This is a genomic window from Staphylococcus pseudintermedius, assembly GCF_001792775.2.
Taxonomy (GTDB): Bacteria; Bacillota; Bacilli; order Staphylococcales; family Staphylococcaceae; genus Staphylococcus; species Staphylococcus pseudintermedius.
On the sequence record NZ_MLGE02000009.1, the window covers coordinates 1 to 57,671 of the forward strand.

49 protein-coding genes and 1 pseudogene (1 of these 50 running past the window's edge) are annotated in these 57,671 nt (G+C 36.7%); 35 read left to right on the forward strand and 15 right to left on the reverse strand.

Annotation, left to right across the window (positions count from 1 at the left end):
* Positions 1-142 precede the first annotated feature (142 nt).
* The gene (locus tag BJK46_RS07525) at positions 143-1,468 is read right to left on the reverse strand and encodes a CoA-disulfide reductase (RefSeq protein WP_014614391.1); all 1,326 of its coding nucleotides are present in this window, start codon (positions 1,466-1,468) and stop codon (positions 143-145) included.
* Between the two features lie 30 nt (positions 1,469-1,498).
* Entirely contained in the window at positions 1,499-2,323 is an 825-nt protein-coding gene (locus tag BJK46_RS07530) for a Cof-type HAD-IIB family hydrolase (RefSeq protein ID WP_014614390.1), read from the reverse strand.
* A 113-nt stretch (positions 2,324-2,436) separates the two neighbouring features.
* On the opposite strand from BJK46_RS07530, the gene BJK46_RS07535 reads away from it, so the two are divergent.
* Together BJK46_RS07535 and BJK46_RS07540 are read left to right on the forward strand one after the other, a co-directional pair.
* Positions 2,437-2,745, forward strand: a complete 309-nt coding sequence (locus tag BJK46_RS07535) for a metal-sulfur cluster assembly factor (protein WP_014614389.1) — start codon at positions 2,437-2,439, stop codon at positions 2,743-2,745.
* Between the two features lie 269 nt (positions 2,746-3,014).
* Positions 3,015-4,859, forward strand: coding sequence for an acyltransferase family protein (locus BJK46_RS07540; RefSeq protein WP_103263468.1), 1,845 nt, complete (start codon positions 3,015-3,017; stop codon positions 4,857-4,859).
* A gap of 181 nt (positions 4,860-5,040) precedes the next feature.
* On the opposite strand, the pseudogene BJK46_RS12445 reads toward BJK46_RS07540, so the two are convergent.
* Positions 5,041-5,187, reverse strand: a pseudogene (locus BJK46_RS12445) (IS110 family transposase); the annotation flags it as partial.
* Positions 5,188-5,464: 277 nt separating this feature from the next.
* Here BJK46_RS12445 and clpB point away from each other — a divergent pair.
* Together clpB and BJK46_RS07555 are read left to right on the forward strand one after the other, a co-directional pair.
* The gene (gene clpB / locus BJK46_RS07550) at positions 5,465-8,086 is read left to right on the forward strand and encodes an ATP-dependent chaperone ClpB (protein WP_014614386.1); all 2,622 of its coding nucleotides are present in this window, start codon (positions 5,465-5,467) and stop codon (positions 8,084-8,086) included.
* Positions 8,087-8,453: 367 nt separating this feature from the next.
* Entirely contained in the window at positions 8,454-9,359 is a 906-nt protein-coding gene (locus BJK46_RS07555) for a 5'-nucleotidase, lipoprotein e(P4) family (RefSeq protein WP_014614385.1), read from the forward strand.
* Positions 9,360-9,508: 149 nt separating this feature from the next.
* Here BJK46_RS07555 and BJK46_RS07560 read toward each other — a convergent pair whose 3' ends face one another.
* Complete coding sequence (locus BJK46_RS07560; protein WP_014614384.1) at positions 9,509-9,706, reverse strand: DUF2929 family protein; 198 nt, start codon at positions 9,704-9,706, stop codon at positions 9,509-9,511.
* 149 nt (positions 9,707-9,855) lie between these two features.
* Between BJK46_RS07560 and BJK46_RS07565 the strand changes: the two genes are divergently transcribed.
* Positions 9,856-10,797: a beta-ketoacyl-ACP synthase III gene (locus BJK46_RS07565; protein ID WP_014614383.1), complete on the forward strand. Its 942-nt coding sequence runs from the start codon at positions 9,856-9,858 to the stop codon at positions 10,795-10,797.
* Between the two features lie 18 nt (positions 10,798-10,815).
* Positions 10,816-12,060, forward strand: coding sequence for a beta-ketoacyl-ACP synthase II (gene fabF, locus BJK46_RS07570; protein ID WP_103263469.1), 1,245 nt, complete (start codon positions 10,816-10,818; stop codon positions 12,058-12,060).
* Positions 12,061-12,538: 478 nt separating this feature from the next.
* Here fabF and BJK46_RS07575 read toward each other — a convergent pair whose 3' ends face one another.
* Complete coding sequence (locus BJK46_RS07575; protein ID WP_063284617.1) at positions 12,539-12,916, reverse strand: DUF3899 domain-containing protein; 378 nt, start codon at positions 12,914-12,916, stop codon at positions 12,539-12,541.
* Between the two features lie 245 nt (positions 12,917-13,161).
* Between BJK46_RS07575 and opp3b the strand changes: the two genes are divergently transcribed.
* Genes opp3b through BJK46_RS07600 form a run of 5 tightly spaced genes read left to right on the forward strand, consistent with a single transcriptional unit; the run spans position 13,162 to position 18,864 of the window.
* Positions 13,162-14,088, forward strand: a complete 927-nt coding sequence (opp3b, locus tag BJK46_RS07580; protein WP_014614380.1) for an oligopeptide ABC transporter permease — start codon at positions 13,162-13,164, stop codon at positions 14,086-14,088.
* Positions 14,088-15,149, forward strand: coding sequence for an oligopeptide ABC transporter permease (gene opp3C, locus BJK46_RS07585; protein WP_020220060.1), 1,062 nt, complete (start codon positions 14,088-14,090; stop codon positions 15,147-15,149). Before opp3b ends, opp3C begins: the two co-directional genes overlap by 1 nt.
* Before the next feature lie 14 nt (positions 15,150-15,163).
* Positions 15,164-16,243: an ABC transporter ATP-binding protein gene (locus tag BJK46_RS07590; RefSeq protein WP_014614378.1), complete on the forward strand. Its 1,080-nt coding sequence runs from the start codon at positions 15,164-15,166 to the stop codon at positions 16,241-16,243.
* Complete coding sequence (locus tag BJK46_RS07595; protein WP_037543504.1) at positions 16,236-17,177, forward strand: ABC transporter ATP-binding protein; 942 nt, start codon at positions 16,236-16,238, stop codon at positions 17,175-17,177. The genes BJK46_RS07590 and BJK46_RS07595 overlap by 8 nt, the downstream gene beginning before the upstream one ends.
* Positions 17,178-17,199: 22 nt before the next feature.
* On the forward strand, positions 17,200-18,864 hold the full coding sequence (locus BJK46_RS07600; protein ID WP_020220047.1) for a peptide ABC transporter substrate-binding protein: 1,665 nt from the start codon (positions 17,200-17,202) through the stop codon (positions 18,862-18,864).
* A gap of 612 nt (positions 18,865-19,476) precedes the next feature.
* Here the strand turns inward: BJK46_RS07600 and trpS are convergent.
* Complete coding sequence (gene trpS, locus BJK46_RS07605) at positions 19,477-20,466, reverse strand: tryptophan--tRNA ligase (protein ID WP_103263470.1); 990 nt, start codon at positions 20,464-20,466, stop codon at positions 19,477-19,479.
* 311 nt (positions 20,467-20,777) lie between these two features.
* Here trpS and spxA point away from each other — a divergent pair, with 311 nt between their 5' ends.
* The 8 genes from spxA to BJK46_RS07640 all read left to right on the forward strand — a co-directional run bounded on the left by spxA (position 20,778) and on the right by BJK46_RS07640 (position 29,338).
* Complete coding sequence (spxA, locus tag BJK46_RS07610) at positions 20,778-21,173, forward strand: transcriptional regulator SpxA (RefSeq protein WP_014614374.1); 396 nt, start codon at positions 20,778-20,780, stop codon at positions 21,171-21,173.
* Between the two features lie 333 nt (positions 21,174-21,506).
* Entirely contained in the window at positions 21,507-22,205 is a 699-nt protein-coding gene (mecA, locus tag BJK46_RS07615; protein WP_014614373.1) for an adaptor protein MecA, read from the forward strand.
* Positions 22,206-22,752: 547 nt separating this feature from the next.
* On the forward strand, positions 22,753-23,547 hold the full coding sequence (locus BJK46_RS12450; protein WP_240621152.1) for a trypsin-like serine peptidase: 795 nt from the start codon (positions 22,753-22,755) through the stop codon (positions 23,545-23,547).
* 21 nt (positions 23,548-23,568) lie between these two features.
* Positions 23,569-24,114: a hypothetical protein gene (locus BJK46_RS12455; RefSeq protein WP_015728883.1), complete on the forward strand. Its 546-nt coding sequence runs from the start codon at positions 23,569-23,571 to the stop codon at positions 24,112-24,114.
* An 18-nt stretch (positions 24,115-24,132) separates the two neighbouring features.
* Positions 24,133-24,792 carry an LPXTG-anchored surface protein SpsR gene (spsR, locus tag BJK46_RS07625; protein WP_014614371.1) on the forward strand — a complete coding sequence of 220 codons (660 nt, stop codon included), beginning with the start codon at positions 24,133-24,135 and terminating at the stop codon, positions 24,790-24,792.
* Positions 24,793-25,065: 273 nt separating this feature from the next.
* A complete protein-coding gene (locus tag BJK46_RS07630; RefSeq protein ID WP_014614370.1) occupies positions 25,066-26,031 on the forward strand; it encodes a competence protein CoiA in 966 nt (321 codons plus the stop codon).
* Positions 26,032-26,104: 73 nt separating this feature from the next.
* The gene (gene pepF / locus BJK46_RS07635) at positions 26,105-27,913 is read left to right on the forward strand and encodes an oligoendopeptidase F (protein WP_101431414.1); all 1,809 of its coding nucleotides are present in this window, start codon (positions 26,105-26,107) and stop codon (positions 27,911-27,913) included.
* A gap of 696 nt (positions 27,914-28,609) precedes the next feature.
* Entirely contained in the window at positions 28,610-29,338 is a 729-nt protein-coding gene (locus tag BJK46_RS07640; RefSeq protein WP_096533219.1) for a M48 family metallopeptidase, read from the forward strand.
* A 247-nt stretch (positions 29,339-29,585) separates the two neighbouring features.
* On the opposite strand, the gene yjbH is transcribed toward BJK46_RS07640, so the two are convergent.
* The 3 genes from yjbH to BJK46_RS07655 form a co-directional block, all read right to left on the reverse strand.
* Positions 29,586-30,374 carry a protease adaptor protein YjbH gene (gene yjbH / locus BJK46_RS07645; RefSeq protein ID WP_014614367.1) on the reverse strand — a complete coding sequence of 263 codons (789 nt, stop codon included), beginning with the start codon at positions 30,372-30,374 and terminating at the stop codon, positions 29,586-29,588.
* 16 nt (positions 30,375-30,390) lie between these two features.
* On the reverse strand, positions 30,391-30,762 hold the full coding sequence (locus tag BJK46_RS07650) for a truncated hemoglobin YjbI (RefSeq protein WP_015728888.1): 372 nt from the start codon (positions 30,760-30,762) through the stop codon (positions 30,391-30,393).
* Positions 30,763-31,109: 347 nt separating this feature from the next.
* The gene (locus BJK46_RS07655; protein WP_015728889.1) at positions 31,110-31,691 is read right to left on the reverse strand and encodes a CYTH domain-containing protein; all 582 of its coding nucleotides are present in this window, start codon (positions 31,689-31,691) and stop codon (positions 31,110-31,112) included.
* A 130-nt stretch (positions 31,692-31,821) separates the two neighbouring features.
* Here BJK46_RS07655 and BJK46_RS07660 point away from each other — a divergent pair, with 130 nt between their 5' ends.
* The 10 genes from BJK46_RS07660 to BJK46_RS07705 all read left to right on the forward strand — a co-directional run bounded on the left by BJK46_RS07660 (position 31,822) and on the right by BJK46_RS07705 (position 43,287).
* Entirely contained in the window at positions 31,822-32,169 is a 348-nt protein-coding gene (locus tag BJK46_RS07660; RefSeq protein ID WP_070407527.1) for a UPF0738 family protein, read from the forward strand.
* 16 nt (positions 32,170-32,185) lie between these two features.
* Positions 32,186-32,824: a GTP diphosphokinase gene (yjbM, locus tag BJK46_RS07665; protein WP_014614363.1), complete on the forward strand. Its 639-nt coding sequence runs from the start codon at positions 32,186-32,188 to the stop codon at positions 32,822-32,824.
* A gap of 11 nt (positions 32,825-32,835) precedes the next feature.
* Entirely contained in the window at positions 32,836-33,645 is an 810-nt protein-coding gene (locus BJK46_RS07670; protein ID WP_014614362.1) for an NAD kinase, read from the forward strand.
* The gene (locus tag BJK46_RS07675; RefSeq protein ID WP_096533220.1) at positions 33,642-34,496 is read left to right on the forward strand and encodes an RluA family pseudouridine synthase; all 855 of its coding nucleotides are present in this window, start codon (positions 33,642-33,644) and stop codon (positions 34,494-34,496) included. Before BJK46_RS07670 ends, BJK46_RS07675 begins: the two co-directional genes overlap by 4 nt.
* A gap of 70 nt (positions 34,497-34,566) precedes the next feature.
* A complete protein-coding gene (gene mgtE / locus BJK46_RS07680; protein WP_233509812.1) occupies positions 34,567-35,910 on the forward strand; it encodes a magnesium transporter in 1,344 nt (447 codons plus the stop codon).
* Positions 35,911-35,920: 10 nt separating this feature from the next.
* Positions 35,921-37,756 (forward strand): monovalent cation:proton antiporter family protein, encoded by a 1,836-nt coding sequence (locus BJK46_RS07685; protein WP_014614359.1) that lies wholly within the window; start codon positions 35,921-35,923, stop codon positions 37,754-37,756.
* 146 nt (positions 37,757-37,902) lie between these two features.
* Positions 37,903-38,673 carry an enoyl-ACP reductase FabI gene (gene fabI, locus BJK46_RS07690; RefSeq protein WP_037543489.1) on the forward strand — a complete coding sequence of 257 codons (771 nt, stop codon included), beginning with the start codon at positions 37,903-37,905 and terminating at the stop codon, positions 38,671-38,673.
* A 504-nt stretch (positions 38,674-39,177) separates the two neighbouring features.
* The gene (locus BJK46_RS07695; RefSeq protein WP_014614357.1) at positions 39,178-40,296 is read left to right on the forward strand and encodes a Gfo/Idh/MocA family protein; all 1,119 of its coding nucleotides are present in this window, start codon (positions 39,178-39,180) and stop codon (positions 40,294-40,296) included.
* A gap of 40 nt (positions 40,297-40,336) precedes the next feature.
* Positions 40,337-41,785, forward strand: coding sequence for an MFS transporter (locus BJK46_RS07700; protein WP_014614356.1), 1,449 nt, complete (start codon positions 40,337-40,339; stop codon positions 41,783-41,785).
* Entirely contained in the window at positions 41,785-43,287 is a 1,503-nt protein-coding gene (locus tag BJK46_RS07705; protein WP_233536062.1) for a sialidase family protein, read from the forward strand. Before BJK46_RS07700 ends, BJK46_RS07705 begins: the two co-directional genes overlap by 1 nt.
* Before the next feature lie 575 nt (positions 43,288-43,862).
* Here the strand turns inward: BJK46_RS07705 and cozEa are convergent.
* A complete protein-coding gene (cozEa, locus tag BJK46_RS07710) occupies positions 43,863-44,960 on the reverse strand; it encodes a lipoteichoic acid biosynthesis protein CozEa (protein ID WP_014614354.1) in 1,098 nt (365 codons plus the stop codon).
* A gap of 218 nt (positions 44,961-45,178) precedes the next feature.
* On the opposite strand from cozEa, the gene BJK46_RS07715 reads away from it, so the two are divergent.
* The 3 genes from BJK46_RS07715 (at position 45,179) to BJK46_RS07725 (ending at position 48,147) form a co-directional block, all read left to right on the forward strand.
* The gene (locus tag BJK46_RS07715; protein ID WP_014614353.1) at positions 45,179-46,750 is read left to right on the forward strand and encodes an alanine/glycine:cation symporter family protein; all 1,572 of its coding nucleotides are present in this window, start codon (positions 45,179-45,181) and stop codon (positions 46,748-46,750) included.
* Between the two features lie 102 nt (positions 46,751-46,852).
* Positions 46,853-47,587 (forward strand): esterase family protein, encoded by a 735-nt coding sequence (locus tag BJK46_RS07720; protein ID WP_014614352.1) that lies wholly within the window; start codon positions 46,853-46,855, stop codon positions 47,585-47,587.
* A gap of 53 nt (positions 47,588-47,640) precedes the next feature.
* Positions 47,641-48,147: a 2'-5' RNA ligase family protein gene (locus tag BJK46_RS07725; RefSeq protein WP_014614351.1), complete on the forward strand. Its 507-nt coding sequence runs from the start codon at positions 47,641-47,643 to the stop codon at positions 48,145-48,147.
* Between the two features lie 571 nt (positions 48,148-48,718).
* Here BJK46_RS07725 and BJK46_RS07730 read toward each other — a convergent pair.
* The 5 genes from BJK46_RS07730 to BJK46_RS07750 form a co-directional block, all read right to left on the reverse strand.
* The gene (locus BJK46_RS07730) at positions 48,719-49,612 is read right to left on the reverse strand and encodes a PTS system mannose/fructose/sorbose family transporter subunit IID (RefSeq protein WP_037543485.1); all 894 of its coding nucleotides are present in this window, start codon (positions 49,610-49,612) and stop codon (positions 48,719-48,721) included.
* Entirely contained in the window at positions 49,599-50,495 is an 897-nt protein-coding gene (locus BJK46_RS07735) for a PTS mannose/fructose/sorbose/N-acetylgalactosamine transporter subunit IIC (protein WP_015728906.1), read from the reverse strand. The genes BJK46_RS07730 and BJK46_RS07735 overlap by 14 nt, the downstream gene beginning before the upstream one ends.
* A 104-nt stretch (positions 50,496-50,599) precedes the next feature.
* On the reverse strand, positions 50,600-52,087 hold the full coding sequence (locus tag BJK46_RS07740) for an arylsulfatase (protein ID WP_099992108.1): 1,488 nt from the start codon (positions 52,085-52,087) through the stop codon (positions 50,600-50,602).
* 405 nt (positions 52,088-52,492) lie between these two features.
* On the reverse strand, positions 52,493-53,677 hold the full coding sequence (gene ltaA, locus BJK46_RS07745) for a lipoteichoic acid biosynthesis MFS flippase LtaA (RefSeq protein WP_014614347.1): 1,185 nt from the start codon (positions 53,675-53,677) through the stop codon (positions 52,493-52,495).
* Positions 53,655-54,830 (reverse strand): diglucosyl diacylglycerol synthase, encoded by a 1,176-nt coding sequence (locus BJK46_RS07750; protein ID WP_014614346.1) that lies wholly within the window; start codon positions 54,828-54,830, stop codon positions 53,655-53,657. Before BJK46_RS07750 ends, ltaA begins: the two co-directional genes overlap by 23 nt.
* A gap of 669 nt (positions 54,831-55,499) precedes the next feature.
* On the opposite strand from BJK46_RS07750, the gene BJK46_RS07760 reads away from it, so the two are divergent.
* The 3 genes in view from BJK46_RS07760 to BJK46_RS07770 are tightly spaced (at most 20 nt apart) and all read left to right on the forward strand, a layout consistent with a single transcriptional unit that may run on beyond the window.
* Complete coding sequence (locus BJK46_RS07760; protein ID WP_014614345.1) at positions 55,500-56,984, forward strand: UDP-N-acetylmuramoyl-L-alanyl-D-glutamate--L-lysine ligase; 1,485 nt, start codon at positions 55,500-55,502, stop codon at positions 56,982-56,984.
* The gene (locus tag BJK46_RS07765; protein ID WP_014614344.1) at positions 56,974-57,213 is read left to right on the forward strand and encodes a YueH family protein; all 240 of its coding nucleotides are present in this window, start codon (positions 56,974-56,976) and stop codon (positions 57,211-57,213) included. The genes BJK46_RS07760 and BJK46_RS07765 overlap by 11 nt, the downstream gene beginning before the upstream one ends.
* 20 nt (positions 57,214-57,233) lie before the next feature.
* A protein-coding gene (locus BJK46_RS07770; RefSeq protein ID WP_014614343.1) for a peptide chain release factor 3 crosses the window boundary here: on the forward strand, positions 57,234-57,671 show its 5' portion. It continues 1,125 nt past the right edge of the window; 438 of the gene's 1,563 nt are visible here — the first part of the coding sequence; its start codon is at positions 57,234-57,236; its stop codon lies beyond the right edge, outside the window.

A 57,671-nucleotide genomic window follows, 5' to 3' on the forward strand; every position in this document is an offset into this window, starting at 1 on the left:
ACTCTACAAGTGGGGATTAATACCATTAGCCCAGCTTGCAGAGTTGGCTTACGCAAGATATTGAACCGCCGAGTACGGAACCGTACGCTCGGTGGTGTGAGAGGACGAGTAGTCAATTAATGACTATTCTCCTACTCGATTCTTATAGATTGCGCGCTTTATAACCTAACATATTAATTAAATCTTTAGGGTGTGCAAATGGAGGCGCATAAGCAACTTCAAATTCTGTCAATTCGTCAATTGTTGCTTGATGCATTAATGCCATAGTCAAGACGTCAATACGCTTATCAACATCTTTTTGTCCCACTGCGGCTGCTCTTAAAATGCGGCGTGTCTCTTTGTCAAAGTATGCTCTTAAATGGACTTTACTGTTGCCAGGGTAATAACCAGCGTGTGTATAAAGGTTGACTTCCACCATTTGATAATCAAAGTTTTTTAATTCTTGAGGTGAGATTCCTGTACTTGCTAAGGTGTAATCGAAAAATTTAACAATATTGGCACCGACGTAACCTTTAAATGTCACTTCTGGATGACCTGCTATTTGTTCAGCGATGATACTTGCACCGCGATGTGCACCCCAAGCGAGTGGTACGTGTGCAGGGAGGTCAACGTGACGATAAAAGCTTGTGACAATATCACCAACCGCATAAATGTTTGGAATATTCGTTTCAAATTTGTCATTGACTGGGATATAGCCCTTTGCATCAAGTTGAATACCAGAATTTTGAATGAACTCTGAGTTAGGGCGAACACCCACGCCAGCAATGATTAAATCATAGTCTTCAACAGCACCTGAGGTAAATGTCACTGTATGCCCATCAATAGACTTGATTTCTTCGTTTAAACGGTATGGAATATTGTACTGGTTCAACGCATCAAAAATGACACTGTTCATGTCTTGATCCATCAGTTTATTCACTGCTTCAGAACGGTGAATGAGTGTTGGATGCAGACCGCGATGATGCATATTTTCTACCATTTCCAAGCTGACGTACCCAGCACCGACAATTAAAACAGTTTTCACATTGTACTGACGGATATATGTATCAATCTGGTCAGTATCATCCATATTTCGTAACGTGAAAAGATGTGGGACATCGAAATTAAGTTGACTTGCACGTGCACCAGGACTCAATACTAAAGCATCATAAGCGTCTTCAAATGTTTCACCTGTAAAATGGTTTTTGACTGTCACTGTCTGTTTTTTATCATCGATTTTGAGCACTTCATGTTTTACTTTCACGTCAATGTCTTTATAAGCTTTAAACTTTTCTGGATTTGTCGATAAAATATCGTCTCTTTCTTCGATGACATTTCCAAGGTAATAAGGTAAACCACAGTTCGCAAAGCTCATAAAACTATCTTTTTCATACACTGTAATACGGCTGTCTTTGTCTAAACGTCGAATTTGGCTTGCACTTGTTGCGCCACCAGCTACTGCACCGACGACAATAATATGCTTCTTCATGTTAATATCTCCTTTTTCTATCTCTTATTTTTATTTATCTTTAGGCATATTTAAATTAAAGAAACGATTCAAATAAATCCCGATACCGTCTTCATTATTAGATAATGTTGTTTCTTTTGCGACATGTTTCAGTTCATCGATGGCATTTCCCATTGCAATACCATGAGTCGCATACTTAATCATTTCTAAATCATTATCTTCATCACCAAATGCAATAATATGGTCATGCTCGATTTGGAGACAGTCTTTCACGATATCAATTCCGACTGCTTTACTGATGCCCTTTTTGACAATTTCAATGACAGGGAAAGGGGCGCCCCAACGACGATGTTCAATATTTTCAGCATAGAAGCGTGTCAACACTTGTTTCACACGTGGAATCATGGCTTCTTCTGCTTCAATTAATAGTGAAGTCGGATCTTCATTTAAGTTTTCGCGAAGATCGCCCACTTTTGTTACAGGATTGCCCATGGTAAAGCCTTCAAAAAGACGAGGGTCAGGTTGGTCTAAAAAGACACAATCTTTCACTTCAGCAATCATATTTTTGACTTTCATATTTTTCAAAGTTTCAATAATGCTCGTTGCAAGTCCTTCATCTAAACGATGGTGTTGAACTGGGAATGTCTCATCATAAGGGTGATGAACAAATGCGCCATTAAAGTTAACGATAGGCGTATCCAATCCAAGCTCGTTGTAGTAACGTTGACTTGCACGATAAGGGCGGCCTGTTGCAATGATGATGGCATGCCCTTGTTGTTGTAGTGCTTTTAACACACGAAATGTATATTCTGGAATTTCTTTTTCATCATTTAAAAGTGTTCCATCTAAATCCAAACAAATTAAATGTTGTTTCATTCATACTCTCCTTAATACCAAGTTTCAGTGTATTCATATCATAGCATTTTATTGTGGAAAAGTGGGGATTTTGTTATATTGTTACTAGTGAAATTGAAAATGAGGTGATACGGATGGAAGAGGCACTTAAAGATAGTATTTTAGGCGCGCTTGAAAATGTCATTGACCCTGAATTAGGGATTGATATTGTCAACTTAGGTCTTGTATATAAAGTTGATTTAGATGATGATGGTTTATGTACTGTAGAAATGACACTCACTTCAATCGGTTGTCCATTAGGGCCGCAGATTGTTGACCAAGTTAAAACAGTATTAGCAGAACTTCCAGAGATTCAAGATACCGAAGTGAACATCGTTTGGAATCCACCATGGAACAAAGACATGATGTCACGTTATGCTAAAATTGCGTTAGGTATCAGCTAATATTTTGAAGTAGTTAAAGGGGCTTTCTCAATTGTGAATGCAATTTTGAAGGTCTTTTTATTTACCTATGGGGAGCATACCAACTTACTGCACTCTCCCATGACACCTTGAAGTGACAGCTTAATAGCATCATTGGAAGTGTAGCTATAACGATGTAAAAAAATTTTAGACACGTAATAAAACGCTTACATGAATTTTGCGAATATAATTGCACGAATGAAAACAAAAGTATACAATATATAATCAATACATTAAATTTGGAAAGAATGATGTTTGTGTGGAATTTTAATCAACGAGACAGAAAACCTATCAACCCGCGATACATGCCTGGGTTAGACGGTGTTAGAGCGGTTGCAGTTATCGCAATCATTATCTATCATCTCAATCCCCAATGGTTGTCGGGTGGCTTTCTAGGGGTAGATACATTTTTTGTAATTTCTGGTTATTTAATTACGAGTTTGTTATTAACAGAGTATCATAATACAGGAAAAATTAAATTGATGTCATTTTGGCTAAGACGTGTGAAACGACTGATTCCTGCAGTGCTCTTTTTAGTCATGGGTGTCATTGTGCTGAGCTTAATTTTCATGCCTACGGAAATTCAAAAAGTACGTGCGGATAGTATTGCGGCAATATTTTATGTGTCGAATTGGTGGTACATCATGCAAAATGTCGATTACTTTGAACAATTTGCAGTACAACCATTAAAACATTTATGGTCATTAGCAATAGAAGAGCAATTTTATCTCGTGTTTCCGATTGTGTTACTCAGTTTGTTAAGCTTTATACGTCGTCTGAAATCAATACGCATCATATTTTTAATTTTACTCGTCATCTCCATGATCGCGATGATGGTGTTATATGTACCGAACGAAAATGTTGCACGTGTTTATTTTGGTACTGATACACGGATACAAACATTATTGATGGGGGTATTGCTTGCACTGGTTTGGCCACCATTTCAATTAAAAGCAAAAGTGAACCGTCAAATGCGCACGATGATCGATACTGCGGGTGTCGTCGGCTTGGCGATTTTGTTCATTTGTTTCAAGTTCGTATCTGAGACGAATAGTATCCTGTATTACGGTGGATTTTTTCTCATTTCAACGGTCACATTATTAGTTATCGCGAGCAGTGTGCATCCTTCAGGGTATTTTGCGAAGTTTTTAGGTAACAAAGTTTTTACTTTTATTGGTAGTCGTTCATATAGTTTGTATTTATGGCATTATCCGATTATTGTGTTAATTCACCATCAGTTCGTGCAAGGCCAAATTCCACCTTTAGTTTATGTCGTTGAAATTTTATTAATGGTGCTCATGGCGGAATTTTCTTATAAATTTATCGAACAGCCATTTAGAAAAGAAGGCTTTAACATTTTTGCCTTTAATCATTTGAAAAATTGGCGTTCACAAAAAGTTTTACGGACATGGTTAGTGATTATTTTACTCATTCCAACGTTACTCGTGATGGTGGGGGGCTTTAACCGTTTCGCCCAAAAAAATAGTACGCGAGTGACAGAAGTAAATACCGAAGAAATTGATAAATTGATTACCCAGCCACTGCCGTTACCGCAACTTAAAATTGATGGCTTTGTCGTGAAAGGGAATAAGCAAAAATATGCATCATGGAAGCCGTTATTAATTGGTGATTCCGTGATGGTAGACATTGGCGATGACTTTAGATCATTTGTACCTAAAGCAGACATTAACGGTAAAGTGGGACGTCAATTGGTCGAAGCCACTTCTCTTGCTAAACGACAATATCAAAGCTATCGTGATAAAAATGACATTGTCGTCCTTGAATTAGGGACAAATGGTGATTTTACAGAAGAACAGTTGAACAGTTTGCTCGAACAATTTGGCGAGGCCGATATTTATCTTGTCAATACGCGCGTTCCACGTTCTTATGAGTCACATGTGAATCAAGTGTTAGCGAAAGCCGCGAAAAAACGAGCGAATGTGACGTTAGTTGATTGGTATAGCCGTTCTGAAAACCATACAGAATATTTTGCGCCGGATGGTATTCATTTGCAGCCACCAGGTGTACGCGCATTAACGAACAGCATTATTCAAGCGATTGAAAAAAATCACGGTACGAAGAAAAAGAATAAGTAAGAAAATAATTGGGGAATAAGTCATTAAGATTACCCAGTCTCTCTCCTATGATTTGTCAAAGGTGTGTGAATTAAAATTGACATCACTAAACTCAATCGTCCAATGTTTACTTTTTTGAATCAAGTGTTAGGATGTATTCGATTATATGGTTTCGTTAGTGTGATGCTTTCTAATAATCATATCATTTATCATTGACTAATAAATAGTGAATGATTTTTAATAAGCAATGGATATTTGCTATTACGGCAGTCTTGTGGGCTTTCTCATTAGGCTGCTCTTTTAATTTAGAATAATTACCTACAATATGACTTTGATAATGATCTCTACCATAAGATTGCGAGGCCATGATGGCAGTCTAAAACTATTAATCATAAGGAAGGCAAGTTCAACAAAAATATTTCATCAATAGCATCCAAAACTTTGATGTCCTTATTTTTAATGATTGAAAAAGCTGTATGGGGTTAAATATATGGGGGAGTATTTAAAAATAGTCAAAAAAAGTCAAAGCTATCGATTGATTTTTAGTGAATGTGGACTTATAATAGAATTAAGGTCAAAGAAAGTCAAAGTCAATTCGACCTATTCCAATAAAGGAGTGAGACATTTTGGACATTAATCAAATGACACATGCGATTCAAAATGCACTTCAAAAAGCAATTGAACATGCGAAAACGTACAAATTAACAAATGTAGAAGTAGAGGCTGTATTAAAAGCAGTTCTTGAAGCACCAGAAAGCTTATTTCAAAGTATTTTAGAACGTGCAAACATTGATACGCATGCTTTAAATCAAGCCTATGAGGACAAGCTAAAAAATTATCCAACAGTGAAAGGTGACAACGTCCAATACGGGCAATATATGTCGCCTCAAATGAACAATTTATTCGTTAAAGCTGAAAATTACATGCAAGAATATGATGATCAATATATTTCGATGGAACATGTTTTACGTGCGGCCATCGATGTTGATGAAACGACGAAACGATATGTTGACGGTAAAAAAGAGGTCATCATTGAAATCATTAAAAAGATAAGAGGAGGGAATCATGTGACTACACAAAACCCTGAAGTAAACTACGAAGCATTAGCAAAATATGGTCGTGACCTCGTTGAAGAAGTGCGTAAAGGTAACATGGACCCTGTCATTGGTCGTGATGAAGAAATACGTAATACGATTCGTATTTTAAGTCGAAAAACGAAAAACAACCCTGTACTTATTGGTGAACCCGGTGTTGGTAAAACGGCGATTGTTGAAGGATTGGCACAACGTATCGTGAAAAGAGATGTGCCGGATTCATTGCTTGATAAGACTGTGTTTGAATTAGACTTGAGTGCGCTCGTTGCAGGTGCGAAATACCGTGGTGAATTTGAAGAACGACTCAAAGCGGTATTAAAAGAAGTGAAAGAATCAGAAGGCCGTATTTTACTCTTCATAGATGAAATTCATATGTTGGTCGGTGCAGGTAAAACGGACGGTGCGATGGATGCCGGCAATATGCTGAAACCGATGTTAGCTAGAGGTGAACTTCACTGTATTGGTGCGACAACATTAAATGAGTATCGTGAATACATCGAAAAAGATTCTGCGTTAGAGCGTCGTTTTCAAAAAGTTGCGGTTGCAGAACCGACTGTTGAAGATACGATTTCTATTTTAAGAGGTTTGAAAGAACGTTATGAAGTCCATCATGGTGTGCGTATTCAAGACCGCGCACTCGTTGCGGCAGCGGAATTGTCAGATCGCTATATTACAGATCGGTTCTTACCGGATAAAGCGATTGATTTAGTGGACCAAGCTTCAGCAACGATTCGAACAGAAATGGGTTCAAACCCAACTGAACTCGACCAAGCGAATCGTCGTGTGATGCAGTTAGAAATTGAAGAAAATGCATTGAAAAAAGAGTCCGATAAAGCAAGCCGTATTCGTTTGAAAGAATTGCAAGAAGAATTAGCTGAAGAAAAAGAAAAACAAGCAGCACTGCAAGCACGTGTGGAAAATGAAAAAGAAAAAATTGCAAAAGTGCAAGAAAAACGTGCAGAACTTGATGAAAGTCGTAAAGCATTAGAAGACGCAGAAAACAACTATGACCTTGAAAAAGCAGCAATTCTTCAACACGGTAAAATTCCAGAATTAGAAAAAGAACTAAAAGCGTTAGAAGCGGCATTCCAAGAAGAAAAAGGTACAGACTCAGACCGCATTATTCGTGAAGTCGTGACAGACGAAGAAATCGGTGAAATCGTCAGTCAGTGGACAGGTATTCCTGTGTCAAAATTGGTCGAAACTGAACGTGAAAAATTATTACACTTATCCGATATTTTACATGAGCGTGTTGTAGGCCAAGATCGTGCGGTAGATTTAGTAGCAGATGCGGTTGTACGGGCGAGAGCAGGAATTAAAGACCCGAACCGTCCTATTGGTTCATTCCTATTTTTAGGGCCAACAGGGGTCGGTAAAACAGAATTAGCCAAATCATTAGCGTCATCATTGTTTGATTCTGAAAAACATATGATTCGCATAGATATGAGTGAATATATGGAAAAACACGCAGTCTCTCGTCTAATAGGAGCGCCTCCAGGTTATGTGGGTCACGATGAAGGTGGTCAATTAACAGAAGCAGTGAGACGCAATCCTTATTCAGTCATTTTGTTAGACGAAGTAGAAAAAGCACATACAGATGTCTTTAACGTATTACTGCAAATTTTAGACGAAGGTCGCTTAACAGATTCAAAAGGGCGTAGCGTTGATTTCAAAAACACAATTATCATCATGACAAGTAATATTGGTTCACAAATTTTACTTGAAAATGTGAAAGATAGTGGCAAGATTGATGACGCAACAGAAAAAGCAGTCATGAACAGTTTGAATGCATACTTCAAACCTGAAATTTTAAACCGTATGGACGATATCGTATTATTCAAACCATTAACTGTCGACGATATGCAAATGATTGTTGACAAAATCTTAATTAATTTGAATATCCGCTTAATGGATCAACGTATTACGTTAGAAATTTCGGATGAAGCGGCGAAATGGATGGGTGAAACAGCTTACGAACCCCAATTTGGTGCACGTCCACTTAAACGTTTCGTGCAGCGACATGTCGAAACACCACTTGCACGTATGATGATTAAAGAAAACTTACCAGAAGGCACAATCGTACGTGGTGATTTGAAAGATGGCGACATTCATTTTGAAGTTGAAAAGCCTCAGCGTACACAGCATGAAAACTAATGTAATAAAATGAAAATGGATTGTAATATTTGATTTGTATTCCCGCCCCAATTCTCATTTAAAATGAATTTAAGGGCGGGAATTTTTGATATCAAAGCCAAATACTGTGATGTTATTCTAAAAATTCGTCATGTACTGTGCCGTTTCAAAGTCGTCGTATCTTATTTGAAAATAAACCTTTATTTTTTGATCTAGAAATATTATTATCCATATAACCAAAATTTTGAAGCGTAATAACTTCTTCTTATCGCAATAAATATAAAAAACTTAATAGAAATATTGAGGTTTATTAAAAAAAGTTTTAATATAGATGTGTGAATAACGTATTAGTCTAATTCGCAAATTATACATAGAAAAGGTGAATCATTTGAATAAGTGGTCAAAAACAACAGCAGCACTTTTAGCACTCGGTATTGTTTCTTCTAGTGTATCTACTGTGACATATGCGTCAGGCGATGAAGCAGTTAAAACTGAGCAAGCAGAGAAAAGTAAGACAGCAGTAAAAGATCAAACAGCTCAAATGTTAGGCCAACAAAACATCATGAGTGTTGCTTGGTATCAAAACTCAGCAGAAGCAAAAGCATTATATGCACAAGGCTATAACACAGCAAAAGAAACATTAAGTAAGAAAATTAAAAACCATCATGGTGGTAAAAAGTTAGCAATCGTTCTTGATATTGATGAGACCGTTCTTGATAATTCTCCATATCAAGCCATGAGTGCATTAAAAGGTAAAGCTTTTCCAGAAGGTTGGCATGAATGGGTTCAATCTGCACAAGCTAAACCTGTTTATGGGGCTAAGTCGTTTTTACAATATGCAGACCGCCACGATGTTGAAATTTTTTATGTTTCAGACCGTTCGCATGAAAAGGACTTAGACGCGACAATTAAAAATTTAAGAAATGAAAAGTTACCACAAGCTGACAAGAAGCATGTGTTATTGAAAAAAGAAGGAGAAAAAGGGAAAGCTGAACGCCGTGATAAAGTACGTACAGATTACAATTTAGTGATGTTATTTGGCGACAACTTACTTGACTTTGATGAGCCTAAACAACCGACAGCGAAATCACGTGAAGCTTTAGTTAAGCAACATGAAGATGATTTCGGTAGCAAGTACATCATTTTCCCTAACCCAATGTATGGTAGCTGGGAAGCGACATTATACGACAATAACTACGGTTTAGAAAACAATAAAAAAATTCAAAGTCGTGAACAGTCATTACGTTACTTTGATGCGAAAACAAATAAAGTAAAATCATATGAAATGAAGTAAATTTTACCAAAATCTAAAAAACTGATGAGGCATGATTGAAGTCTCGTCAGTTTTTTACATATGGGCAAGCGCTTTGAAATACGTAAAAAGGCTAGAAATTGAACAAAACTTCTGTTCAACATCCAACCTTTTCAACATTGCATACTATGTCAAATCTCATTCGTTTCTTGTGATTGTTTGGGTGGTGTCGTTGCAACATCTAACAATGCAAGTGCAATCACCATAATGACAGCGACAAACAGTGGTGTCACAACATTGAGTGGACCGCCACCACTCAAGCTATTTAAAACGAAATTAATCATTTCTACAAGTAAAATAGCCCAAATCAATGTGATGAAGTATTTCATTGTATATTGCCTCCATTTAATTGATAATTCTATTATAGTATGCTTCAGATGTTTTGTATACCATCCCTAGCATGTCACTTGTCTTTTTTTGTGACAATATGTTAAATTAATACCTGGTATTAAAAAACTTAAAAGAAGGTGTTCAAACCATGAATGTAGGTATTAAAGGATTTGGCGCATATGCCCCAGATCGTGTTATCGATAATGCATATTTTGAATCATACCTAGATACATCTGACGAATGGATTTCACAAATGACTGGGATTAAAGAACGTAGATGGGCAGATGAGAACCAAGATACATCTGATTTAGCGTATGAGGCAAGTATTCGTGCGATTGAAGATGCAGGTATCGATGCACAAGACATAGACATGGTTATTGTTGCAACATCTACTGGAGATCATCGTTTTCCAACAGTGGCAAATATGTTACAACAGCGACTAGGACTTGGTAAAGTTGCATCTATGGATCAATTAGCCGCATGTTCTGGATTTATGTATGGTATCATTACAGCGCGTTCATTTGTATTATCAGGTGAATATCAAAATGTGCTCGTAGTGGGTGCAGATAAACTTTCAAAAATTACAGATTTAAATGACCGTTCAACTGCTATTTTGTTTGGAGACGGTGCCGGTGCAGTGATTATTGGCGAAGTATCTGAAAATCGTGGTATTCTGAGCTATGAGTTAGGTTCAGATGGTGTGGGTGGCAAATACCTTTACCAAGATCAAGAAACAAACTTTATTCGTATGAATGGCCGCGAAGTTTTCAAATTTGCGGTACGTGTGATGGGTGAATCGTCACAACGTGCAGTTGAAAAAGCGAATTTAGGTCCAGATGATATTAATATGTTTATTCCACATCAAGCAAATATTCGTATTATGGAGTCAGCACGTCAACGATTAAATTTACCAAAAGAAAAAATGAGCGTCTCAGTAGATAAATATGGTAACACATCAGCGGCTTCTATCCCGCTCAGTGTCAAACAAGAATTGGAAAATGGAAGCATCAAAGACGATGATGTTGTTGTATTTGTAGGCTTCGGTGGAGGACTGACTTGGGGCTCAATCGTCATCAGATGGGGTAAATAAATAGAGGAGGAAATGAATATGACAAAAAAACAGCGTGTTGTAGTGACAGGTCTTGGTGGCTTATCACCAATCGGAAATGATGTCCCGACAATGTGGGAAAATGCATTAAATGGTGTGAATGGTATCGATAAAATTACAAGAATCGATACAGAACCTTATCAAGTGCACATTGGTGGAGAACTGAAAGATTTTAATGTAGAAGACTTTATTCCTAAAAAAGAAGCACGTAAAATGGCGCGTTTTACACAATATGCCGTTGTAGCATCACGTGAAGCATTAACAGATTCAGGACTTACCATTGACGAAACGAATGCGAATCGTGTCGGTGTTTGGATCGGTTCAGGCATCGGGGGTATGGAAACATTTGAACAAGCATATGATCAATTGAAAGCGAAAGGACCACGTCGCGTTAGTCCTTTCTTCGTACCGATGTTAATTCCAGACATGGCATCAGGACAAGTGTCAATCGATACAGGTGCGAAAGGGCCAAACGGTGCAACAGTTACAGCATGTGCGACCGCAACGAACTCTATTGGTGAAGCATTTAAAATTATCGAACGTGGCGATGCAGACGTGATGATTGCAGGGGGAACAGAAGCCCCAATCACACATATGTCTATTGCAGGATTCAGTGCGAGCCGTGCATTAACAACAAACGGTGATACCGAAACAGCATGTCGTCCATTCCAAGAAGGTCGTGACGGCTTTGTGATGGGTGAAGGTGCAGGGATTTTAATTTTAGAATCATTAGCATCTGCACAAGCACGTGGCGCGAAAATTTATGCTGAGCTTGTCGGCTACGGTGCAACAGGTGATGCGTATCATATTACTGCGCCAGGTCCAGAAGGTGAAGGGGGTTCTCGTGCAATGGAAGCTGCGATTAAAGATGCAGGTATCCAACCGAGCGACATCCAGTACCTCAATGCTCACGGTACAAGTACACCAGTAGGCGACTTATCTGAAATTCAAGCGGTTAAAAACACGTTTGGTGAAGCAGCGTATAACCTCAAAATTAGTTCTACAAAATCAATGACGGGTCACTTATTAGGTGCAACAGGCGGTGTCGAAGCGATTTTCTCTATTTTATCTATCCGTGATAGTAAAATCGCACCGACTATCCATGCAAATTCACCAGATCCAGAAATTGACTTAGATATTACACCAAATGTTGCGGTAGATCACGACATCGAATATGCGATGAGCAACAGTTTAGGTTTTGGTGGACACAATGCAGTACTCATTTTCAAGAAATTTAGTGAATAGATTGATGGAACTTAGCGATGATACTCTCTATGATGATAGAAGGTGTCATCGCTTTATTCATGTATATAACTTTTCAAAAAAGACGAGGTCATTTCAAAATTGCCTCGTCTTTTTGGGCTATACCATGATTAAAGTTATTTTTATTTCTTTGAATAGTTATACAGCAATGTTTGCATTAGAAGTACATTTGGATGGTTACATGAGGGCCTACTTTGAAAATGAAATAGTAATAAATCACTATATAATAGTAGAAAGTCATCACAAACATTCCGCCTATCAATAATCACGACGTTGTAGTTGTACTGGTGAAAACCTCTCAAAACAGTACGTGTCGCTAGATTTCTATTGACTAAATAAATACTTTGAACTTGTATGATAAGGATAACGACACAGTGGTAAAGCGTCACAGTGACATTTCAGAATTATCAGACTTCATATACATGCTAAAGAAACATTTTTGTATAACACATACACATTTTTAAATTAAATATGCAATGATTATCGCTAATAAAAAGTAAACGAGCTGCATGATTAAAGCAGGTTTAATCCACGGTGATACAAAATGATGTGCTTTTTTAGGTGCTTTTGGATTAAAAAATTCATCATCTTCTAAACGTGAGCGATTTTTTTTACGCATCATTTGGTAGCGGAACTTTCTGAAACCATAGCTTGTTACATCGAGTATCCCTTCTTGCACGATTAATAGTGTGAACAATAAAATGCCTACTAAAATAGATATAGTAAAAAAGATGTTCACTAATTGTGTAAAAGTGTGTGTCGAAAAGAGCCAAATGATAAGGCTTGCGACAGGTGTGAATAAGATATAGATTAACGCATTGTTGTTTAAGTATTTCATCGTTTCAGTCCTTTTTTGTATTTACTCCCATATTGTAACGGAAATAGTCCATTTTGACATCTTATTCTTAGTTCATTAAAAATTGATATCCTGTCTAAAGAGTAGGTATAAAGCTAAAATTTCTAAAACTTTGTTGAGTTAAATCAAAATGTTATTGATTAAATTTTATGAAAAGTCTATAATGGCATTAATATTTCTGAAAATTTAGAAGGGAATGTTAATTAGCATGTAGGGGGTAAAAATCAATGCTTAGATATACGTTAAAGCGTTTACTGTATATGGTTATTTCTCTATTCATCATTGTTACCATTACATTTTTCTTGATGAAATTAATGCCAGGTTCGCCATTTAACGATGAAAAGTTAAGTGAACAACAAAAAACAATTTTGAATGAGAAATATGGATTAAATGATCCACTGCCTGTTCAGTATGGCAATTATATGAAAAATGTTGTAAAAGGAGATTTTGGAAACTCATTCCAATATGATAACCAACCTGTTTGGGATCTTATTAAACCGAGATTAGTTCCGTCGTTTCAAATGGGCTTATTTGCGATGGTGATTGGTGTCATTTTAGGGGTGATACTCGGGGTGATTGCAGCGACCCGACAAAACACATGGGTAGATTATCTCGCCACCTTTATATCGGTTATTGCCATTTCGGTACCGTCATTCGTATTAGCCGTATTATTACAATACGTGTTTGCGGTACGTTTACAATGGTTCCCGGTAGCTGGGTGGGAAGGGTTATCTACAGCAATCCTACCATCTCTCGCATTATCAGCTGTTGTTTTGGCAACAGTAGCACGATATATTCGAGCGGAAATGATTGAAGTGTTGAGTTCTGATTATATATTACTTGCTCGAGCAAAAGGGAATTCGACGGCAAGAGTATTATTTGGGCACGCGCTACGAAATGCACTGATTCCAGTTGTCACAATCCTTGTACCGATGTTAGCGAGTATTTTAACTGGGACATTAACGATTGAAAATATCTTCGGTGTACCAGGACTTGGTGACCAGTTTGTGCGTTCAATTACGACGAATGACTTCTCAGTGATTATGGCGATTACATTGTTGTTCAGTACATTGTTCATTGCTTCAATTTTCATTGTGGACGTCCTTTATGGCTTAATTGACCCACGAATTCGCTTGCAAGGAGGTAAAAAATAATGTCAAATCAAGAACGTCATTTACCACAAGATGATCATTCAGGCGCGACAGTTGCGCAAACCTCTGGAATTATGCACGAAGATTTTATTCGTACAGGGACACCGGATAGTGGAGAACAAGAATTCCAACGTGAAGGTCGCACATTTTGGCAAGATGCTTGGGCACAATTGAAGCGAAATAAACTTGCTGTCGTTGGGATGATAGGTCTTGTGATTATCATTTTATTTGCTTTGATTGGACCATTACTCAACGACCATGATTTTGCAGAACAAGATGTACAACGTCGAAACTTACCTGCGAAAATTGCAGTATTAGATAAAGTACCATTTCTACCGTTTGATGGACAAGGTGTCGAAGGTAATGCCTATGAAAAAGCACACGTGACAGAAAACTTCTGGTTTGGTACAGACCAACTCGGACGTGATTTATGGACGCGTACATGGCAAGGGACACAAGTATCACTCTTCATCGGTCTTGTGGCCGCGTTATTAGATATCTTTATTGGTGTCATTTACGGTGCGATTTCTGGCTATTTTGGAGGTCGTGTTGACGATGTCATGCAACGTATCATCGAAATTATTTCTTCAATTCCAACGTTAATTGTCGTGATTTTATTCGTTTTAATTTTTGAACCATCGATTTGGACAATTATTTTAGCGATGACCATCACAGGTTGGATTGGGATGAGCCGTGTTGTACGTGGAGAATTCTTAAAATTAAAAAATCAAGAGTTCGTTTTAGCATCTCGTACATTAGGCTCATCGAATTTAAAACTTATTTTTAAACATATTTTACCGAATACGCTAGGTGCAATTATTGTAACTTCGATGTTTACTGTACCGAACGCAATTTTCTTTGAAGCATTTTTAAGTTTTATTGGAATCGGGGTACCTGCACCAAGAACGTCATTGGGTTCACTTGTAAATGAAGGACGTGCAATGCTATTAATCCATCCGCATGAGCTATTCATTCCAGCGGTGGTACTGAGTTTATTAATTCTATTTTTCTATCTCTTTAGTGATGGGCTACGCGATGCATTTGACCCTAAGATGCGTAAGTAAAGGAGGAATGTACAATGTCTGAACGTGTATTAGAAATCAATGACTTGCATGTCTCCTTTGATATTGAAGCAGGGGAAGTGCAAGCGGTGAGAGGCGTTGATTTGTACTTGGATAAAGGTGAAACGTTGGCCATCGTTGGAGAGTCAGGTTCAGGGAAATCTGTTACAACGAAAGCGATAACGAAATTATTCCAAGGACAAACAGGTCGCATTAAAAACGGTAGTATTATTTTTAACGGAGAAGATTTAACACAAAAATCGGAAAAGGAACTCATGAAATTACGTGGGAAAGAAATTTCAATGATTTTCCAAGATCCGATGACGTCACTCAACCCAACGATGAAAATTGGGAAACAAGTGATGGAACCGATTGTGCGTCATATTGGATTAAGTAAAGCTGAAGCGAAAAAACGTGCCATAGAGTTATTAAAATTGGTTGGCTTAAAGCATGTGGAAGAGCGTTTTAATGCATATCCACATCAATTTTCAGGTGGTCAACGTCAACGTATCGTGATTGCGCTGGCATTGGCATGTGAACCGAAAATCTTAATTGCCGATGAACCAACAACGGCACTTGATGTTACGATGCAAGCACAAATTTTAGACTTGATGAAAGAACTTCAACAAAAAATTGATACGTCTATTATTTTTATTACACATGATTTAGGTGTCGTGGCGAACGTGGCAGATCGCGTTGCAGTGATGTACGGTGGGCAAATGATTGAAACTGGGGATGTCAATGAAATTTTCTATGATCCAAAACACCCTTACACATGGGGCTTGCTTTCATCTATGCCAGATTTAGGAATGGCAGATGATACGGCGTTAATGGCGATTCCGGGATCACCACCAGACTTAACACGTCCACCTAAAGGAGATGCCTTTGCGGCGCGTAGTGAGTATGCGTTGGCAATTGATTTCAAAGAGGCACCGCCATGGTTTAAAGTGTCGCCAACACATTTTGTTCGTTCATGGTTGTTAGATGAGCGTGCACCTGAAGTTGAACCGCCAGAAATGGTAAAGCGTAAGCAGCGTCCAATGCCGAACAACTTTGCCAAACCAGAACGCGTAGAAAGGGTGTCGTTTAATGAATGAAAAAGAAGTATTAGTTGAAGTGAAAAATTTGAAGCAATATTTCAATCAAGGCAAACGCAATGAAGTTCGTGCGATTGAAGATATTTCTTTTAAAATTTTTAAAGGGGAAACTTTCGGACTTGTAGGCGAATCAGGTTCTGGTAAATCGACAACAGGTAAAGCAATCATCAAGTTGAACGATGTGACAGATGGACAGGTGCTTTACGAAGGGGTTAACATTCAAGAAATTAAAAAACGTAAAGATTTATTGAAGTTTAACAAAAAGATTCAAATGATTTTCCAAGATCCATACGCATCACTGAATCCACGTTTAAAAGTTATGGATATTGTTGCGGAAGGAATTGATATTCACGGTTTAGCGAAAGACAGTAAAGATCGTAAAAAGCGTGTCTATGATTTGTTGGAAACTGTAGGATTAAGAAAAAGTCATGCCAATCGTTATCCGCACGAATTCTCAGGAGGTCAACGTCAACGTATCGGGATTGCCCGTGCATTAGCGGTGGAACCAGAATTCATTATTGCAGACGAACCAATTTCAGCATTAGACGTATCGATTCAAGCACAAGTCGTCAACTTAATGCAAAAATTACAACGTGAACGCAATATCACATTTTTGTTTATTGCACATGATTTATCAATGGTGAAGTACATCTCGGACAGAATTGCCGTGATGCATCTTGGACGAATTGTAGAACTCGGACCTGCTGATGAAATCTATCATAATCCGATTCACCCTTATACGAAGTCTTTATTGTCTGCCGTCCCACAACCTGATCCAGACAGTGAGCGTACAAGAACACGTGTCGCTTACGAAGAGGATCAAACGAAAAATGATCAACGTCGATTAGTGGCGTGTGCGAAAGATCATTATGTGTTTGCGACAGATGAAGAATTGAAACAATATCAAACGGAACACCAATCAGTCGGTGTATAAAGACGGGAAGGGGGAATCACAATTGAAAAAGCAGCATAGATTTAAATTATTGATTACATCTATTTTATCAGTACTTATATTAGCAGCTTGTGGTAACAACGGTGGGATTTATAGTGATGAAGGACAAGTATTTCGTAAAGTGATTGCGCAAGATATGTCCTCACTCGATACAGCCAAAGTGACCGATTCTGTTAGTTTTGACAAATTTAACCAAGTATATGAAGGTTTATATACATTGGATGGTCACGATAATGCACAGCCGGGTGTTGCGAAAGGCCAACCGAAAATTTCTGATGATGGCAAAACATGGACAATCGAACTCCGTAAAAATGCGAAATGGTCGAACGGTGATCCTGTAACGGCACACGATTTCGTCTTCGCATGGCGTCGTGTATTAGACCCAGATACAGCTTCAGAATATGCATATATTATGTATGATTTGAAAAATGCTGAACAAATCAATACGGGTAAAAAGAAACCTTCAGAACTTGGTGTGAAGGCTCTAGACGATTACACTTTACAATTTGAATTGGAAAAACCGATTCCATATTATAAAGAAATGTTAGCGTTCGGTACGTTTTTACCACAAAATGAAAAAGTCGTGAAAAAATTCGGCGATCGTTACGGTACAACTGCTGAAAAAGCCGTGTATAATGGACCATTTAAAGTGAAACAATGGGCCGTAGAAGATAAAATTTTATTAGTTAAAAACGACAAATATTGGGATAAAGATGTTGTCAAACTTGACAAAATTAACTATAAAGTGTTAAAAGACGGTCAAGCAGGTGCGTCACTTTATGATACAGAATCCGTCGATGATACGATAATTTCATCAGAACAAGTGGATAAATATAAAGGAACACCAGCATTACAAAAACGTTTACTTGCGGCGACATTCTATTTGAAATTAAATCAAGATGCTGTGCCTGCATTGAAAAATAAAGATATGCGTCTGGCATTGGCAAAAGCGGTTGATAAACAAGCGTATGTTGATGCAGTGTTAAACAATGGTTCTGCACCGAGCGATGGGTTTACATCAAAAGAAACGGCAAAAGCTCCTGATGGTAAAGATTATGCAGAACAAATCAAGTCACCATTAAAGTACAATCCAGATGAAGCAAGAGCCAACTATGAAAAAGCGAAGAAAGCTTTAGGTCAAAGTGAATTCACGTTTAAAATGAATACAGATGATACACCAGCAAACAAAATCTCAGCAGAGTTTATTAAAGCGCAAATTGAGAAAAATTTACCGGGTGTGACAATCAAAATTCAACAGTTGCCATTTAAACAACGCATAGCTCGTGAACAAAGTGGAAAATATGAAATTTCTATCTCAGGTTGGGGGCCAGATTATCCAGATGCGATGACTTTTCTCAACATTATGACTACAGGTAATTCATCAAACAACACAGGTTGGAGTAATAAAGAATATGATCAAAAAATTAAAGACGCGAATGGACCGTTGTTAAGTGATGTTAAAAAGCGTAACCAAACTTTAGTGGAGGCTGAGGAACTTTTATTAGCTGAAGCACCTATCGCACCAATTTATCAAAAAGGTGAAGCACATTTAACGAACCCACAAGTGAAAAACTTACAATATCATAATATTGGCGGAGATACTTCGTTAAAATACGCTTATATCGATAAGAGTATTGACAGAGAAACGGGTAAGAAGAAAGAAAAGTAATTGAAAGAATGAGTTAAAAAGTGTGTTATTGTTTAGGTTTATCCTATGCAGTAACACGCTTTTTTGTGGGAATAAGTTGCAAATGGTCAGAATTATAAAAACAGAGGAACAAAACTTTGAGAATAAACGAGTATGAATCATAGGATAAAGCAATAAACTTGAGATAAATTAAAAAAGTTATCTGCACATCAAATGAATTGTTAAAGATAGAAAAAAGTGAAGGCATTATGATAATAAGCAGAGTAACAAAGGAATAGGCATGTGAAATAAAAAGAGATGTTGAAATTAAAGCAGTTGTAAGTCTGATAGCGACTAGGTCGAGGCTCCCGAGGGATGAAGTTGAAAACAAAATAACGTCATTTAACTTTGATAGTGGCTACTGTTTAACGCAGTAGCTGTCTGACTTCTCAATGCATATACTTTTGAGAAGTCTAGTCAGCCTTGCGGGGGCAGTACGACGAAATCTTTGCGACACATGCGATTTCTGTACTGCTCCCAAATTTAGTTAAGGCAAGTCCCTTGGGAACGCGAGACCTAGGAAGTAATCTATAGACTTGCAACTTTACTTTTTAAGAAAGAGGGGAATACTAATATGGATTCAAGAGATGCACTTTATCGCTTACGTCCTAACCCCATTGCTTTCTCCATTTTTTTCAATGTTTTAAATGATGCGCGATGTGCTTTGTCGCGGCCTTCATCTAAAATCTTATCTAATTCCTCTGATTCATAAAAACTATTGAACTTCTCTTGGAAATCCGTCAAGAAGTTTTCAACCACTTCTGCTAAATCTGCTTTGAACTTACCGTAACCTTCATTTGCATAACGGTCTTCCAATAACGCAATAGATTCACCCGTTAAGCTAGAATAAATCGTCAATAAATTCGTAATGCCTGGCTTGTTCTCTTTATCGAATTTGATAATCCCATCCGAATCTGTCACGGCACTTTTAATCTTTTTCGCAGCAACTTTAGGCTCATCTAATAAAGAAATGAAGTTTTTAGGATTGTCATCACTTTTGCTCATTTTCTTAGTAGGGTCTTGTAAACTCATCACACGACCGCCAACTTCTGGCATTTTAATCTCTGGCTTTGTTAAAACGTCATTATAGCGACTGTTGAAGCGGTCTACTAAATTACGTGTCAATTCGATATGTTGTTTTTGATCATCACCAACAGGTACGATGTCAGTGTTATACAAGACGATATCCGCTGCCATTAATGGGGGGTAAGTGAGTAATCCAGCTGGAATGCCTTCACTTTGTTTTTGAGATTTGTCTTTAAATTGTGTCATACGCTCAAGCTCACCGATAGAAGAGATTGTTGTTAACATCCATCCTGCTTGAGCATGCGCTGGCACTTCTGATTGGATAAATAAAGTGATTTTTTCTGGGTTCAGCCCTGTCGCAAGATAAATCGCTGCCAGCTGGCGAATTTGTTTTCTAAGCTTTAAACGATCTTGAGGTACTGTAATCGCATGTTGGTCCACGATACAAAAATAACAATCGTACTCATCTTGAATATCGACGAACTGCTTTAATGCACCGATGTAATTTCCGATTGTGGGGATACCACTCGGTTGAATTCCTGAAAATAACGTTTGCATAATGGATAGCCTACTTTCTTTCGTGTTTAATCGATACTCTTATTGTAACAGTATTTTCATCGTTTGTAAGTTATGATATGATGAACGTAATGATTAGATTGACGAAACTACTACTAAAGTCTGATTATTGAAATCATTGGATTATTTTGCATTTTTCTCATTTAATTTTAATGTTTAAGGTGTATAATAGAATCATAGCGTTAGAAGTGAAAACGTAAAGATTAGAATTGTTTTAACACACTTTGAGCAGTCAATCTTGAAACGTTAAATTACAATGAATTCATTTTCATTAAATTAGGAGAGTGAGATGTATGGTAACATTATTTACTTCACCAAGTTGCACATCTTGCCGTAAAGCGAAAGCATGGTTACAAGAACATGACATTCCGTATACGGAGCGAAATATTTTTTCTGAACATTTAACTTTAGATGAAATTAAACAAATTTTAAAAATGACTGAAGATGGAACGGACGAAATTATCTCAACACGTTCTAAAACTTACCAAAAATTAAACGTGGACATCGACGCATTGCCTCTTCAAGATTTATATGCGATTATTCAAGATAATCCTGGTATTTTACGTCGACCTATTATTTTAGATGATAAACGATTACAAGTGGGCTATAACGAAGATGAAATTCGTCGTTTCTTACCACGTAAAGTACGTACGTTCCAATTACAAGAAGCGCAACGTATGGTAGATTAAGCATATTGACTTCCCATTGTAATGGTGAGTTATATAGCAAAGGACTAGAACTATTGACGTTCCAGTCCTTTTTCTGTTTTTATCCATGTAACAATCACCCCATCCTACTTATAATTAAAACGACCTGTTCCATCAATATCGTCACTGTGCAGTCTAGGCATAAAATAGACATAGCCTAGAGAAAGCTACAAAAGTGGTGCGATAAATAGATTGTGTTATACTTAATATAGGACATTCGTGAAAGATTGTATGAGACAGACAAATAGATTGAGTTTTTGGAAGTTGTTTAATACAATAGGATTACTATTCATCGACTGTAAGGAGTGAGATGATATGAGAATAGAACGAATTGATGACATGACAGTAAAACTTTTTATTACGTATACAGATATAGAAGCACGAGGATTCAAACGTGAGGATCTTTGGACGAATCGTAAACGCGGAGAAGAATTTTTCTGGTCAGTAATGGAAGAAGTCAACGAAGAAGAGGATTTTGTAGTTGAAGGGCCATTATGGATTCAAGTACATGCCTTCGAAAAAGGTGTCGAAGTAACCATTTCAAAATCTAAAAATGATGATTTAATGCAAATGTCTGAAGAAGATAGCGCTTTTGATGAATTTGATAGTCAACTTAATGAATTGTTGTCGCAGTCGTTGAAAGATGAAGAAACAGATAACCATAAAGATTCAGAACAGTCATATCGTAAACGTCCTAGCAAAAACCGTACAACGACACGTACGGCCATCTTTAAGTTTGAAGATTTAGAAGATGTGATTGCTTATGCACATCGAAATGATCAGCGTCTCACAGAATTTGAAGACTTGCTTTATATGCTAGATGACACGTATTATTATGTTGTTCATTTTGACGAGACTGTTGCAGAAACGCACATTCATGACTATTATGGACAAATTTTAGAGTTTACTGCACCAAGTGATAAAACAGAATTTTATTTGAATGATTATGGTAAAATTGTGATGAGTCATAACGTGGTAGAACAAGTGAAGCGTTATTTCCCTGAAGCAGAATAAATTGAATATCAAATAAATCCAAAAGAGATCAAGTGTCATTAGCGCTTGGTCTTTTTTAATGTGTTCTTTCGCAATGCTTTTTATACATATTAGAAGAGAGCGGTCGGGCAGTTTCTCTACAATGACATAAGAATGAAGTCAGAAATTATCTTGCTTTGCCTTAGTTCACGATTAATGACGTGGTACCAAATGATATTTAATTATATTATTTGGTAAGTTGTCATCTATCCCAAGTATAAAATAATTCACCTATTTTGTTATTCATGTTTATCATCTTTATTTTTCTATTAAGTAGTGAAATTATTCCTGTTTATTTTCTTTGTGAAATATGCCAAAGTCTAAATTTTCTTGTCGACTCAATCGGGATATAGGTTTCGTGTAAGTGAAGGATAAATAGCTGTTTTGAGATACTATTGTGTATATCTTTTGTAGTGTTTTCTAGAAAAGACATTATAATATACAAGAAAATTTAATAACATAAAAATTACTATTGATTGCTATTGAGTATATATATATATATATATAAAGGAGGGGTGAGGAAGATAAGATGAAAAAGGTAACAAAACTTGTTTTTATTGTATTATTTCTTAGTATGTATACTCCGTCATATGTAAATGCAGAAGAATTCATAGCTGATGATGGAATTATTGAGTCACAAGCTACGGATATTTCTGCTATGCCAGGAGATATATTACCTATGCCTAGTACAGAAGCATCAACACAAAGTAAAGTTAATTTTAATAATACCGATAACTATGGAGATTTTTTTCCTCATGTCGAAAGTGCTATCGGTACTGACGAAAGGAAGAAAGTCACTTCATTTACTTCGTCTCCTATTAAAGAGAATGTCGCTATAAAAGTTGAATGGAAGAATTCAGAGGGAAATTACGAAGGATATGTTGCATCTGGTGTAATGGTTAGTAAAGATACTGTGCTAACTGCAGCTCGTGTTGTATATGATGAGGGAAGAAAAAAGATTGCAGAAAGAATAACTGTATACAGTGGGTTATATGGAAATATCATTCGAGGTTCTGCAAAAGGTATAAAAACGTATGTACTTAAAGGTTATACCAGTACACTAGATAGTAAATATGATTTAGCGGCTATAAAACTAGATACAAATTTAGGTAGTTTAACAGGCTCGTTGGGGATAACATCTACTATTGCTTTAGGGGATAAAATTGCAACAGCAGGTTATCCTGATGATAAGACGGATCGAACAAACAGTAGTGATTTAAAATATTATATGTGGCGATCTACTGGTAAAATAATGAATTTGGATAAATATAGAGTTTATTATGATGCCGATACATCTGGAGGACAAAGTGGTAGTGGTGTATAGGATGTTAAAAGCAACAAGCTTGTGGCAATTCATACAAACGGAGGTAAAACATTTAATTTTGGAACAAGGATTACTCCACAATATCTAGATTATATAAAATATTGGATTGGGACACCTGTGGCTCATACTTATAACAAAAAAGTTTCTATTTCAAAAGAAGGTCAACAATTGTGGGGAGATCTTCAATTTTTAAAAGTAAAATCTGAAATCAAAGGTAAACTTGGGAAAGTGTATAATGCTAAATATTACTATAATCATCCAAATGGTAATAAATACCTTTCTTTATACAATAAAGATGGCACTTGGGCAGGATATAGCAATATGAATCATTCAGTCAATGTTACTGCTGTTTCTTATAACAAAAAAGTAGTAATTACTAAGAAGAAATATGATTTATGGAATAGTTTTTATTTCGATTCAAAAAAAGGGAAAAGTGATGCATATGTTAACAAACCGGTTATTGCTAAATATATTTACACATTAGGAAACGGTAGACAATATTATTCTTTATACTCAATTAAAAGTGATAAATGGTTAGGCTATGTTAATGTTAATGCTACAAAATAGAAAATGGAGGTCTTTTTAATGAAGAAAACAATTTCAGTACTTGGTCTAGGGCTATTAGCAACATTTTTTGTAAGTAACGAATCATATGCCGCAGAAACGATTCAAAACAATACGTCATCAAGTGAAACGAATCAAAATTCAGATCAGACGCCGTTAGATCATTATATTCGAAAAGCAGATGGCACACTGGTTGAACCGAACGTGTACCCACATAAAGATTATGTAGAGAATGAAGGACCTTTACCAGAGTTTAAATTTCAAGTTGACTCTAAGAAAGATTCATCTGATCCAAATCAAGCACCGTTAGATCATTATATTCGAAAAGCGGATGGCACGTTGGTTGAACCGAATGTATATCCACACAAAGATTATGTCGAAAATGAAGGGCCTTTACCAGAGTTTAAATTTATGTATGCTGACAAACAAAATCATCATGACCAACAGAGTAAAAACAACAAGGATAAGCAGCGTGCAAATTACAGTGACAAAAAGCATAATGATCAGCCGGGTCATCCAAAAGCAGTCACGCCAGCTGTACAACATGATAAAGCAGTCACTTCAAACGCTACTGTAAAAGCATTGCCAAACACAGGTGAATCTGATAAAACAACACAATTACCAATCGTATTATCATTGTTATCTGTGGGGATTTTAGTTTTATTAAAATTGAGAAAATAAATAAAAGATAGATGTCTACATGAAAGAAAGGGATGACCCTGTTTGCGTAGGGTTTTCTCTTCTTATTTTAACTGTTCATATGGCATGGTTGGACGTGTCAGATTATCATGTTATGCATATTGCTGCGTAAGTCGAGGTTAACTGGAAAACATATAGATAAAAATGAGGTCAAGTGGTGTGTATCGCTTGGTCTTTTTTATTTGCGAAAAAAATTCACCTTATTCCAAAGTAATTCTACAAATTTAAACGTGTAATAGGATGAGGTGAAAAGAGATGTTAACAGCTTATAATGTACAATCACAACAAATTTTAGCAACACACGCACGTAAGGAAGAAGTGTATCATTGTCCAATTTGTAAAGAGGTATTGATTTTAAGGCAAGGGGTGCGAAAAGGTGCTCATTTTGCGCATTATCGGCATTCAATGGGGCATGTACATTTAAAAGGAGAATCTGTTCAGCACGCACGATGTAAAGCTGCTTTGTATGAACAACTTTGTAAGATTGATCCGGCAACACAATTGGAACCTTACATTAAAAAAATCACACAAATTCCAGATATGATTTTCAGAGCATGGGCTATTGAGGTTCAACTGAGTTCCATTGCGATAAAGACGATGAGAGAGCGGACAGAAGGATTGCTAAGTGAGGGGTATCGTGTTTTATGGTTAGCGAAAAAACCTCAAATGAAAAAGGGGCTTTATGTGTTATCGCAACTGCAACAACAATGTATCATCCCTTCTACAAAAACGTTGTATTGTATAGATACGACTTCATGTGAGCTGTTCAGATTATCTCACATGATACCGATTACCGCAAAAACCTTTCATGGAGAGTTAACACCACTTTCTATTCAAGCATTCAGCCAAGCGTTACAACAGGACCCTCAGTATGACGTGATTATCAGAAAGTTGTCGACATCTCAAATTTTGAAATACATTCAACAATGTCGGCGTCAAAACAATGTACTAGAGCCTACGCTGTCATTGATGTACCAAATGCGCATGTTAGACGAACAAGTTGTGAAAGTTACAGGCTTTTTATTTCCAGAACAAATATACATCCATACGCATCCAGTGCTATGGCAACTGTACATATTGAAATGTCTTCAAGCAGGTATACCGAGTCATTCACTGTTGTTAAAGCAGTTGAAGTTTCGTCATTTTGCGGTAGAGGAGTGCGACCGTCAACAGATTATCAACCGGATCGTACAGCGCTATTTAAAACTTCTCAATTTGTAGGTATATAGAGTGCATTATTATGAGAAAAGTGAGAAAATAGGAGTGTTACACACATCACGAGGAGGAATTTATAATGAGCCAACAATTGACAAGAGAACAACAAGAACAAAAGTATCCAGAATATTCATGGGACCTCACGACGATTTTCGAAAGTGATGAGTCTTGGGAAGCAGCGTTTAAAACAGTTGAAAGCTATCTTGGCAAAGAAGAGCAATTCAAAGGTCATTTAGGTGATGACGCCGAAACACTGTATCAAGCCCTTTCGTTAGAAGATGAAATTGAAACAGAACTTGAATCAGTTTATGTTTATGCACATTTAAAACAAGACCAAGATACAGCGAATGACAAGTACACAGGTTTTGAAGCGCGTGCACATCAATTAGCGATTAAATTAAGTTCGGCTTGGAGTTTCTTAGTACCGGAATTACTTCAAATCGATGAAAAAACAATCGAATCTTACGTTGCTGAACATGAAGGATTAAAACGTTTCGAATTTGATTTGAACTTAATTAACCAAAAACGTCCGCACGTCTTAGATGCAGAAAAAGAAAAATTATTGACTGAAGCACAAGATGCGTTGTCTACGCCGAGCAATGTGTTCAGTATGTTTGATAATGCCGACTTAACTTTTGATGATGTAACAGACAAAGACGGTGAAAAGCATGCATTGACGCAAGGTTCATTCATTAAATATTTAGAGTCAGATGATCGTCTGTTACGTCAATCAGCTTATGAAAACATGTATAAAGCCTATGGTAGCTATAACAATACATTAGCGGCAACATTAGCAGGTGAAGTAAAGAAACATGTGTTTAATGCACGTTCTCACAACTATAAGAGTGCAAGAGCACAAGCATTGGGGAACAATCATATTCCTGAAGCAGTATACGACAATCTCGTGAAAACAGTTCATGAATACTTACCACTCTTACATCGTTACACAAAATTAAGAAAAGAATTACTCGGTGTCGATGATTTGAAAATGTACGATATGTATACGCCAATGGTGAAAGACATCAAGTTTGAAATGCCTTATGACGAAGCGGTTGAGTGGATGTTAAAAGGCCTTGAACCGATGGGCGAAGAATACTTAAAAGTCATTAAAGAAGGTTTGAATAACCGATGGGTCGACGTTTATGAAAACAAAGGTAAACGTTCAGGTGCCTATTCATCAGGTTCACACAAAACCAATCCATTCATTTTATTAAACTGGTCTGACACGGTCTCTGACTTATATACGTTAGTACATGAATTCGGTCATTCAGCGCACAGCTATTTCAGCCGTAAAAACCAACCATCCAATATGAGCGGTTATTCTATTTTTGTAGCGGAAGTGGCGTCTACATGTAATGAAGCGTTATTAAGCCACTACATGGAGCAAAATTTAGATGACAAGCGTCGTTTACTGTTGCTCAACCAAGAATTAGAACGTTTCCGTGCAACGTTATTCCGTCAAACAATGTTTGCAGAATTTGAACATAAAATCCATCAAATTGAAGAAGCAGGGGAACCATTAACAGCAACACGTATGAACGAAGAATATGCTGCATTAAACCGTCAATATTTCGGTGATACTGTTGAAACAGATGAGTATATTAGTAAAGAATGGTCGCGTATTCCGCATTTCTATATGAACTATTACGTCTATCAATATGCGACAGGTTACAGTGCAGCACAAAGTTTAAGTCATCAAATTTTGACTGAAGGTGCACCTGCTGTTGAACGTTATATCAATGAATTCTTGAAAAAAGGAAGCTCAAATTATCCAATCGAAATTTTGAAAAATGCCGGTGTCGATATGACAACACCAGGTCCAATTGAGGATGCATGTAAAGTGTTTGAACAAAAATTAGACGCTTTTGAAAAATTAATGAAAGCTTGAGGATGCTGAATCCGTTTACAATATGTCAGATTTGTGAAAGTTTTAATTTCTGGGTTTAAATGGGTTGAAACAACATCACACACGTGATATATTATGAACATGAAATTAATCACATTACAAACATACCCCTTTGTTTGAAGTGAAAAATTTCTCCCATCCCCTTTGTTTAGCGCCGTGTCAAAACACGGCGTTTTTTAATGCTTTCATTTCCTGTTTATTTACAATAATTCCCATATATGCGACGTTCAAAATCATTGATATTCCACTTAAACAACAAAATATTCCGTTTATAGCTGTATCTATCTAACTTATGAGTAGTGTGCTATATAAAAAGGGAGAGGGAGATATTGAGACATTTAAAGACAGTATCAAGTTAGGTCCAATATAGTGTTATTTATTAATCCTTCTTTGGTTAGCGATAAAAAATATGTGAACCTTTTATTAGAGACGATTTAGCTTCACTTTGATTTACCCATCATACAAATATATCCAAATAATAACTAGAATATTTAGTGAAACGTACATATTCCTACTATAAAACTGTACAATAGAGTTGACTAATGAATTAACGGAGAACCGTTTTTTTAATAGAGAATTTATAGAGACTGTATCAAACCATTAGAACAATGCTTGTCATTAAAGCATCGATGATAGCAACAGACATAACGTCACTTTTGCTTTGAGGAGGTCGTTGGTATGCGGATTTTGGCAATTTTAATATATCTTTTAGTGGTACTCATAAGGTTGAACATCGTAAATACGCCCTATCTAGATGAGAATACAAAAAGTCTTATTTTCATATTCATGACGTTGTTAGTGCCGACGTTTATTATTAGGCCGCTTTTTAATAAGAATACTAAAAACCTAATACCTTTAGACTATAAGGAACTGGAAGCGTCTGTAGAATTACCTCAAGGAACGAAAATGTATACGAAAGCATCACTACTTCTTAAAAGTGTATATGTTAAAGGTGACCGTTCTAAAAGTAGTATTGTGCTAAATCCTGAATTAATTGAAAAAGTCGATATTGATGAATTGAGATTTCTTATATATCATGAGGTGTGCCATATTAAAAATAATGACATCACTAAAAACCAATTATTTCGTGCATTGAGTTATGGTGTTTTACCTTTTTTACTTGTTTTCATTTCTGGGTTCATAGAATTTAAATCTATGAATCTCTTTATCGCTTATATTGTATTGGCAGTCATCATCTATTTGAGTGGTATGCTCTTATATTTTCTTCGCATCAGACATAGAGAATTAAAGTGTGACAGCTATGCAAGCATCCATACAAGCAGTGCAACCGGTATTCGTGCATTGATGACATTAAAAAGATTAGGGATTTTAAAGGATACAAAATTAGTTTTGTTTGCGAGCCACCCCAATTTAGATAAGAGAATACAAAATCTTAAAAATAGCTGAAATACGAATTGAAATCAAAAAAACAATAGCTCATAAAATGTAAAAACGCCTCGGATCTGTGTAGCAACTATCATTTCATAGATTCGAGGCTTTATTGATGTTGTCTCGTAGGTGGTTCCAAGGATAATTTTAAAATGAATGACATACGGAAAATATAAAAGAGAGGGCGCTTAAAATAAAACATAGTGCTCATAATTTTTAATTGACACTAAAGTAAAAAGAGGCTCCCCACAAACGAGACACCTCTTTACATTATCGACTTCCAGAATTCACCGTCTGGATAATTCAATTTTCTTACTTTCTGTTGCAACATTAATTTCTTTAACTCTTTTTGCAACGTTTTTTCCGGCCATTCATAAATAGTGAGTAACTCTTCCTCAGTCACCAGTTGCTTTTGTTGAATATACTCGCATAATTTTGGTGGTAAGCTTTTTTCTATAGGTGATCCCATCATTTCGTTAATGATATACGTATAAATATGGTACGGATAAAGCCCTTCCACTTTTAGCCCTTCAGCTTGAATATCCTCATTAAAAAAAACTAAAGAAGGGGCTTGTTCGACTTCCATTTCTCGTGCGATATGGAGGTCGACTTTCAAACTCTCACGCAATTGTCCATTTTTTAAATCGTCAAGGTAAACATCATAATCCAGCCCAGCATTAATAATACATTTTGCAATCATGTCTTCTGTTACAATATCGCGTTTCGGTATAATTTCATTTTGAATGAGATGCATAAAACGATGCGCACGTGCACGACCTTGGAGCTCTGCTGCTTTAAAGGCGAGTGCAATATTGTCTCGATCTGATGTACTTTGTGCCTGACATTTCGTGAGTACCCGCAATGATGGGTTTAAAATATGACGAATACGGATATATTGATGATATTCAATTCTTAACTTTGACAAAACGGCCGATAGCTTAAAACTGTCTTTGTCAAATGGATCAAAAAAAGAATAGATTTCGATCTTACTGACAGGTGAAAGATTTGAATCTTCACGACAAGTATTTACAATAGCTCTCAATTCTTTCGTCATGTAATTTCACCTACAATTAATTTTCTATATTGACCATGTGATTTGCTGTTAAACGTAATCTTTCGTACAAATAATCGCCCGCACCATGAGGAAGTTGGGCGTGCGTGATGGCAGTATGCATATTTTCAAGCCAAGCCTCTTTCGCTTTGTCATCGATAGGAAAAGGCAAATGGCGCATTCTTAACATCGGGTGGCCATGCTCTTGGGTATATAAGTCAGGTCCCCCTAAAAATTGCGTTAAAAACTGTTTTTGTTTACGTGCTGTTTCTGCAAAATCACCTGGAAACAAATGATTAATACGATTATCCTGTTCTACAAGGCTATAGAAGTGATCAATCAGCTGATAGAGCCTTTCTTGTCCAATCACTTCATAAGGCGTTTGTGTCATTTATATCACCGCTCATATGACTTATTATATATAAATCATAACATGAATTTTTACATTTCAAAGCAAAAACACTTACATACAAGATGTTTCGTGTTTGTAGCTGTACTGAATAGGATTTTTGGACAAATTGAAGGTACAAGATGACAATTTTTAAACGTACAAAAATTACCACCTACTTTGAACTCAACGTCATTCAATAGATTGAAATTAAGCTAAGTCATATTGCTTAACATCGTACATCACTTTATCCTCATCGTTCACTTTCAAATGTTATTTTTATTATTTTACAGTTTATGAAATAAGAGATAAAGAAAAACGCATAATTTGCTATAAAGCTTTTAAGTTTTTTATTGAAGTTTGCGTTGATATTCGAAAAAACGTTGCACTTTATTTTTCGGGACAACGGGTGATAATTTCAGCTGCGCCAATAAATTGTTAAAAGCTTGTTGACCGGCTTCGAAATCACGTACTTCAAACTCAAGTTCATAATCTTCAGTGCCTAAGTAAAGACTATGGTCAAGTACGAGTAACCCTTCGTCTGTCTGTGTTTCTAATCGATACGTCGTTAAAGCACCTAAAATTTTTAGTGCATCTAATTGAACGTGGCGCTGTTCAAGAACTTCACGTATGTCGTCATCGATATCAGAAGGTTTAAGTGTCATATTTTCTGCTGGTTGCATGTGGAATTGCGCATTATATTCTAACAGACCAACTGTGTCAGGGACTTTTAATGTCAGTTCAAAAGTACCGTCAGCCTTTTCACGAATACGCAATGCCATTTTTTGAGATTGTATTTGAAAATCAACCGTATCGATATAGTAATTGACTTGTTTAAAAGGGGTCTGACCTTTGAAATGTTGTGTTTTGATAGATACATAACTGTCTGCGTCCAATAATTGTTTAAATTCTATTTCACGTTCGATTGCCAATGAAATCACTCCTTATGCCATATTATGCCGAATTGAAACTTGATTGAAAAGTATTTAGAATAGGGTAGAGTTCACCAATGAGAGTGCGCGTGAATTGTGTTAAAATGTTAGGTGATGAGGAGGAAAGTATATGCGTATTTATGTCAACGAAGTAAAAATTCAACATAACCGTATTTTATGCTATACGGATCAACCTACAGAAGGTCTAACAGAAGTCGGGCAAATGCTCGCCGATAGTGACCGTCATGCTTTTGTTTATTTATTAGACGATGGCTCTTCATTCTCATACTTATTGTTTGTAGAAGAAACTTGGTCAATGCTTCACGAACATCGAGATAAAGAGATAGTCATTAATGATTCCTTAACGCTCACAAAGTTTTCTGAGGAATTAGATTACCTGCTCGATAATATTAAAGGTAATTCAAACTATGGGAAAGCATTTGTGTCTGCTGTTGAAGAAACATTTGAACTCGAATGAAGCGGAGTGAGGTAAGATGAACCAATGGGAAATTTTTCTAGCACCCTATCAACAAGCTATAGATGAATTAAAAGTGAAATTAAAAGGTTTGCGCAAACAATATCAAGTGAATGAACATAACTCACCGATTGAATTTGTCACGGGTCGCGTCAAACCGATTTCGAGTATTGTTGATAAGGCGAATAAAAGGGGTATTGCATTCGATTGTCTGCGTGAAGAGATGTATGATATTGCGGGACTTCGAATGATGTGTCAATTTGTGGATGATATTGATATTGTCGTCGAGCTATTGCGTCAACGAAAAGATTTCAAAGTGATTGAAGAGCGCGACTACATTAGCAATACGAAACAAAGTGGTTACCGTTCATACCATGTGATTATCGATTATCCTATTGAAACATTAGATGGAACGAAATCGATACTCGCGGAAATTCAAATTCGGACACTCGCAATGAACTTTTGGGCGACGATTGAACATACATTGCGTTATAAATATGATGGAGACTATCCACCAGAAATTCAAACGAGACTCGAACGTGCCGCTGAAGCCGCTTTTCTTTTAGATGAAGAAATGTCTGAAATCAAAGAAGAAATTCAAGAGGCACAAAAGTACTATTCTAAAAAGCGTGCCAGCAAGCATGATCATGATGATTGAGGTGTGTATAAATGCGTTACGTTATTTTATCTAAGGGAGATCCTAAATCAGAAGCATTGAAGCATAAAATGATGTGTCACATGCAAGACTTTAATATGATAGAGGATGCTGAAAACCCTGAAATTGTTATTTCTGTCGGTGGTGATGGCACTTTACTTCAAGCGTTCCACCATTATAGCCATATGTTGTCACGTTGCGCATTTGTCGGGATACATACAGGGCATCTCGGTTTTTATGCAGATTGGCTCCCTCATGAAGTTGAAAAGTTGGTCATCGCGATTAATAAAGCTGAGTTTCAAGTGATTGAATACCCTTTGTTAGAGGTGATTGTCCGTTATAATGATGAAGGGTATGAAACACGTTATCTTGCATTAAATGAAGCAACTATGAAAACTGAAAATGGCAGTACGCTAGTCGTAGATATTGATATTCGTGGTCAACATTTTGAACGTTTTAGAGGCGACGGGTTGTGTGTTTCTACGCCATCAGGTTCGACGGCCTATAACAAAGCGTTAGGTGGGGCGCTCATTCATCCGTCATTAGAAGCGATTCAGTTGACTGAGATTGCGTCGATTAATAATAGAGTATTCCGTACAGTCGGATCACCACTCGTATTGCCTAAACACCATACATGTCATGTCAAACCGGTTGATCACGGTACGATTTTGTCAACTGTCGATCATATTAGCGTCAAACATAAAAATGTGAACGCTGTCCAATACCGCGTCGCCAATGAAAAAGTACGATTTGCACGTTTTAGACCTTTCCCATTTTGGAAACGTGTGCATGATTCGTTCATTTCTAGTGGTGAATCATTGTGATTTTTAAATATCATGTGACGGAATCGACAACGTTAAAAACATTTTTATATGAACAACAATTTTCAAAAAAGACGTTGAGCGCCATTAAACAAGATGGCGCTCTCCTTGTTAATGGCACGGCACGTACTGTACGCTATTCTTTGCAAGTCGGTGATATATTGGAAGTCCATTTGCCGACAGAACTACCGAGTTCGTATCTTGAACCTTACGATGCGCCTTTAAATATTTTATATGAGGATACGTGGTTGTTGATTGTGGCCAAGCCGAGCCATCAAAACACAGCACCTTCACGTGAGCATCCACATGAAAGTTTGGTGGAGCAAGCACTGGCTCATATGCAAAAGCGTGGTGAACGCGGGATTCCGCATATTGTCACACGGCTGGATCGCAATACGATGGGCATCGTCATTATCGCAAAATCACGTCATATGCATCATCTCATGAATCAATGCGACATAGAGAAGTATTATGAATGTATTTGTGAAGGTGTTTTGACAGCAAAAGGCGAGATTGATCAACCGATTGCAAGAGCGTCAGATAGTATTATTAATCGAATTGTCTCGGAACAGGGGAAACGAGCGCGAACCATTTATTGGCCACTTAAAAATTTCAAGACTTATACATGGTGCCGTGTTAAACTTGAAACGGGTAGAACACATCAGATTCGTGTGCACTTTCAATGGTTAGGGGCGCCATTAGTGGGCGATACATTATATGGACAGGCACATCATACGTATCAAACCCAATTATTAAAATGTGCGGAGGTCAGGTTTGTCCATCCATTGACTCAGGAACGACTGACAATCAAGAGTGAACAGCCTCACTTCGAACAATTATTAACCACTTTGTAGATTTACAGGAACGATGGAGGTGGCAAACGTGGTGAACGACAATGAACAAATATTGTTAGATGGCGAAGAAATGTTCAACAAAGCTTTGTTAGATGATTTCATCGCGAAAGGGGATATTGACGGCTTTCGTGAAGAGTTTTTAGCATTGCACTCATATGAACAAAGTGAATATTTCGAAATAAGTGACGATGATGTCCGTCAAAAAATGTATCGATTTTTATCTCCAGAAGAAGTTTCGGAGTTCTTTGAGAATTTAGAGATTGATGAGGAAGATTACGAAGCATTATTTGAAACGATGAATGCGACTTATGCGAGTCAAGTGCTCGAGCAGATGTCTTACGATAATGCGGTCGATATTTTAAACCAGCTTTCCAAAAAGAAAATCGCGAGTTTATTAATGTTGATGAACCGCGAAGAAGCAAAAGAAATTAAAGCATTACTCCACTATGACGAAGATACAGCCGGCGGTATCATGACGACGGAGTATATTTCACTCACGATTAATACACCAGTACATGAAGCGTTAATGCGTGTGAAAGATCAAGCGCCAGACGCCGAAACGATTTATGTGATTTTCGTCGTGGATGAAGATAAAAAACTAGTTGGGGTTATCTCATTAAGGGATTTAATTATTGCCGAAAATGATGCGTACATTGAAGATATTATGAGTGAACGTGTCATTAGTGCCAATGTCGCTGATGACCAAGAAGATGTTGCGCAAACAATGAGAGACTATGACTTTATCGCGATGCCGGTTGTAGATTACCAAAATCATCTGTTAGGGATTATTACGATTGACGATATCGTCGACGTTATGGATGAAGAGGCGAGCGAAGACTACTCACGTTTAGCCGGGGTGTCGGATATCGATTCAACTGATGATACGATATTTCAAACCGCTTTAAAACGTTTGCCGTGGTTACTCATTTTGACTGTATTAGGTATGATTACGGCATCCATTTTAGGCTCATTTGAAGAAACGTTAGAAAAAGTGGCGCTATTAGCTGCATTTATTCCAATTATTAGTGGGATGTCCGGAAATTCAGGCACCCAGTCGCTTGCCGTGTCTGTCCGCAACATTTCAACAGGTGATATTAAAGAAAAAAGTAAGATTAAACTTGCATTACGTGAATCAGGCAGTGGCTTTTTGACAGGGATTACATGTGCGGTAAGTTTGAGTTTGATTATTATGTTGTTGTACGGCCAGCCTTACCTTGCATTGATTGTAGGGACAAGTCTGACCATCGCAATGACAGTAGGGACAACGATTGGTTCTGTGATTCCACTTGTGATTAATCGTTTAGGTATTGACCCTGCTGTTGCGAGTGGTCCGTTTATTACAACGATTAATGATATTGTCAGTATGTTGATTTATTTCGGATTAGCTACGACTTTTATGTCATATTTAACTTGAGGGGGTACCCATGGAATTTGTATCGCTAGTCGTCGTCATAGTAGCTGCTATGATTACGCCGATTTTGATTCATAGGTTGAAAATATCGTTTTTACCTGTTGTGGTCGCCGAAATTTTAATGGGGATCATCATCGGAAATTCGTTTTTAAACCTCGTACATCGTGACGAAATGTTAAATATTCTGTCGACGTTAGGCTTTATCTTTTTAATGTTTTTAAGTGGCTTGGAAATTGACTTTTCAGCATTTAAAAAGGATAAAGGTAAAGAGAAAAAAGATGAGGAACAACAAAGTCCAAGTCATTTTAAACTCGCATTGAGTGTGTTTATGCTGATTATGATTTTGTCTATTATACTTGCATACGCATTTCAATGGATGGGCTTAATTGATGATGTGCTGTTAATGGTGATTATCATTTCAACGATTTCATTAGGTGTAGTTGTGCCGACATTGAAAGAAATGAACTTAATGAGTACGACGATTGGCCAATTAATTTTGTTAGTCGCGGTATTAGCCGACCTTGCAACGATGCTGTTACTCACTGTCTATGGTGCGATACATGCATCAGGGGGTGGCACGATTTGGCTGATCGGTATTTTAGTTGTCTTTACAATTGTGTTCTATTTCTTAGGTGGCTTATTCAAAAAAGCACCATTTTTAGAAAAGTTAATGGCTGGAACGACACAAATTGGGATTCGGGCTGTATTCGCACTTATTATTTTACTTGTTGCGTTAGCTGAAGGTGTCGGTGCGGAACATATTTTAGGTGCCTTTTTAGCCGGTGTGGTCGTGTCATTACTCGGACCAACGCAAGATTTAGTTGAAAAACTCGACTCATTTGGATATGGCTTCTTCATCCCGATATTCTTTATTATGGTCGGTGTAGATTTGGACATTCCATCGTTAATTAGCGACCCTAAAGTATTACTCATTATTCCAGTGCTCATCATTGCGTTTATTATTTCTAAATTAATCCCTGTCATGCTGCTGAAAAAATGGTTTGATATGAAGACAACGATTGCGTCTGCATTTTTATTAACATCGACACTATCACTGGTCATTGCAGCGGCCAAAATCGCTGAAAAACTTGGCACGATCAGTGAAGAAATCTCAGGTATTTTAATTTTGAGTGCGGTCATTACATGTGTCTTTGTGCCGATTGTCTTTAAGAAATTAATTCCGATTCCTGATGAAATGCAACGTTCCATTAAAGTAGCTATGATTGGAAAAAACCAATTGTCGATTCCGATTGCACAGGGATTGCGTTCGCAGTTATACGAGATTTCATTGTACTATCGAAAGGACTTATCAGATCATCGCGTACTGTCAGATGATATTACGATGATTGAAATTACAGACTACCATTCAGATATATTGAAGCGGTTAGGTTTGTATGATAGTGACATTGTCGTATGTTCAACTAACGATGATGAAATTAATCGTCGTGTTGCATTAATGGCTAAAGCACACGGTGTAGAACGCGTGATTTGCCGTCTCGAAACGAATGACGAATCTCAGGAACTGAGCAGCCAAGGTATCGAATTGTTCAGTAATTTCCAAAGTAACCAAATTTTATTAAAAGGGATGATTGAGACACCAAACATGCTGAACTTATTAAGCAACGTCGAAACATCATTGTACGAAATTGGGATGTACAATTACGCTTTCGACCATATGCAGCTCCGTCATTTCCCATTTGGCGGCGATATTATCTTTGTCCGTATTATTCGAAACAATGAATCAATCGTGCCTCACGGGGATACACAACTCCAATATGGTGACCGTTTGATTGTGACAGGAACGAAAGAATACGTCGATCAATTGAAAATAGAATTAGAAATGTTTTAACTGAACTCAGACACAGTTTTGAAATATGGATGTTAACTATTTCAAGGCTGTGTTGCTTTCTTCAAAAGGGAAATACTTTTCAAAATTTAGTACCAGATGTTAATATTAATATAATCATGTCATTAAACGTAAAGGAGTAATCTACAGTGATGAATCTTGAAGGTAAAACTTTTGTAATTATGGGTATTGCAAACAAGCGTAGTATTGGTTTCGGTGTAGCAAAAGTATTAGACCAATTAGGCGCAAAATTAGTGTTTACATACAGAAAAGAAAGAAGTTTTAATGAATTAGATAAGCTTATCGATCAACTTAATCAATCTGAAAAGCATGTATATCAAATCGATGTACAAAGTGATGAAGAGGTTGTCAATGGCTTCGAAAAAATTGGTCAAGCAGTTGGCAAAATTGATGGTGTATTCCATTCTATTGCATTTGCACGTGTTGAAGAACTAAGAGGTCGTTTCTCAGATACATCACGTGACGGTTTTTTACTTGCGCAAGACATCAGTGCGTATTCATTAACGATTGTTGCACGTGAAGCTCGTAAAATTATGAATGAAGCGGGGAGTATCGTGACATCATCATACATTGGTGGCGAATTTGCAGTACCGAACTACAATGTGATGGGTGTAGCAAAAGCAAGTCTTGAAGCATCTGTGAAATATTTAGCAGCAGACTTAGGTCAAGATAACATTCGTGTGAATTCGATTTCTGCAGGACCCATCCGTACATTAAGTGCACGAGGCGTTGGGGGCTTCACGAGCATCTTAAAAGAAATTGAAGAACGCGCGCCATTAAGACGTAATGTCGATCAAGAAGAAGTAGGTAAAACAGCAGCGTACTTATTAAGTGATTTCTCTTCTGGCGTTACAGGGGAAAATATTCATGTTGACGCAGGTTACCACGCGATTCGATAAAACCAGTAAAACACGTACACCCTAAGTTCGTTATAAATCGAACTTAGGGTGTACGTGTTTTATTCCATTCTGAAAATGATTGAATTAAATTGGTAGCTATATCAATTTTTTTGAGCTTTCTCAAGACAACTGATACTTATACATTTTAATTTCCAAGTTTAGTGTAATGGCTTTTACCTCACTATGAAATAGAGCAAAAATTACTGACAATCCAAAAAAAATTAAACTGAAATAATTTTTCAATACTATGTCGCTATTTTAAAATAATCCATCCTATATGTAGAATTATTTATACATAAATACTTTTATTATTGGAAAATGTATACATTAAGTCTGCATATTTATTTTCATACTGTAATTTCTTACTTAAATCTCCTCTATTTTATTCATATTCACACATAAATATAGTCATTTTGAAATTTGTTTCAATAAATATAAAAGTTGAAAACTAATAAAATCCGTTATATATTGTAAGTGCTTACATAATTGAAAGGAGTTTTTAGAATGACAAATGAAATGATAGGATACGGTGTAGTTGGCGTTGGTTATTTTGGTGCAGAGCTTGCTAGAGCAATGAAAAAAAATAAAGGAGCGAAGATTATATCAGTATATGATCCGGAAAATGGTGAACAAATATCTTCAGAACTTGAATGCAAATGTGCGAATAGTTTAGAGGAATTAGTATCTGACAGTGAAATTGATTGTGTCATTGTTGCAACACCTAACAACCTTCATAAAGAACCAGTACTAGAAGCAGCAAAAAATAAAAAACATGTATTTTGTGAAAAACCTATTGCATTAAACTATAAAGATTGTGTTGAGATGGTCAGTGCATGTAAAGAGGCTGGAGTTATCTTTATGGCAGGTCACATTATGAATTTCTTTAATGGTGTGCATCATGCAAAAGAATTGATTCAACAAGGTGTAATAGGGGATGTGTTATTTGTAAAATCAGCTCGAAACGGTTGGGAAGAAGCACAACCAAGTATTTCCTGGAAAAAAATGAGAGATCAATCAGGTGGTCACTTATATCACCATATTCATGAATTAGACTGTGTTCAATTTATAATGGGGGGAATGCCTGAAAAAGTTACAATGACCGCATCTGATATTGCTCATAATGGTGAGGCATTTGGTGATGAAGATGATTTTATAATGATGAACTTAGAGTTCTCTGGAAACAGATATGCACATTTAGAATGGGGTTCAGCATTCCGATGGGGAGAGCACTATGTCATGATTCAAGGAACAAAAGGCGCAATCATGTTAAATATGTATGACACAGGTGGGACTCTGAGAGTTGATGGAAAAGAAACACATTTCCTAATTCATGAAACCCAAGAAGAGGATGAGAACCGTACTCAAATTTATCATGGCACAGAAATGGATGGTGCCATTCAATATGGTCATCCAGGAAAAAGAACACCACTTTGGTTAAATACATTAATTCATAAAGAAATGGAATTCTTTAACGATGTTATACACGGAAAAGAAGTATCAAGTGAATATTTAAAACTTTTAGATGGTACAGCAGCGGAAGAAGCTATTGCTACTGCCGATGCAGCAACTTTATCAAATTTAGAAGATAGAAAAGTTTCATTGAGTGAAATTTTAAATCGCTAACGACAACAAGGACGAATTCATTTAAAAGGTGATGAAAGATATGAAACAAAAAGAAGGGGCAGTTTCAAGCAGTCAAAACATGACCGCTATCAAAGTTGATGCAAAGCCATTTGGAATGAAAGATAAAATTGGATATATGTTGGGTGACATAGGTAATGATGCAATTTTAGGTCTCGTAAATAGCTTTTTAATGATTTATTATACGAATGTACTGGGTATTGCAGGCAGTGTAGTAGGAATACTATTTTTAATTTCAAGAATTATTGATGCATTTGCAGATGTATCAGTTGGACGTATGGTAGATGTAGCAGAATTAACGCCTGATGGTCGATTTAAACCGTGGATTAGAAGAATGAAGTATCCGTTTTGTATCATCTCATTACTACTATTTTTACCATTAGTTCATGATTGGAATGATGGGGCAAAGATTGCATATATTTTTGCGACTTACTTGATTTTTGGCGTAGTTTTATCAGCCATTAACATCCCATATGGTTCTATGGCTGCGGCAATCAGTGATCATCCTGATGATCGAGCGGCACTGTCAACATTTAGAAGTGTGGGGGCAGCAATAGGGATGTCTTCAACGGGATTTTTAATCCCAATGTTCATTTATACAACAAATGCGCATGGTGAAAAAACAATTTCTGGAATGAGATTCTTTATTATCGCAATCATTTGTTGTTCGATTGCTTTTATTGTATATAATATTATCAATCATATGTTAGTAGAACGAGTGCAAGTTAAGAAAAAAGAAAAAGTGACTGTAGGTAAACTATTAAAAGGCTTATTTACTGATAGAGCGATTCTAGTTCTAATCATAGTAGATTTCTTTGTAGTATTAACTCAAATTTTATATGGTACTACTACGACATATTTGTTCAATGATTACTTCCATAGCCCGAAAGCGATGTCAATTGCTATGCTATTTAACTGGGGAACAGTTGTATTAGTTGCAGCTCCTACAATTTACCTAGTAAGGAAGTTTGGTAAAAAAGAAGTAACTATGATTGCTCTACCATTTTCATCATTGATGTTTTTCTTGTTATTCTTCTTACACACAACGAACCCTTGGGTGTATGTCACTTTAATGTTTTTTGCAACAATTGGTTATTCAGTATTTAATGTAATCGTTTGGGCATTAATAACCGATGTAATTGATGCGCATCAATATAATACAGGTTTACGCGAAGATGGTACAGTTTATGGTCTGAATTCATTTGCAAGAAAAGTGGCTCAGGCGTTTTCTGGTGGTATTGGTGGATTTATGCTAGCGTTTATTGGATATCAATCTTCTACAGTTGGAGGTGCTATGCAATCTGAGGTTGTGCAAGAAAGAATTTATATGATATCAAATTTACTTCCTGCTGTATTATTCTTAGTTGCTGCATTGATTTTAATGTTTGGTTATCCAATGAATAAAAAGACGACAGATAGAATCGCTAGAGAATTAAGAGAAGAACGTGAAAGAATGCAAGTTAAAATATAATGAAGAAGATTATCAAATTGGGAGTATTATTTACACTAGTCAGTACGTTGATGTTAGCTTTTAATCAAGAGGTTCGAGCAGAAAATAACCCGGTCAAAGATCAAAGTATTTTCAAATCAGGCGATACAACCCAAGCGAATTATTTTAGAATCCCTGCATTGTATACGTTAAGTAATGGAGAAATGATTGCAAGCGCTGATGCACGCTATGGTGGGACACATGATGCAAAAAGTAAAATTAATATAGCGACATCTACTAGTTTTGATGGTAAGAACTGGACATCCCCTACATTTGCATTACAATTCCATGATTATGAAAGTCAATTGATAGATTGGCCACGTGATAATGTTGGGAAAAATAGACAAATTCAAGGGAGCGCTTCATTTATTGACTCAGCAATTGTACAAGATAAAAATACCAATAAAATTTTTTTAATGGCAGATATGATGCCAGCGGGTATTGGTAATAATAATGCCCTAAAAAGTGATTCAGGTTTTAAAGAAATTAATGGCAAATATTACATGAAATTAAAGTTGAATAATGAGAAAGGCTATAATTATTCTATCCGTGAGAATGGTACAATATTTAATGATAAGAATAACAATCCTACCATTTATAGTGTAGATAGAGATTATAATATTTTAAAAAATAACGAATATCAATATGTAACGCAATATTCAGTGAAATTTAATGGTTCAAATTTGCAGGAATACCATAATAATAATAAGGTTAAAATGAATATTTTCTATAAAGATTCGATATTTAAAGTAACACCTACAAATTATATCGTTTATACGACGAGTATGGATGGACAAAAATGGGGGCACCCTGAAATTTTACCGCCATTTTTAGGATTGAATCATAATGCATCCTATTTAAGTCCTGGCCAAGGTTTAGCAACTTCTACAGGGCGTTTAATATTTGCATCTTATACTTCGCAAGGACTTGTTTTTATTTATAGTGATGATCATGGAATAACTTGGCAGGCAACAAAAGCTGATTTACCTTTTAAGAATGCAACTGCAGAAACGCAAATGGTCGAATTAAAGCCAAATGTGATTAGAGCTTTTTTCAGAACTACAACTGGGAAAATAGGCTATATTACGAGTTTAGACAATGGTCATACATGGGACAACGTGCATTATTTAAGTCAAATCAATCAAACCCGATATGGTACACAAATTTCTGTAATAAAGTATTCACAGAAATACCAAGGAAAAGATGTTATTATTCTCAGCACCCCAAATTCAAGAACAGGAAGAAATAATGGGCAAATATGGATAGGTTTAGTAGATAGTAAAACAAATAATATTGACTGGATTCATCATAAACAAGTTGATGAAATCAATGTGGGTTATTCTTATTCAGCATTAACCGAGACAAAGGATTCGAAAATTTTATTATTATACGAAAAGTATGATTCTTGGTCTAGAAATCAACTGCATTTAAAAAATACTATGAAATACCGTGTTTATACATTTGAGGATTTGTTATCCAATTAGTTCTATTGTTTTTGTGTCAATTACTTTGACTAAAAAGTGAATGAAATGAGTAAAAGCGTGGAAACTAAAATGTGAATCAAATTTATAAAGGTAATTTGCACCCTGAAAATTAGATTTTAATATGATTTTTAGGGTGCTTTTAGATATAATTGCTGTTTTTAAATTTGATTATGAAATTTTACGTTGTTGATTTAAAGATAAAATTTCAATTGATTATATGTGAATGGTGATCGGTTTTAGTAGCTCCATGACTTCATTATGTCAAGACATTTAAGTCTATTCTATAGTAGATGAATATGATGAATACGAAAAATTGTTAAAAGAAAGCTTTGTTAGCATTTACTGTTTTGGTTTTGTATAGTTACGAGAATAACAGCGATTAAATTGAGCGTTGAGAAAGATAATCATTGGAGGAGCGACATAAATATTTCGGATGTCATTGATAAGTTGTGAGAAGATAGAGGTATAGAGAACTTAATGACTCTTAAGCAATTTATTAGTTTTATTGATTTTGAAAGTTAAGCAATAAAAAACATGCTAACCGTATTGTTGAAGTTAGCATGTCTCTTTATTAATTAAAGCATTCCTTTATCATCGACGTCACTGTGGGCTTTATGCATAATTTGATGACGGTACTTGAACACGTTACGTACGATAGTTTTAAGTACTGCATAAAGTGGTACTGCGACTAAAATCAGTGTAAAGCCACCTAAACTACCTGAAGCTAAAATCACAATGATAATCGTAAGTGGATGAATGTTTAATGATTTACCCATAACGTTAGGTGTAATGACGTTACCTTCGAGTTGTTGTGCAATCAAAGTAATAACACAGACCCAAATGAACGTGGTTGGACTTTGAATTAAGCCTAAAATACCAGCTGGTAAGAACGCCATCCAAGGACCTAAAAACGGAATCATATTTGCTACAATCGCAAACATTACTAAGAGCATTGTGTACTCTAAACCGATAATCGAATAACCAATATATAAAATAGCCCCTAGAATTAAACTCACTGTCACTTGACCTTGAATGTAAGACATCAGCGTTTGGTTTAAATCTTTTAATAAGTTTACGATGAAAATTTTACGTTCGCCATTAAAAATATTTGCGACGGCTGGAATAAAGCGTTCGTGGTCTTTTAACATATAAATCAAGAAGAATGGTACTAAAATCAACAAGAACAATGTCGACACAATACTTGAAATAATGTTAAGCGAGTTAGACAACAAATCCGAAGCCATCTGACTAAAATAAGACACGATGTCGTTAATTTTTTCTGTCACTTGATCAGGTAAGCGATCGCGTTGGTCGAGTGCAAAATTAATTAAACGTTCAGCTTCACGTTGAATAAATGGAATTTGATGGATTAAATTCTCGATTTGTGTAGCAATAACCGGTCCAATCACACCAATCACTGCCGCCATCATTGCTGTTAATGCGAGTAAGATAATCGTAATACTTGCCCATCTCGGTAAATGACGCTTCTCGAGCATTTTTTGGAATGGCAAACAGATGTAAAATAAAAAACCACTCAGCAATAAAGGTAATATAATAGATTGAATGATAATAATGATTGGCATAAATATGTGGTTAACATCTAAAAATAATTTGATGATTAAAAATAAAAGTAGTAGTGCTACACCTGTTCGGAACCACACTTTATTTGTCATACATTGTTTCCTCCTTCTATAAGAACACTGATTACAGTATATCCCAATCAGAATCACGTTAAAAGAAAAAATTTAACCAATACTTGAATCATTTGCATTTTTTGCATGGTGTGTTGTTCTAAAAAAAGAGTTGCACGGAATTTTTTAACTGTGTATACTGATATCATATTTATCAGAAAATTATAAAAAAGGGTGCAGAAGAAAAAGGGGGAATGTTTATGTTAGAAACGATTGTGGGATGGCTTAATGAAGTTGTTTGGAGTAAGCCATTAGTTTATGGTCTTTTACTTACAGGGGTTGCATTTAGTTTGATGAGTCGTTTTTTACAAGTCCGTCACTTTAAAGAAATGATTCGTCTCATGTTTCAAGGTGAAAAGTCACCAACGGGGATTTCTAGTTTTCAGGCTATTGCGTTATCATTAGCAGGTCGTGTGGGGACAGGGAATATCGTTGGTGTTTCTACTGCGATTTTCATCGGGGGTCCTGGTGCAGTCTTTTGGATGTGGGCTACTGCATTTTTAGGCGCAGGAACAGCCTTTATCGAGTCAGCGCTAGGTCAAATTTATAAACAAGAAGAAGATGGCGAATACCGCGGGGGTCCGGCATATTATATTGAAAAAGGGATTAAAGGTAAATTTGGGAAGGTTTACGGTTTAGTCTTCGCGATTGTGACGATTATTTCAGTTGGTCTATTGTTGCCAGGTGTTCAGTCAAATGCGATTGCAAGTTCAATGCATAATGCGTTCGGTATTCCTGCGTGGGTGATTGCAGTCGTACTTGTAGTCGTTTTAGCACTCATTATTTTTGGTGGCGTAAAATGGATTGCGAAAGTAGCGACGGCAGTTGTTCCATTTATGGCGATTATTTATATTTTAATGGCGATTGTCATTATCATACTTAATATTCAAGAAGTACCTGCATTGTTTGCGCTTATCTTTAAATCAGCATTCGGTATGGAAGCCGCTTTTGGTGGTATTATCGGTGCAATGATTGAGATTGGTGTGAAACGTGGACTGTATTCAAATGAAGCAGGTCAAGGTACAGGACCTCACGCAGCGGCAGCAGCAGAAGTGTCTCATCCAGCGAAGCAAGGTCTCGTTCAAGCATTTTCTGTTTACGTGGATACATTATTCGTTTGTACAGCAACAGCGTTAATTATTTTAATTTCTGGTACATATAATACAACAGATGGAACAGTTGCGGCTGATGGTATGCCTGGTTTATTAAAAAATAGTGAAATTTTTGTGCAAAACGCGGATGGTACGAAAGATTACTCTGGTACTGCGATGTATGCACAAGCAGGGATTGATAAAGCGTTACAAGGTTCGAGTTACCACTTTGATCCGAATTTCTCAGGATTTGGTTCGTACTTTATCGCGATTGCGTTATTCTTCTTTGCCTTTACAACGATTTTAGCGTATTACTACATCGCTGAAACGAATGTTAGTTTCTTAACGAATCGTATTGCGAAAAATCAAAACCAATTATGGCGTAATGTGACACGTCTCGTCTTAATCGCAGCGACCGCATACGGTGCAGTGAAAACGGCTGACATCGCATGGGCTATGGGTGACTTAGGTGTCGGATTGATGGCATGGTTAAACATCATTGCGATTTGGATTTTATATCGACCAGCCATGCATGCATTAAAAGACTTTGAACGTCAGAAGAAGGAAAAAGGGACAGGCAAAACCGCGATTTACCGTCCAGATCCTAAAGAGATTCCAACTGCTACGTTCTGGTTAGAAGATTATCCGAAACGTTTGAAAGAAGAAGATATTCAACCGTAACGTCACAAATTAGACAAAATAGCGTCAAATCAAGCTTTATAGATTAACACAGCATGCGTCTCCTGATACAATGAGATTAATTCGTATGAGGAGGCGCTTTTTATGACTACATTTAATCCAGGTGAAGTAACGGTCACACACCTACAAAGCGACTACTTAGAGCGAGAAATTACATTATCAGTCTATTTGCCGAAAGATTATTCTGATTTATATAAATCGAAAGTAATTTTTTGTTTTGATGGTCGTGACTTTCTAAGGTATGGTCAACTTCATCGTGTATATGAGAAATTAAGAAAAAATGGGGAAGTCGAGCGTGCAATTATCGTCGGACTGCATTATCAAAATGTGAAGATGCGTCATATGGAATTCCATCCAGAAGGCGAAAAAGCTGCACAAACGGTTCAAGCGGTCGCAAATGAGATTTTACCGTGGATTGATGAGAATTTCGCAACATATAAAGTAGGGAACGCGAGAATTTTATTAGGTGATAGTTTAGCAGGGAGTATCGCATTGTTAACTGCACTTTCGTACCCACGTGTGATGAGTCAAGTCGGTTTATTGAGTCCGCATTATGATGATATTGTGAAACTCATTTTTAATCGTTGTCAGTTTAAATCAGAATTAAACATTTGGCATGCGGTAGGTAAAGAAGAGATTGATTTTAAATTGCCAACAAGTGGTGAGCGAGCAGACTTCTTAACACCTAACCGTACATTAAAAGATTTATTTGAATCGCAACAAATGACATATTACTACGAAGAATTAGATGGTGGGCACAATTGGAAAACTTGGCAGAAAGAATTGCCAAAAATGTTAACTTACTTTTTAAGTAACTAGTTTTAAGAAAATTTGCTATAATAAAAGTAAGCGAATACAAAGGAGGAATTCAAATGATTTTAGGATTAGCGTTAATTCCGTCAAAAGATTTCCAAAACGAGGTCAACGCTTATCGTAAACGTTATGATAAGCACTACACAATGATTCAACCTCATATTACGATTAAAAGTAATTTTGAAATTGATGAAAAAGATCTTGATCAAGTTAAAGCTGAAATAGAAAAACGTTTAGAAGGGGCACAACAAGCAGAGGTTTATGTATCAAAAGCATCAAACTTTGCACCGATTACAAACGTTATTTATTTTAAAGTCGAGAAAAATGCAGCACTAGAAGATTTATTCAACCGCTTTGATGGCGAAGATTTTTATGGTAAATCTGAACACGCATTTGTACCACACTTTACGATTGCACAAGGTTTAACAAGCCAAGAGTTTGAAGATATCTATGGTCAAGTGCATTTAGCAGGCATTGAACATAAAGAAATAATTGATACATTATCATTGATGCATTTTAAAGAAGATGTAGCAGAATGGGAAGAAATTGCTACGTTTTCTTTATAATATGATTGAAAAATAAAAAATGGGCTGATGTGGCATGGGGCGTGCATATCAGTCCATTTTTTAAGTTCGAAAATTCATATTATCTGTGTCTAGCAAAATATGAAAACCTATATAATATTGAGTGCATAAAGTTAATGATATAATAAAATGATATTAACAAAACTGTTAATGATGTTGTTTTTAGGCTGTTTATTTCAATTTCTGAGAAAACATACTTCATCTATATATTTTGTTAAGTGGTAGTGAAAAATTTTGTTTAAAAATATATAGGTAAGACAGTATGATATGAATAACCACAATAATCATTAGGCTAAGCTCTGTTTTATTAAAGCAACATACTTTTTTATGACAGTCTTTGCTAATATCCTTGCTATCGTTAAAACGCAGAGCTTTTCTGTTACGACGAAAGGAATCTTTCTATATTACACACCACTAATGATTGAGAACTTTTTAATATCAATAATTAAAATAACGGTCAGTGAACCTCTCACCAACCGTTAAAAATATATAACCCAAAAAATTCCCACAATAACGGCTAAAATTGACCGTTGTTGCGGGGATTTTATTATTGCTATAACTTTTGTAAAATGCCTAAGCTTGAGAAAAGAATAGCTACGATAATAACGATGAAAATCGCACGCGTTGAATTCATGTTTTTACGACCTAATAACCAATAAACACTGAAAACGACTGCTAAAGGTACAAGACGCGGTAAAATCATATCTGCATTTTCACTGAAATTTATAGTGACATCACCAAGTGTTGGCTCAAATGCAAATTTCACACGAATCATGGTCGCCACGAGGGCCCCGACCATAAAGACACCCATTAATGTTGCTGCATTTGTTAATGATTCTAAACGATGTTGCATCGTTGTAACGAGTGAAATCCCTTCTTTATAAGCGAATGGCAATTGTTTCCATCTGAAGCCAATGATGAATAAAACTGCGAAGAACCAAAGTAAAATACCGAATGGATTACCGTCTGTTGCCATATTTGCTGCGATGGCACCGAAAATCGTTGGAATTAATGAACCGAAAATGGCATCCCCAACTGCCGCGAATGGTCCCATTAAACCAACTTTAATCCCTTTTACAGACTCTTTTGCTTTAAGGCCTTCATTTTCTTCCATTGCGATATCGATACCTGTCACAATAGTATTAAAGTAGTTACTTGTATTGAAGAATTGCGCATGTGTACGCATCATTTCTTTTAATTCAGGTGAGTTATCACCATAAATTTTACGTAATTGCGGTAAAATCGTAAATAAGTAACCAGAGCCTTGCATACGCTCGTAGTTCCAACCCCATTGGAAGAACAGTAAGCTACGTAAGTTGATTTGACGAAAGTCTTTCTTCGTGAGTTGATATGGTTCTTTAGGGGGACTTCCTGTTAATGTTGGATCTTCAAATGGAGTGTTTAAGGCTAAAGGTTCTTTTGAATGTTTCGTTTTAGAGTTCGTCATCTTCTATTTCCCCCTCGTCATCTACATTTGACTGTTGACGTTGTTGACCCCCATAGCTTGGTGCTGTTTGCGTGCTACGTTGGTAAGCCATTGCTGCTAAACTGAAACCGATTAAAGCAACTGCAAGCATTGGAAGGGGACCCATTGCAGCTGTGAAGTTTTTGTCTAACCCAGCAACTGAAGTACCTAAAGTTGTTAAACCACCAAAAATCGTAACGAATAATGCAGTAATGATGAAACCAAGAATAAAGTATGGGTAATGACGTTTTAATGGTAAGTATTTTAATAAGATTGCGAAACCAACAGCTGGTAAAAGGGCACCTGCTAATGTTAAGCCATCACCTAACCATTTTAAGTCTGTGTTCAAGTAATTCACGACCGGTTTAACGATATTGCTACCGAAAGTCAAAGCTAAAAACACAGGAACCGCGCGTGATAATGACCACGGAATCGCACCGTATAAGTAGTTACGCTCAATGCCGCGATAGTCCATTTTTTCAATTTTGCTATCAATACGATGTGCAAAAAATGTGTTAGTGAAACGTGCTAAAATATCTGTTTGAATCATTAAACTCGCTACTGGTACCCCTAAAGTTGCTAACGCTTGTTCTGGGTTCATACCAATCGCAACTGAAAAGGCTACCGCTAATACTGTACCTGAGTTGGCATCGATATGAGACGCACCACCGAATGTCCCAACACCGAGGATTGTTAACTGCATACCGCCGCCGATGATAAGGCCTGTAGTGACATCCCCCATAACGAGACCACTGATAAGACCGGCCATAACAGGTTGTGCTAAAAACCCAAATGATAAGTTATCTAGGATTTGGACACCTGCATAGATTGTTAAAAGCAAAATTTGCCACCATAGCATATCCATAATTTTCAACTCCCTTTATGTTAACGCTTACATATTTTATTTAAACTGAAGCTATATGTGTAGTACATATAGCTTTAGAACAAAACAGTGTCATTTTGATTGAATTATTGACGTTGACGCTGTGCAGATTTGTTTCGCGCTTGTAAATGATCGAGTGTCGGTTTTGTTTCAGACAAAATCTGTAGTTCACCATTTTTCACAAAGCCTTCTTCTCTATCCGTCAATGCTTTAATCAATTGTTGTTTTAATTCATTTTTAATCGCTTGATATTCAGCTTCATGAATTAAGTTATGTTTTTCATGTGGGTCATCTTGATAATGAAACAATTGTTCAATGCCTCTTACTGGATACCAAGTGTACTTCCAAGCATCATTCATGATAAATTGGTTCGAATCTTTACCGAAACTGTGTTCACCATGTAAATATTCACGTGTCACAAAAGTATCATCATAAAGGGCAGGTTTTAAGCTCACACCATCAATGTTTTTGGGAATGTCGATATTGGCCAAATCTAATAAAGTTGGATAAATATCTCTTAATTCTCCAATTTGATGTAAATCGCGATGCTTTCCTTTTAATAAGTTGCCTTTATCATAAATCATCATCGGAATGTGAATGCTCCCTTGGTACGGATATGCTTTTCTGAATAAATTGTGTTCGCCTAATTGATCGCCATGATCTGATACAAATAAAATGATTGTATTTTTCGCGATTCGTTGTTCATTTAGCGCGATAAGGAAACGACCGATTTGGTGATCGATATGGGTGATATTGCCGTAATAACCTGCACGCATACGATCCAATTCGTCTTTATGATAATGTCCTTTTTTAGCTGTAATACTAAAAGGTAACGGCTCCTCTATATCTTTCCAGGCACCCATCTCAATCACTGGAAATTCATCTATTTTATTCATATACATATCAAAATAGTATTGAGGCGGATTGAGTGGTGGGTGAGGGCGTGTAAATGAAAGATTTAAGAAAAAAGGTTTTTCGGGGTCTCTTCTTTGTAAAAAACGTATACCTTCATGGACAACCCAGTTTGTAGGATGAAACTGTTCTCCATACATCCACGGACGAGCAACCCATGAATTTGGTTCGATGCCATCATCCATTAAGTCTGCGTGATGACCTAATTGCTCTTTCAACCACATTAAATAGTCGTCAGCATATTCAAAATTTTGACCATACGGTGCAGTGTACTTACGTGCTTCATGAAGATAACCATCATGTAACATGACATGGTCGAAGCCAATACGTTTTCGTTCAGGTGTCACGTGCAACTTGCCCACTGCTTCTGTTTGATAACCTGCATTTCTAAAACTGTCAGCCATAAATTGATCATAGGCCCAATCGACATTATCTTCATAACCGACTCGACCGTGATGGGCTTGTGATAAACCTGTCATCAATGCTGCACGACTTGCGATGCAACTTGGCACAGCAGTATACATTTGACTAAAATGATAACCTTGAGATGCCAACATATCCAAATGAGGTGTTGAAACGACAGGGTGATGATGATGACCTAACGTGTCAAAGCGCAGTTGATCCACACAAATGAGGATGATATTCGGTTGTTGTGTATCCATGCAATCTCTCCTTTCTCTATTTAATTAAAAAATAGCACTAATGGTACGTATTGACAATATGACCAATTTTAAGGAGAATAAGTGAATTATAGGGCTATCGATGTAAGCGTTTACTTAATTTTAGGGCATTTCAGCTTGTCATGAGTGGTTATAACAAGTTTTGAAAATTTTTGTCAATGTTGCTTGATTGCTCTATGTTCTTATATTTTTAGTAAATTGTTTGAACGCAATTGCTTTTAAATGATTTTGTTGAGTTGCACAGCGTAGTAGACGAAAGAAAGGTGGATTAGCGCGGACTTAAATTTGGAAAGCTAAGAAAGTATTGAAAAGAGCAATTATCAAACACAAAATAACAACGACTTTGAAACAAGTTTTGTGTTTGCTTCAAAGTCGTTGTTAATATTTTTAATATGTCCGTCGTTGTTTGACGAAATAAACGCCATAAAACAGAGCTAAGAAAAAGATAAGGAGTGCCGCAAAATAAAATGTAAAAATAGGGCTGCCCATAAATTGAGATATTGGTCCTCCGAATAATGGTCCAAGCATGGCACCAAAACCTTGGATACTATTGATCACACCCCAAGTTTCTTCTTGTTCACTCGGATGAATGAATTGTGCCATAAATGTATTCCATGTCGGTAAAAGTAAACCGTACAGTAAGCCGATAAATAATGCGATAATCCAAACAATGACAATTTGCTGAATCAATGTTAATGCGAAAATTGCCAAGCCATAAATGATAAAACCCGCGAAAATTACACTATACATAAAACGTGTAGAATAGGCATCGATCATTTTAGATAAAAACAGCATCGAAATCGTACAACCGATACCGCCAATGACAATCGCTACCGTATATTCAACGGTACTTACACCAACGATATCCACGGCATATTGAGGCAAGACAGGAATGAGTGCGCTAATCGCAATCCCTTGCAGTAAAATTCCTGGAAAGAGCACAAGGTGACGCTGTGATACACTCACAATTTGTTTGAGCTGTTGTTTCACATTTTTCGTATTATAATCTGTTAACTTCACTTTAACAAAATAATAAAGCACAAAAGCAATCGCTACACAAAGGGCCATCAAAAAGTTAAAATGTGTCGGATGAGCTTTGAAAATTAAGTTCATTCCAATCATACCGGCTAACATCCCTGCAAGCCATGCAAAATAAACGTAACCCATCTGAGTACCACGTATTCTTTCATCTACACTAGCGAGCATGATAACCCATATTGGACAGACGGCAACACCGAGCATGACAGCACTTAAAATAAGCGTCACCGGCGAGGTCGGCATCCAAATAATTAAAAAGAGACTCACTAAAGCGAGAAAAAAGCCTGAAGTGAGTACAACTTTAGCGCCAAAACGTTTCAACACAAAGCCAACGAAAAAGTTTGTTATTGAGTCAGCGATAAAATGTATGGAAATTGCAATTGAAGTAATACTAACAGCAATGGTTGTTGCGGTTGGTAATAAAGGTAAATAACTTAATACATACATTCCTCTTGCAAATTCCATCAGAAATAAAATGACTAATAGGATATAGAAATTCCGCATAGCTATCTTATTTGACGAGTAGTTTTGCATATAAAGGCACCTTTCCATATACAGTTTCGAATGTTGAAGCATTGTAAAGTAAGTCTAACAAGTCTTGGCATAAACGTTTCGTCGCATGTGGTTGACGGGCTTCACTCATATTGTGTATCATTTGGTCAATTTCGTTTGAGTGACGTGTTAAATGCGTTACAATATCAATCGCCTCTGTCGGTGTGTTCGCAATTTTCCCGAAGCCTTTTTGTTCAAAATAGAGCGCGTTTTCTAGTTCTTGACCTGGCGCGGGATTCAAGAAAATCATTGGTATTTTTCGGATTAATGCTTCTGAAATGGTAATGCCACCCGGTTTCGTAATCATTAAATGACTTGCCGCCATCCATTCATTCATATGGGTCGTATAACCTAAAATAAGCACGTTAGGATTGTCTTTAAACGAAGCAGACAATTGACGTTTCAGTTCTTTGCTATGACCGCATATCATGACGACTTGGGCATTCTGACTTTCATCAAGGATACGTTGAATCATTTCGTCAAATCCTTTAGACACACCAAACGCACCTGCCGACATTAAAATGGTTTGCGCTTCGGGGTCAAGGTGATGTTGACGTAACCAAGCTACACGATCAATCGGTTCTTCAAATTTTTCAGAAATAGGGATACCTGTTACTTTAATACGATCACTTGGAATGCCCACCGCTTCAAATTCTTGCTTCAAATCATGAGTGGCTAAATAATAGCGCTCAGAATTCGGTGTAATCCAGTTTTTGTGCATACGATAATCTGTCATGACCGTCGCAATCGGAATGTTCATATTAAACTGCTCGGTTAATACAGACATGACTGGTGTCGGGAAAGTTACCAAAATCAAATCTGGCTTTTCTTTTAATAGTAAGTTGAGTAATTTATTTAAACCGTAATATTTATAGAAGCACTTATCTAATTGGTCAGGGCGACTATAATAAAATGCTTTATACATACGGCGGAAATACTTAAAGCTATTGATGTACCACTTTTTAGTAATCGTTGTCATAATCGGATGTGCTTCTAAAAACAAATCACGTTGTATGACTGTCAGATTGTCAAGATTCATTTGATTCAACTGTTCAACAATACTGTTCGTCACTTGAATATGGCCATTGCCGAATGAACCGGTGATAATCAATATTTTTTTCTTTTCAGTGATCATGAAAGCCACCCTCCGAGATATTGAGACTTTAACTGGTTCTATGCTAGTGTACCGCAATTTGTACGTCTTGTGAAAAGTTAATGGCATTTCTTACAAAACGATAACAATGTTAAAATCATTTTAACTGTACACCTCGTTGTAAAAGATGAGAAAATGTGTATATGCTACCCATATTTTACGGTAAATTCATTATATTATCTTAATATACTCCATAGATAGGCACAATAGTGATTTACATATTTCAGTCTTAAGATGTAAGAAAGAATAAAATAATATTTAAATCAATATACCCGTATATTAAAATTTCAATCGTATTTGACTGATAAAAAGCAGTTGGAGTTGGGATATAGAAAAATTTTAACCTCAATCCATTAATAGATTTGTGATGTATGAATGATTTTAAATATTTAGGAAAATGAGGATGAAGAGGAGATGAAAAATTGATGCTATTGTTTTTTGATTTCATAAAACTTCCTATCATGGTGTTTCCTGTAAAAACGCGAAGCCATGAAGATAATCAAAAACCACAAAGCTATAGGGAAGGCAAGTTTGACAAAAATATTTGCAGCAATGGCATCAAAAATTTTCTATGTTCCAACTCCATTCCTAATAGGATTTCAAGCAAAAAAGTGTATAATAAATGAGTGTATATATAAAGGAGAGATGTCTGTGAATGCACAACAATTATTTGATCATATTTTAATTAAACAGGTCATAGGACGTTTAGATATTGAAGTGAATGATATTACGACAGATTCGCGTCAAGCAAAGGCTGGCAGTATCTTTGTCGCATCAAAAGGCTATACCGTCGATAGTCATCGTTTTGCGCAAGACGTCGTAGAACAAGGATGTCAGATTGTTGTTGTGAATCGTGCGCTTGAATTACAAGGTGACGTCACACAAGTGATAGTACCAGATACATTACGTGTCGCGAGTCACTTAGTGCATCATTTGTATGGGTTTCCAAGCAAGCAGCTGACGACGATTGGTGTCACAGGGACAAATGGTAAGACATCGATTGCGACGATGATTCATCACATTTATCGAAAGTTAGGCAAAGGTAGTGCGTATTTAGGTACGAATGGCTTTCAAATTAACGAAACAGTGACAAAAGGTGTGAACACAACACCAGAAACCGTTGTCTTAACGAAGAAGATTCATGAAGCGGTAGAAGCAGGGGCTGAAGCGATGACATTAGAAGTGTCCTCGCATGGACTTAGTTTAGGTCGCTTGAGTGGCGTTGAATTTGATGTTGCGATATTTTCAAATTTAACACAAGATCATCTCGATTTTCATGGCACAATGGAGGCGTACGGTCATGCGAAATCGTTGCTATTTAGTCAACTCGGTCAAGATTTGAGTCGTGATAAATACGTCATTATTAACGCAGATGACCCATTTTCTACTTATTTAAAATCAGTTACGCCATACGAAAGCTTAACATATGGCATTGAACAAGAGGCGCAGTTTATGGCAACCAATATTCATGAATCTTTACAAGGCGTGACGTTTGATTTTGTAACACCTTTTGGTACATATCCAGTGCGTTCGCCGTACATCGGTCGTTTCAACATTGCGAACTTAATGGCAGCAATGTTAGGTGTATGGGTGAAAGGTGCACCACTAGAAACGGTCACAAAAGTCGTCGCTGATTTAGAACCAGTAGAAGGGCGTTTAGAAGTACTCGATCCATCATTGCCAATCGATTTAATTATTGATTATGCGCATACAGCAGATGGTATGGCGAAATTGATTGATGCAGTCGAGCCGTTCGTTAAGCAAAAACTTATTTTCCTAGTTGGCATGGCTGGAGAACGCGATTTAACGAAAACGCCTGAAATGGGACGTGTCGCTTCACGTGCAGATTATGTCATTTTCACACCAGATAATCCAGCAAATGATGATCCGAAAATGTTAACGGCTGAACTTGCGAAAGGCGCGACACATGATCGTTATGTGGAGTTTACAGACCGTGCAGAAGGTATTCGCCATGCGATAGAAGTGGCAGAACCAGGGGATACTGTTGTACTTGCATCTAAAGGACGTGAACCGTATCAAATTATGCCAGGTCACGTCAAAGTGCCTCATCGTGATGATTTAATCGGGTTAGAAGCGGCGTATCAAAAATTCGGTGGAGGTCCAAATGAAAATTAGGGAAAGTCATAGTGAAAATTATTCAGCTAAGGTTTGGTTATATCACAATCAAAAAGAACATTATATTGTCGTATCGATTCCAGATTTATACTGGTCGATTCAAATAGAAGATACACTATATGGTGAAGAACTAACAGAACATTTATTTGTGCATTTATTTAATGTGATAAATGAGGAAGAAGCGCAAATTTTAGCATTACGTATCACAAGATGGTTACAAGAAGTTTGATGAATTAAAGGAGACGTACAATGAGTATTAAAAAAGAAGTAGAATCACGCAAGACGTTTGCGATTATTTCTCACCCTGATGCGGGGAAAACGACATTAACTGAAAAATTGCTGTACTTTAGTGGTGCGATTCGTGAAGCAGGGACAGTCAAAGGGAAGAAAACAGGTAAATTTGCGACAAGTGACTGGATGAAAGTTGAACAAGAACGTGGGATTTCAGTTACAAGTTCTGTCATGCAGTTTGATTACGATGATTTTAAAATTAACATTTTAGATACGCCAGGGCATGAAGATTTCTCTGAAGATACGTACCGAACGTTAATGGCGGTCGATAGTGCGGTCATGGTTATTGACTGTGCAAAAGGGATTGAGCCACAAACATTAAAGTTATTCAAAGTATGTAAAATGCGAGGGATTCCTATTTTTACATTTATTAACAAACTTGACCGTGTTGGAAAA

Excerpts from the sequence above, each read along its gene's own strand:
- ltaA (WP_014614347.1), bottom strand. The coding sequence starts at position 53,677 with ATGCAAAACTACTCGTCAAATAAGATAGCTATGCGGAATTTCTATATC.
- BJK46_RS07575 (WP_063284617.1), bottom strand. The coding sequence starts at position 12,916 with ATGAAATACTTAAACAACAATGCGTTAATCTATATCTTATTCACACCT.
- BJK46_RS07720 (WP_014614352.1), top strand. The coding sequence starts at position 46,853 with ATGACTACATTTAATCCAGGTGAAGTAACGGTCACACACCTACAAAGC.
- BJK46_RS07750 (WP_014614346.1), bottom strand. The coding sequence starts at position 54,830 with ATGATCACTGAAAAGAAAAAAATATTGATTATCACCGGTTCATTCGGC.
- BJK46_RS07700 (WP_014614356.1), top strand. The coding sequence starts at position 40,337 with ATGAAACAAAAAGAAGGGGCAGTTTCAAGCAGTCAAAACATGACCGCT.
- BJK46_RS07530 (WP_014614390.1), bottom strand. The coding sequence starts at position 2,323 with ATGAAACAACATTTAATTTGTTTGGATTTAGATGGAACACTTTTAAAT.
- BJK46_RS07565 (WP_014614383.1), top strand. The coding sequence starts at position 9,856 with ATGAATGTAGGTATTAAAGGATTTGGCGCATATGCCCCAGATCGTGTT.
- pepF (WP_101431414.1), top strand. The coding sequence starts at position 26,105 with ATGAGCCAACAATTGACAAGAGAACAACAAGAACAAAAGTATCCAGAA.
- BJK46_RS07670 (WP_014614362.1), top strand. The coding sequence starts at position 32,836 with ATGCGTTACGTTATTTTATCTAAGGGAGATCCTAAATCAGAAGCATTG.
- BJK46_RS07630 (WP_014614370.1), top strand. The coding sequence starts at position 25,066 with ATGTTAACAGCTTATAATGTACAATCACAACAAATTTTAGCAACACAC.
- BJK46_RS07640 (WP_096533219.1), top strand. The coding sequence starts at position 28,610 with ATGCGGATTTTGGCAATTTTAATATATCTTTTAGTGGTACTCATAAGG.
- spsR (WP_014614371.1), top strand. The coding sequence starts at position 24,133 with ATGAAGAAAACAATTTCAGTACTTGGTCTAGGGCTATTAGCAACATTT.
- yjbH (WP_014614367.1), bottom strand. The coding sequence starts at position 30,374 with ATGACGAAAGAATTGAGAGCTATTGTAAATACTTGTCGTGAAGATTCA.
- BJK46_RS07725 (WP_014614351.1), top strand. The coding sequence starts at position 47,641 with ATGATTTTAGGATTAGCGTTAATTCCGTCAAAAGATTTCCAAAACGAG.
- opp3C (WP_020220060.1), top strand. The coding sequence starts at position 14,088 with ATGTCAAATCAAGAACGTCATTTACCACAAGATGATCATTCAGGCGCG.
- BJK46_RS12450 (WP_240621152.1), top strand. The coding sequence starts at position 22,753 with ATGAAAAAGGTAACAAAACTTGTTTTTATTGTATTATTTCTTAGTATG.
- BJK46_RS07525 (WP_014614391.1), bottom strand. The coding sequence starts at position 1,468 with ATGAAGAAGCATATTATTGTCGTCGGTGCAGTAGCTGGTGGCGCAACA.
- fabF (WP_103263469.1), top strand. The coding sequence starts at position 10,816 with ATGACAAAAAAACAGCGTGTTGTAGTGACAGGTCTTGGTGGCTTATCA.
- BJK46_RS07590 (WP_014614378.1), top strand. The coding sequence starts at position 15,164 with ATGTCTGAACGTGTATTAGAAATCAATGACTTGCATGTCTCCTTTGAT.
- spxA (WP_014614374.1), top strand. The coding sequence starts at position 20,778 with ATGGTAACATTATTTACTTCACCAAGTTGCACATCTTGCCGTAAAGCG.
- BJK46_RS07740 (WP_099992108.1), bottom strand. The coding sequence starts at position 52,087 with ATGGATACACAACAACCGAATATCATCCTCATTTGTGTGGATCAACTG.
- opp3b (WP_014614380.1), top strand. The coding sequence starts at position 13,162 with ATGCTTAGATATACGTTAAAGCGTTTACTGTATATGGTTATTTCTCTA.
- yjbM (WP_014614363.1), top strand. The coding sequence starts at position 32,186 with ATGAACCAATGGGAAATTTTTCTAGCACCCTATCAACAAGCTATAGAT.
- BJK46_RS07660 (WP_070407527.1), top strand. The coding sequence starts at position 31,822 with ATGCGTATTTATGTCAACGAAGTAAAAATTCAACATAACCGTATTTTA.
- BJK46_RS07685 (WP_014614359.1), top strand. The coding sequence starts at position 35,921 with ATGGAATTTGTATCGCTAGTCGTCGTCATAGTAGCTGCTATGATTACG.
- BJK46_RS07560 (WP_014614384.1), bottom strand. The coding sequence starts at position 9,706 with ATGAAATACTTCATCACATTGATTTGGGCTATTTTACTTGTAGAAATG.
- mecA (WP_014614373.1), top strand. The coding sequence starts at position 21,507 with ATGAGAATAGAACGAATTGATGACATGACAGTAAAACTTTTTATTACG.
- BJK46_RS07735 (WP_015728906.1), bottom strand. The coding sequence starts at position 50,495 with ATGGATATGCTATGGTGGCAAATTTTGCTTTTAACAATCTATGCAGGT.
- BJK46_RS07765 (WP_014614344.1), top strand. The coding sequence starts at position 56,974 with ATGAAAATTAGGGAAAGTCATAGTGAAAATTATTCAGCTAAGGTTTGG.
- BJK46_RS07650 (WP_015728888.1), bottom strand. The coding sequence starts at position 30,762 with ATGACACAAACGCCTTATGAAGTGATTGGACAAGAAAGGCTCTATCAG.
- BJK46_RS07540 (WP_103263468.1), top strand. The coding sequence starts at position 3,015 with ATGTTTGTGTGGAATTTTAATCAACGAGACAGAAAACCTATCAACCCG.
- BJK46_RS07730 (WP_037543485.1), bottom strand. The coding sequence starts at position 49,612 with ATGACGAACTCTAAAACGAAACATTCAAAAGAACCTTTAGCCTTAAAC.
- BJK46_RS07695 (WP_014614357.1), top strand. The coding sequence starts at position 39,178 with ATGACAAATGAAATGATAGGATACGGTGTAGTTGGCGTTGGTTATTTT.
- BJK46_RS07595 (WP_037543504.1), top strand. The coding sequence starts at position 16,236 with ATGAATGAAAAAGAAGTATTAGTTGAAGTGAAAAATTTGAAGCAATAT.
- BJK46_RS07705 (WP_233536062.1), top strand. The coding sequence starts at position 41,785 with ATGAAGAAGATTATCAAATTGGGAGTATTATTTACACTAGTCAGTACG.
- cozEa (WP_014614354.1), bottom strand. The coding sequence starts at position 44,960 with ATGACAAATAAAGTGTGGTTCCGAACAGGTGTAGCACTACTACTTTTA.
- BJK46_RS07535 (WP_014614389.1), top strand. The coding sequence starts at position 2,437 with ATGGAAGAGGCACTTAAAGATAGTATTTTAGGCGCGCTTGAAAATGTC.
- BJK46_RS07715 (WP_014614353.1), top strand. The coding sequence starts at position 45,179 with ATGTTAGAAACGATTGTGGGATGGCTTAATGAAGTTGTTTGGAGTAAG.
- trpS (WP_103263470.1), bottom strand. The coding sequence starts at position 20,466 with ATGCAAACGTTATTTTCAGGAATTCAACCGAGTGGTATCCCCACAATC.
- mgtE (WP_233509812.1), top strand. The coding sequence starts at position 34,567 with ATGTTCAACAAAGCTTTGTTAGATGATTTCATCGCGAAAGGGGATATT.